The 53,666-nt window shown below is 64.6% G+C and carries 67 protein-coding genes (1 of these 67 running past the window's edge); 53 read left to right on the plus strand and 14 right to left on the minus strand.

The window, feature by feature from the left end; translation table 11 throughout:
* Positions 1–1,241, minus strand: the 5' portion of a protein-coding gene (pabB, locus tag IM784_RS00285) for an aminodeoxychorismate synthase component I (protein WP_199553315.1). It extends 445 nt beyond the left edge of the window; 1,241 of the gene's 1,686 nt are visible here — the first part of the coding sequence; its start codon is at positions 1,239–1,241; its stop codon lies off the left edge, out of view.
* Between the two features lie 160 nt (positions 1,242–1,401).
* Here pabB and IM784_RS00290 point away from each other — a divergent pair, with 160 nt between their 5' ends.
* From IM784_RS00290 to trxA, 8 genes are all read left to right on the plus strand, one after another.
* Entirely contained in the window at positions 1,402–2,286 is an 885-nt protein-coding gene (locus IM784_RS00290; RefSeq protein ID WP_199553316.1) for a mechanosensitive ion channel family protein, read from the plus strand.
* Positions 2,287–2,408: 122 nt separating this feature from the next.
* Positions 2,409–3,821, plus strand: a complete 1,413-nt coding sequence (gene ahcY, locus IM784_RS00295) for an adenosylhomocysteinase (protein WP_199553317.1) — start codon at positions 2,409–2,411, stop codon at positions 3,819–3,821.
* Complete coding sequence (tsaE, locus tag IM784_RS00300; RefSeq protein ID WP_199554081.1) at positions 3,805–4,263, plus strand: tRNA (adenosine(37)-N6)-threonylcarbamoyltransferase complex ATPase subunit type 1 TsaE; 459 nt, start codon at positions 3,805–3,807, stop codon at positions 4,261–4,263. The genes ahcY and tsaE overlap by 17 nt, the downstream gene beginning before the upstream one ends.
* Positions 4,264–4,300: 37 nt before the next feature.
* On the plus strand, positions 4,301–5,287 hold the full coding sequence (locus IM784_RS00305) for an aminoglycoside phosphotransferase family protein (protein WP_199553318.1): 987 nt from the start codon (positions 4,301–4,303) through the stop codon (positions 5,285–5,287).
* Positions 5,275–6,006, plus strand: coding sequence for a nucleotidyltransferase family protein (locus IM784_RS00310; RefSeq protein ID WP_199553319.1), 732 nt, complete (start codon positions 5,275–5,277; stop codon positions 6,004–6,006). The genes IM784_RS00305 and IM784_RS00310 overlap by 13 nt, the downstream gene beginning before the upstream one ends.
* A 1-nt stretch (position 6,007) precedes the next feature.
* Entirely contained in the window at positions 6,008–8,929 is a 2,922-nt protein-coding gene (addB, locus tag IM784_RS00315) for a double-strand break repair protein AddB (protein WP_199553320.1), read from the plus strand.
* Positions 8,926–12,336 (plus strand): double-strand break repair helicase AddA, encoded by a 3,411-nt coding sequence (addA, locus tag IM784_RS00320; RefSeq protein WP_199553321.1) that lies wholly within the window; start codon positions 8,926–8,928, stop codon positions 12,334–12,336. Before addB ends, addA begins: the two co-directional genes overlap by 4 nt.
* Before the next feature lie 40 nt (positions 12,337–12,376).
* The gene (gene trxA, locus IM784_RS00325) at positions 12,377–12,697 is read left to right on the plus strand and encodes a thioredoxin (RefSeq protein WP_199553322.1); all 321 of its coding nucleotides are present in this window, start codon (positions 12,377–12,379) and stop codon (positions 12,695–12,697) included.
* Here the strand turns inward: trxA and IM784_RS00330 are convergent.
* Positions 12,694–13,605: a glutathione S-transferase family protein gene (locus tag IM784_RS00330; protein ID WP_199553323.1), complete on the minus strand. Its 912-nt coding sequence runs from the start codon at positions 13,603–13,605 to the stop codon at positions 12,694–12,696. The genes trxA and IM784_RS00330 overlap by 4 nt on opposite strands.
* Before the next feature lie 90 nt (positions 13,606–13,695).
* Here IM784_RS00330 and IM784_RS00335 point away from each other — a divergent pair, with 90 nt between their 5' ends.
* Complete coding sequence (locus IM784_RS00335) at positions 13,696–14,019, plus strand: DUF4440 domain-containing protein (RefSeq protein WP_199553324.1); 324 nt, start codon at positions 13,696–13,698, stop codon at positions 14,017–14,019.
* A gap of 6 nt (positions 14,020–14,025) precedes the next feature.
* Here IM784_RS00335 and argJ read toward each other — a convergent pair whose 3' ends face one another.
* On the minus strand, positions 14,026–15,249 hold the full coding sequence (gene argJ / locus IM784_RS00340) for a bifunctional glutamate N-acetyltransferase/amino-acid acetyltransferase ArgJ (RefSeq protein WP_199553325.1): 1,224 nt from the start codon (positions 15,247–15,249) through the stop codon (positions 14,026–14,028).
* A gap of 141 nt (positions 15,250–15,390) precedes the next feature.
* Between argJ and IM784_RS00345 the strand changes: the two genes are divergently transcribed.
* The gene (locus tag IM784_RS00345) at positions 15,391–16,020 is read left to right on the plus strand and encodes a PEPxxWA-CTERM sorting domain-containing protein (protein ID WP_199553326.1); all 630 of its coding nucleotides are present in this window, start codon (positions 15,391–15,393) and stop codon (positions 16,018–16,020) included.
* A 181-nt stretch (positions 16,021–16,201) separates the two neighbouring features.
* Positions 16,202–18,997: a preprotein translocase subunit SecA gene (gene secA, locus IM784_RS00350; RefSeq protein WP_199553327.1), complete on the plus strand. Its 2,796-nt coding sequence runs from the start codon at positions 16,202–16,204 to the stop codon at positions 18,995–18,997.
* A 234-nt stretch (positions 18,998–19,231) separates the two neighbouring features.
* On the opposite strand, the gene IM784_RS00355 is transcribed toward secA, so the two are convergent.
* A complete protein-coding gene (locus IM784_RS00355) occupies positions 19,232–19,585 on the minus strand; it encodes a DUF423 domain-containing protein (RefSeq protein WP_199553328.1) in 354 nt (117 codons plus the stop codon).
* Between the two features lie 154 nt (positions 19,586–19,739).
* Between IM784_RS00355 and IM784_RS00360 the strand changes: the two genes are divergently transcribed.
* Positions 19,740–21,653, plus strand: coding sequence for a DUF2075 domain-containing protein (locus IM784_RS00360; RefSeq protein WP_235976445.1), 1,914 nt, complete (start codon positions 19,740–19,742; stop codon positions 21,651–21,653).
* On the opposite strand, the gene IM784_RS00365 is transcribed toward IM784_RS00360, so the two are convergent.
* On the minus strand, positions 21,639–22,289 hold the full coding sequence (locus IM784_RS00365; protein ID WP_199553329.1) for a hypothetical protein: 651 nt from the start codon (positions 22,287–22,289) through the stop codon (positions 21,639–21,641). The genes IM784_RS00360 and IM784_RS00365 overlap by 15 nt on opposite strands.
* Before the next feature lie 128 nt (positions 22,290–22,417).
* Between IM784_RS00365 and IM784_RS00370 the strand changes: the two genes are divergently transcribed.
* Entirely contained in the window at positions 22,418–23,194 is a 777-nt protein-coding gene (locus IM784_RS00370) for an enoyl-CoA hydratase (RefSeq protein ID WP_199553330.1), read from the plus strand.
* Between the two features lie 19 nt (positions 23,195–23,213).
* Positions 23,214–24,482, plus strand: coding sequence for a Xaa-Pro dipeptidase (locus tag IM784_RS00375; protein ID WP_328799404.1), 1,269 nt, complete (start codon positions 23,214–23,216; stop codon positions 24,480–24,482).
* Positions 24,483–24,491: 9 nt separating this feature from the next.
* Here IM784_RS00375 and IM784_RS00380 read toward each other — a convergent pair whose 3' ends face one another.
* Positions 24,492–25,145: a DUF1003 domain-containing protein gene (locus IM784_RS00380; RefSeq protein ID WP_199553331.1), complete on the minus strand. Its 654-nt coding sequence runs from the start codon at positions 25,143–25,145 to the stop codon at positions 24,492–24,494.
* Between the two features lie 332 nt (positions 25,146–25,477).
* On the opposite strand from IM784_RS00380, the gene rpsL reads away from it, so the two are divergent.
* From rpsL to IM784_RS00540, 32 genes are all read left to right on the plus strand, one after another.
* A complete protein-coding gene (gene rpsL, locus IM784_RS00385) occupies positions 25,478–25,849 on the plus strand; it encodes a 30S ribosomal protein S12 (RefSeq protein ID WP_140927705.1) in 372 nt (123 codons plus the stop codon).
* 18 nt (positions 25,850–25,867) lie between these two features.
* A complete protein-coding gene (gene rpsG, locus IM784_RS00390; RefSeq protein WP_199553332.1) occupies positions 25,868–26,338 on the plus strand; it encodes a 30S ribosomal protein S7 in 471 nt (156 codons plus the stop codon).
* A 37-nt stretch (positions 26,339–26,375) separates the two neighbouring features.
* Positions 26,376–28,448 carry an elongation factor G gene (fusA, locus tag IM784_RS00395; RefSeq protein WP_199553333.1) on the plus strand — a complete coding sequence of 691 codons (2,073 nt, stop codon included), beginning with the start codon at positions 26,376–26,378 and terminating at the stop codon, positions 28,446–28,448.
* A 58-nt stretch (positions 28,449–28,506) separates the two neighbouring features.
* The gene (gene tuf, locus IM784_RS00400) at positions 28,507–29,697 is read left to right on the plus strand and encodes an elongation factor Tu (protein WP_199553334.1); all 1,191 of its coding nucleotides are present in this window, start codon (positions 28,507–28,509) and stop codon (positions 29,695–29,697) included.
* Between the two features lie 201 nt (positions 29,698–29,898).
* Complete coding sequence (gene rpsJ, locus IM784_RS00405) at positions 29,899–30,213, plus strand: 30S ribosomal protein S10 (protein WP_140927701.1); 315 nt, start codon at positions 29,899–29,901, stop codon at positions 30,211–30,213.
* 100 nt (positions 30,214–30,313) lie between these two features.
* Positions 30,314–31,063, plus strand: a complete 750-nt coding sequence (gene rplC / locus IM784_RS00410; RefSeq protein ID WP_199553335.1) for a 50S ribosomal protein L3 — start codon at positions 30,314–30,316, stop codon at positions 31,061–31,063.
* Positions 31,063–31,719: a 50S ribosomal protein L4 gene (rplD, locus tag IM784_RS00415; protein WP_199553336.1), complete on the plus strand. Its 657-nt coding sequence runs from the start codon at positions 31,063–31,065 to the stop codon at positions 31,717–31,719. Before rplC ends, rplD begins: the two co-directional genes overlap by 1 nt.
* Positions 31,712–32,038 carry a 50S ribosomal protein L23 gene (locus IM784_RS00420; RefSeq protein ID WP_199553337.1) on the plus strand — a complete coding sequence of 109 codons (327 nt, stop codon included), beginning with the start codon at positions 31,712–31,714 and terminating at the stop codon, positions 32,036–32,038. The genes rplD and IM784_RS00420 overlap by 8 nt, the downstream gene beginning before the upstream one ends.
* A 4-nt stretch (positions 32,039–32,042) precedes the next feature.
* The gene (gene rplB / locus IM784_RS00425; RefSeq protein ID WP_199553338.1) at positions 32,043–32,879 is read left to right on the plus strand and encodes a 50S ribosomal protein L2; all 837 of its coding nucleotides are present in this window, start codon (positions 32,043–32,045) and stop codon (positions 32,877–32,879) included.
* 3 nt (positions 32,880–32,882) lie between these two features.
* Positions 32,883–33,146: a 30S ribosomal protein S19 gene (gene rpsS / locus IM784_RS00430; protein WP_140927697.1), complete on the plus strand. Its 264-nt coding sequence runs from the start codon at positions 32,883–32,885 to the stop codon at positions 33,144–33,146.
* A 7-nt stretch (positions 33,147–33,153) separates the two neighbouring features.
* Positions 33,154–33,546, plus strand: coding sequence for a 50S ribosomal protein L22 (gene rplV / locus IM784_RS00435; protein ID WP_199553339.1), 393 nt, complete (start codon positions 33,154–33,156; stop codon positions 33,544–33,546).
* A 1-nt stretch (position 33,547) separates the two neighbouring features.
* Complete coding sequence (rpsC, locus tag IM784_RS00440) at positions 33,548–34,243, plus strand: 30S ribosomal protein S3 (protein WP_199553340.1); 696 nt, start codon at positions 33,548–33,550, stop codon at positions 34,241–34,243.
* Between the two features lie 58 nt (positions 34,244–34,301).
* Positions 34,302–34,727, plus strand: coding sequence for a 50S ribosomal protein L16 (gene rplP / locus IM784_RS00445; protein ID WP_199553341.1), 426 nt, complete (start codon positions 34,302–34,304; stop codon positions 34,725–34,727).
* A gap of 3 nt (positions 34,728–34,730) precedes the next feature.
* Complete coding sequence (gene rpmC, locus IM784_RS00450; RefSeq protein WP_199553342.1) at positions 34,731–34,952, plus strand: 50S ribosomal protein L29; 222 nt, start codon at positions 34,731–34,733, stop codon at positions 34,950–34,952.
* A gap of 10 nt (positions 34,953–34,962) precedes the next feature.
* Entirely contained in the window at positions 34,963–35,199 is a 237-nt protein-coding gene (rpsQ, locus tag IM784_RS00455; protein ID WP_199553343.1) for a 30S ribosomal protein S17, read from the plus strand.
* Positions 35,199–35,567, plus strand: a complete 369-nt coding sequence (rplN, locus tag IM784_RS00460; RefSeq protein ID WP_199553344.1) for a 50S ribosomal protein L14 — start codon at positions 35,199–35,201, stop codon at positions 35,565–35,567. Before rpsQ ends, rplN begins: the two co-directional genes overlap by 1 nt.
* The gene (gene rplX / locus IM784_RS00465) at positions 35,567–35,887 is read left to right on the plus strand and encodes a 50S ribosomal protein L24 (RefSeq protein ID WP_199553345.1); all 321 of its coding nucleotides are present in this window, start codon (positions 35,567–35,569) and stop codon (positions 35,885–35,887) included. The genes rplN and rplX overlap by 1 nt, the downstream gene beginning before the upstream one ends.
* Entirely contained in the window at positions 35,880–36,470 is a 591-nt protein-coding gene (gene rplE, locus IM784_RS00470; RefSeq protein ID WP_199553346.1) for a 50S ribosomal protein L5, read from the plus strand. Before rplX ends, rplE begins: the two co-directional genes overlap by 8 nt.
* A 20-nt stretch (positions 36,471–36,490) precedes the next feature.
* Positions 36,491–36,796 (plus strand): 30S ribosomal protein S14, encoded by a 306-nt coding sequence (gene rpsN, locus IM784_RS00475; RefSeq protein WP_199553347.1) that lies wholly within the window; start codon positions 36,491–36,493, stop codon positions 36,794–36,796.
* Positions 36,797–36,806: 10 nt separating this feature from the next.
* Positions 36,807–37,205: a 30S ribosomal protein S8 gene (gene rpsH / locus IM784_RS00480; RefSeq protein ID WP_199553348.1), complete on the plus strand. Its 399-nt coding sequence runs from the start codon at positions 36,807–36,809 to the stop codon at positions 37,203–37,205.
* A gap of 1 nt (position 37,206) precedes the next feature.
* Positions 37,207–37,740 carry a 50S ribosomal protein L6 gene (gene rplF, locus IM784_RS00485; protein WP_199553349.1) on the plus strand — a complete coding sequence of 178 codons (534 nt, stop codon included), beginning with the start codon at positions 37,207–37,209 and terminating at the stop codon, positions 37,738–37,740.
* A gap of 2 nt (positions 37,741–37,742) precedes the next feature.
* Positions 37,743–38,093 carry a 50S ribosomal protein L18 gene (rplR, locus tag IM784_RS00490; protein WP_328799440.1) on the plus strand — a complete coding sequence of 117 codons (351 nt, stop codon included), beginning with the start codon at positions 37,743–37,745 and terminating at the stop codon, positions 38,091–38,093.
* 1 nt (position 38,094) lies between these two features.
* A complete protein-coding gene (rpsE, locus tag IM784_RS00495) occupies positions 38,095–38,838 on the plus strand; it encodes a 30S ribosomal protein S5 (RefSeq protein WP_235976447.1) in 744 nt (247 codons plus the stop codon).
* Positions 38,839–38,850: 12 nt separating this feature from the next.
* Positions 38,851–39,036 (plus strand): 50S ribosomal protein L30, encoded by a 186-nt coding sequence (gene rpmD / locus IM784_RS00500; protein ID WP_199553351.1) that lies wholly within the window; start codon positions 38,851–38,853, stop codon positions 39,034–39,036.
* Between the two features lie 46 nt (positions 39,037–39,082).
* On the plus strand, positions 39,083–39,562 hold the full coding sequence (gene rplO, locus IM784_RS00505) for a 50S ribosomal protein L15 (RefSeq protein WP_199553352.1): 480 nt from the start codon (positions 39,083–39,085) through the stop codon (positions 39,560–39,562).
* Between the two features lie 94 nt (positions 39,563–39,656).
* Positions 39,657–41,006 (plus strand): preprotein translocase subunit SecY, encoded by a 1,350-nt coding sequence (gene secY / locus IM784_RS00510; protein WP_199553353.1) that lies wholly within the window; start codon positions 39,657–39,659, stop codon positions 41,004–41,006.
* Positions 41,003–41,686 carry an adenylate kinase gene (locus tag IM784_RS00515; protein ID WP_199553354.1) on the plus strand — a complete coding sequence of 228 codons (684 nt, stop codon included), beginning with the start codon at positions 41,003–41,005 and terminating at the stop codon, positions 41,684–41,686. Before secY ends, IM784_RS00515 begins: the two co-directional genes overlap by 4 nt.
* A 243-nt stretch (positions 41,687–41,929) precedes the next feature.
* A complete protein-coding gene (gene rpsM / locus IM784_RS00520) occupies positions 41,930–42,298 on the plus strand; it encodes a 30S ribosomal protein S13 (protein ID WP_199553355.1) in 369 nt (122 codons plus the stop codon).
* Positions 42,298–42,687 carry a 30S ribosomal protein S11 gene (gene rpsK / locus IM784_RS00525; protein ID WP_199553356.1) on the plus strand — a complete coding sequence of 130 codons (390 nt, stop codon included), beginning with the start codon at positions 42,298–42,300 and terminating at the stop codon, positions 42,685–42,687. The genes rpsM and rpsK overlap by 1 nt, the downstream gene beginning before the upstream one ends.
* Before the next feature lie 159 nt (positions 42,688–42,846).
* Positions 42,847–43,899 carry a DNA-directed RNA polymerase subunit alpha gene (locus tag IM784_RS00530; protein WP_199553357.1) on the plus strand — a complete coding sequence of 351 codons (1,053 nt, stop codon included), beginning with the start codon at positions 42,847–42,849 and terminating at the stop codon, positions 43,897–43,899.
* A 76-nt stretch (positions 43,900–43,975) separates the two neighbouring features.
* Entirely contained in the window at positions 43,976–44,389 is a 414-nt protein-coding gene (gene rplQ, locus IM784_RS00535) for a 50S ribosomal protein L17 (RefSeq protein ID WP_199553358.1), read from the plus strand.
* 163 nt (positions 44,390–44,552) lie between these two features.
* Complete coding sequence (locus IM784_RS00540) at positions 44,553–45,002, plus strand: acyl-CoA thioesterase (RefSeq protein ID WP_199553359.1); 450 nt, start codon at positions 44,553–44,555, stop codon at positions 45,000–45,002.
* Between the two features lie 3 nt (positions 45,003–45,005).
* Here IM784_RS00540 and IM784_RS00545 read toward each other — a convergent pair whose 3' ends face one another.
* Positions 45,006–45,773, minus strand: a complete 768-nt coding sequence (locus IM784_RS00545; RefSeq protein WP_199553360.1) for a class I SAM-dependent methyltransferase — start codon at positions 45,771–45,773, stop codon at positions 45,006–45,008.
* A 61-nt stretch (positions 45,774–45,834) separates the two neighbouring features.
* Between IM784_RS00545 and guaA the strand changes: the two genes are divergently transcribed.
* Positions 45,835–47,403, plus strand: coding sequence for a glutamine-hydrolyzing GMP synthase (guaA, locus tag IM784_RS00550; RefSeq protein ID WP_199554085.1), 1,569 nt, complete (start codon positions 45,835–45,837; stop codon positions 47,401–47,403).
* Positions 47,404–47,508: 105 nt separating this feature from the next.
* Here the strand turns inward: guaA and IM784_RS00555 are convergent, their stop codons facing one another.
* Positions 47,509–47,796: a DUF2218 domain-containing protein gene (locus tag IM784_RS00555; protein WP_199553361.1), complete on the minus strand. Its 288-nt coding sequence runs from the start codon at positions 47,794–47,796 to the stop codon at positions 47,509–47,511.
* Positions 47,797–47,939: 143 nt separating this feature from the next.
* On the opposite strand from IM784_RS00555, the gene IM784_RS00560 reads away from it, so the two are divergent.
* Together IM784_RS00560 and IM784_RS00565 are read left to right on the plus strand one after the other, a co-directional pair.
* Entirely contained in the window at positions 47,940–48,560 is a 621-nt protein-coding gene (locus tag IM784_RS00560; RefSeq protein WP_199553362.1) for a glutathione S-transferase family protein, read from the plus strand.
* A 10-nt stretch (positions 48,561–48,570) separates the two neighbouring features.
* On the plus strand, positions 48,571–48,915 hold the full coding sequence (locus IM784_RS00565) for an ArsC family reductase (protein ID WP_328799405.1): 345 nt from the start codon (positions 48,571–48,573) through the stop codon (positions 48,913–48,915).
* Here IM784_RS00565 and IM784_RS00570 read toward each other — a convergent pair.
* From IM784_RS00570 to IM784_RS00595, 6 genes are all read right to left on the minus strand, one after another.
* A complete protein-coding gene (locus IM784_RS00570; protein ID WP_199553364.1) occupies positions 48,905–49,393 on the minus strand; it encodes an SRPBCC family protein in 489 nt (162 codons plus the stop codon). The two genes, IM784_RS00565 and IM784_RS00570, sit on opposite strands and share 11 nt — an antisense overlap.
* Complete coding sequence (locus IM784_RS00575; protein WP_199553365.1) at positions 49,390–49,743, minus strand: DUF1428 domain-containing protein; 354 nt, start codon at positions 49,741–49,743, stop codon at positions 49,390–49,392. Before IM784_RS00575 ends, IM784_RS00570 begins: the two co-directional genes overlap by 4 nt.
* A 41-nt stretch (positions 49,744–49,784) precedes the next feature.
* Positions 49,785–50,135 (minus strand): DUF1428 domain-containing protein, encoded by a 351-nt coding sequence (locus tag IM784_RS00580; RefSeq protein WP_199553366.1) that lies wholly within the window; start codon positions 50,133–50,135, stop codon positions 49,785–49,787.
* Between the two features lie 11 nt (positions 50,136–50,146).
* Positions 50,147–50,608, minus strand: coding sequence for a VOC family protein (locus tag IM784_RS00585; protein ID WP_199553367.1), 462 nt, complete (start codon positions 50,606–50,608; stop codon positions 50,147–50,149).
* A 135-nt stretch (positions 50,609–50,743) separates the two neighbouring features.
* The gene (locus IM784_RS00590) at positions 50,744–51,067 is read right to left on the minus strand and encodes a VOC family protein (RefSeq protein ID WP_235976449.1); all 324 of its coding nucleotides are present in this window, start codon (positions 51,065–51,067) and stop codon (positions 50,744–50,746) included.
* A complete protein-coding gene (locus tag IM784_RS00595) occupies positions 51,064–51,696 on the minus strand; it encodes a TetR/AcrR family transcriptional regulator (RefSeq protein ID WP_199553368.1) in 633 nt (210 codons plus the stop codon). Before IM784_RS00595 ends, IM784_RS00590 begins: the two co-directional genes overlap by 4 nt.
* Positions 51,697–51,774: 78 nt before the next feature.
* On the opposite strand from IM784_RS00595, the gene IM784_RS00600 reads away from it, so the two are divergent.
* Genes IM784_RS00600 through panB form a run of 4 tightly spaced genes read left to right on the plus strand, consistent with a single transcriptional unit; the run spans position 51,775 to position 53,543 of the window.
* A complete protein-coding gene (locus IM784_RS00600) occupies positions 51,775–52,041 on the plus strand; it encodes a hypothetical protein (RefSeq protein ID WP_199553369.1) in 267 nt (88 codons plus the stop codon).
* The gene (locus IM784_RS00605) at positions 52,038–52,370 is read left to right on the plus strand and encodes an arsenate reductase family protein (protein WP_199553370.1); all 333 of its coding nucleotides are present in this window, start codon (positions 52,038–52,040) and stop codon (positions 52,368–52,370) included. The genes IM784_RS00600 and IM784_RS00605 overlap by 4 nt, the downstream gene beginning before the upstream one ends.
* A gap of 17 nt (positions 52,371–52,387) precedes the next feature.
* Positions 52,388–52,633 carry a hypothetical protein gene (locus tag IM784_RS00610; protein ID WP_328799406.1) on the plus strand — a complete coding sequence of 82 codons (246 nt, stop codon included), beginning with the start codon at positions 52,388–52,390 and terminating at the stop codon, positions 52,631–52,633.
* Positions 52,634–52,664: 31 nt separating this feature from the next.
* Positions 52,665–53,543 (plus strand): 3-methyl-2-oxobutanoate hydroxymethyltransferase, encoded by an 879-nt coding sequence (gene panB / locus IM784_RS00615; protein ID WP_199553371.1) that lies wholly within the window; start codon positions 52,665–52,667, stop codon positions 53,541–53,543.
* Positions 53,544–53,666 lie beyond the last annotated feature (123 nt).

Genomic DNA, 53,666 nt, shown 5'->3' on the forward strand with positions numbered 1-53,666 from the left:
TGCCGCAAGCGCGCCCCAACCGCGCCCGCATCGAAGCGAAATCCGAACCGCGCAGCCGATCCCCCCAGCCGGTGCAGATGCAGATCGATGCGGGCGATCCGTCCGTCCGCCCCCAGCCGCATTGTCTCGATCAACGTGCGCGGGCGCGACGCGTGCAGAAAGCGGCCCTTGGTGAGGCATTCCTCCCACTCATCGGCGGCAATGCTGTCGGCAACGATGCCCGCCCCCAGCCCCAGCCGTGCCGTGCCGTCGCATAGCTCCAGCGTCCGGATCGCCACGTTGAAGCGCGCCGCCCGCCCAGCCGGCGCAATCCAGCCAAGGCTTCCGCAATACAGTCCGCGCGGCGCGGCCTCCAGTTCCGCAATCACCTGCATCGCCCGGATCTTCGGAGCCCCCGTCACCGATCCGCACGGAAACAGCGCCTGCACCACGTCCGCCGCCTCCAGTCCCGCCGCAAGCTGCGCTGTAACCGTTGATGTCATCTGGTGGACGCTTGGATAACTCTCCACGCGGAACAGCTCCGGCACCTTCACGCTCCCGGGCACCGCCACCCGTGAGAGATCGTTGCGGATCAGGTCGGTAATCATCAGGTTTTCCGCTCGATTCTTCCCGTCCGCCGCCAGCCCCGCCGCCGCCACCCGATCGGCCTCCGGCAGGGCAGGGCGCGCCGCAGTCCCCTTCATCGGCCGCGCCGTCAGAACGCCGTCCGCCAGAGTGAAAAAAAGCTCCGGCGACAGGCTCAGCCACCAGCGACCCGCGCCGTCATGCATCACCCCGCCATGCGGCGCGGCCGCCGGCGAAAACAGCCGCGCAAACAACGCCAGTGGATGCCCGCGCACAGCTACCTGCGCCGGAAAGGTCAGGTTCGCCTGATAGATATCGCCCGCCGCGACATAGTCCTGCACCCGACCAACCGCCGCCAGCCAGTCGTCTCTCGCCACCAACGGTTCCACCTCTCCCACTGCCACCGGTCCTCGGAACGGCTGCAGCAGCTGCATGACCGCCGCGAAATCCAGCAGCGCCGGCGGCCCGAAGCGCCCCATCCGCATCCACGGCTCGCCATGCGCCAGCCCGGCCAGCCGCGGCTCGCCCACATGCCCGGCCTCATAGGAAATGCCGCCCGCCAGCCAATCGTCCACCGCGCGCAGGTCGGCCGCCCAGCGGCGAAAGCCGGTGAACAGCCGCGCCGCCCCCAGATCAACGTCCCACAACAGGGCAAAGGGTTGGCGGCAGTCGAACATCCGGCGTCCGCTACCGCATCCCTTTGCGCTTGCCAAAGCCCGGCGTCTTTACCCGCGCAAAAAAGCGGCGCAGTCTTTCGCCGCCGCAAATTGGCGAAATCTGCGCAGTCTGCAGCAGCGACCTGCCGCATGACGGCGCCACACAACAGGGGAACACCGAATGGATTTCGTAGTCATGTGGGACAAGGCGGTGCCGATCATCACGGCTGTCGCCATCAAGGTGGGCGCGGCTTTCGTCCTTTACATGATCGGCCGCTGGCTGATCAGCTTCGCCATCAAGGGCCTTTCGCGCATCTTAACCGCGCGCAACTTCGATCCCACGCTGCAGCGCTACATCGCCAACATCCTGTCGGTGGTCCTCAACATCCTGCTGGTGGTCGCGATCCTCGGCTACTTCGGCCTGCAGACGACCAGCTTCGCCGCGCTCCTCGCCGGTGTCGGCCTCGCCATCGGTGCCGCCTGGTCGGGCCTGCTCGGCAATTTCGCCGCCGGCGCCTTCCTCATCATCTTCCGCCCCTACAAAGTCGGCGACTATGTCGTCGCCGGCGGCGTGGAGGGCACGGTGACGGAAATCGGCATGTTCAACACCATCCTCAACAGTCCCGACAATGTCGTCCATGTGGTCGGCAACTCCAAGGTTTCGACCGACGTCATCAAGAACTACAGCGCCAACCCGCACCGCCGGGTGGAACGGCAGGCGCAGCTCGCCTTCGGCATCGACCCGCTGGCTGCCATCGAGAAGCTGAAGCCGGCGCTCGCAGCCATTCCCAATGTGCTCGCCGATCCGGCGCCCACGGTCGAGATCCTCGATTTCAACGAGCGCGGAACCTTGCTGTGCGTCCGTCCGCATTGCCACACAGATCATTATTGGCAGGTCTATTTCGACACCAACAAGGCGATCGCCTCCACCTTCGCCTCGGCCGGCTATCCGCCACCCTATGTCGTCGAACGGGAGGAGCTGATCATGATCGACGGCGCACCCCCGAAAGTTGCCACGGCAAAGACGGCCGCGAAGCCCGCTGCCAAACCTGCATCAAAAAGCTGAAATCCGTATGCGCGAGGTGCCGCTTCGCACCTCGCGCATCACATAAAGACATAAAGAAAGTTGCAAGTGTTTGCGCCGACGGCTAAGGCGCAGGCCTGTTTTCCCCATATGAGGAGCCGCCCGTGGCCACCGCGCATAAGCCCGATTTCACCGATTTCGTGATCGCAGACATCGGCCTCGCCGATTTCGGCCGCAAGGAGATCGCCATCGCCGAAACCGAAATGCCCGGCCTGATGGCGCTCCGCGAAGAGTTCGGCACGACGAAGCCGCTGAAGGGTGCGCGCATCACCGGCTCGCTGCACATGACCATCCAGACGGCCGTGCTGATCGAGACGCTGGCCGATCTCGGCGCCGAGATCCGCTGGGCCTCGTGCAACATCTTCTCCACCCAGGATCATGCCGCCGCCGCCATCGCCGCGCGCAACATCCCGGTGTTCGCGGTCAAGGGCGAAACGCTGGAGGAATATTGGGACTATGTCGTCCGCATCTTCGATTGGGGGCAGGACGTCACCTGCAACATGATCCTCGACGACGGCGGCGACGCCACCATGTTCGCGCTCTGGGGCGCCCGCGTCGAGGCCGGCGAAACCCTGTTCACCCCCGGCAACGAGGAAGAGGAAATCTTCGCCGCCACGCTGAAGCGCTTCATCGCCGAACGCCCCGGCTACCTCACGAAGACGGTTGCCGCCATCAAGGGCGTCTCCGAAGAAACCACCACTGGCGTCCACCGCCTCTACGAACTGTCGAAGAAGGGCAAGCTTCCGTTCCCGGCGATCAACGTCAACGACAGCGTCACCAAGTCGAAGTTCGACAACCTCTATGGCTGCAAGGAATCGCTGGTCGACGCCATCCGCCGCGCCACCGACGTCATGCTCGCCGGCAAGGTGGCCTGCGTCGCCGGCTTCGGCGACGTCGGCAAGGGCTCGGCAGCTTCGCTCCGCAATGGCGGCGCCCGCGTGATCGTCACCGAAATCGATCCGATCTGCGCTCTGCAGGCCGCCATGGAAGGCTATGAAGTCGTCACCATGGAGGATGCCGTCACCCGCGCCGACATCTTCGTGACGGCGACCGGCAACGAGGCCGTCATCACCGTCGATCACATGCGCGCGATGAAGAACATGGCGATCGTCTGCAACATCGGCCACTTCGACTCGGAAATCGAGATCGCCGGCCTCGCCAACATGAAGTGGACCGAGATCAAGCCGCAGGTCGACGAAGTCGAATTTCCCGACGGCAAGAAGATCCTGGTCCTGGCCAAGGGCCGCCTCGTGAACCTCGGTTGCGCCACCGGCCACCCCTCGTTCGTGATGTCGTCCAGCTTCACCAACCAGGTGCTTGCCCAGATCGAGCTTTGGACCGGCGGCGACAAGTACAGGAACGAAGTCTATGTGCTTCCGAAGCACCTTGACGAAAAGGTGGCCGCGCTCCACCTCGAAAAGCTGGGCGTGAAGCTGACGACGCTGACGCCGAAGCAGGCCGCCTATATCGGCGTTTCGCAGGCCGGGCCGTTCAAGCCCGATCACTACCGTTACTGAGCAGTCGCTCGAACTCGACGAGGCCGGGCTCCGCGCTATCGGAGCCCGGCTCGCCGCCGTCCTGCAACCGGGCGACGTGATCGCCCTCTCCGGGGATCTGGGCACTGGCAAGACCACGCTCGCCCGCGCCATCCTCGAAGGATTGCGCCACACCGGCGAAGTCCCCAGCCCCACCTTCACGCTTGTCCAATATTACGACGCGCTCGATCCCCCCATCGCCCACGCCGATCTCTATCGGCTCGATACCCCGGCGGAAGCCGAGCCGCTCGCCCTCGATGACTGGCTGGTGGAAGGCGCGCTGCTCGTCGAATGGCCCGAACGGCTGGGCCGGAATCTCTGGCCCGAGGCACTCTGGCTCCGCCTCGACGGGGCTGGCACCCCAAGCCGGCGCTTGACTTGGCGCGCGCCCCCGGCTTGGGAAAGCCGATGGCCGCCACGCTGACTTATCGCTTCCGGACGATCTTCCGGACCTGCGCCGCATGATCCCCAGAACCGGCACCACCGATTTCCTCGCGGCCTCCGGCTGGGCCGGGGCCGAGGTATCGCCGCTCGCCGGCGATGCCAGCTTCCGCCGCTATTTCCGCGTCACCGACCGCGGCCGCCGCGCCGTGCTGATGGACGCTCCGCCCGAGCATGAGGATGTGCGCCCCTTCATCAGCGTCGCCGATTTCCTCGTCTCTTCCGGCTTTTCCGCTCCACGGCTCCTCGCCTCTGACCTCGCACAGGGCTTCCTTCTGATCGAGGATTTCGGCGACCGCCTCGTCGGCCCGGTGCTCTCGGTCGAACAGCATCTGGAGGAGGAGACCTACGCCACAGCGGTCGATATTCTCGCCCACCTCCAGCGCCTCGTCCCGCCGGATGACCTGCCGCCCTATGATCGCACGGTGCTCGCCCGCGAAGTGATGCTCTTTCCGGACTGGTATGCGAAGGCCGCCGGGATCCAGGTGGATGCAGACGCCTATCTCGCCGCCTGGGACCATGTGTGGGCTGGCGTGCTGGAGGAAACCGAGCGCAACCCGGTCGTAACCTTGCGCGACTATCACGCCGAAAACCTCCTCCTGCTCCCCGATCGCTCCGGCGTGCAAACACTTGGCCTGCTCGATTTCCAGGACGCACTTGCCGGGCATGCCGCCTATGATCTCGTCTCGCTGCTGCAGGATGCCCGCCGCGACGTTTCGCCAAAGCTGGAGCGAGAGATGCTGAGCCGCTTTGCCAAGGCTGCGCAAATCGCGGACCCAGTCGCCTTCCGCGCCAGCTATGAAGTGCTCGGCGCCCAGCGCAACGTGAAGATCCTCGGAATCTTCGTTCGCCTCAGGGATCGCGACGGCCGGGCCGGCTATGTCGAGCGGCTGCCGCGCGTCTGGGGCTACACCGAACGCAACCTTGCCCACCCGGCGCTCGCCCCCGTGCGCGACTGGTTCGACGCGAACGTCCCATCAAGCCTCCGGGCAGAATGGTGCAAGTGAAGAAGGCAGCTCCCACCTCCGCCATGGTGCTCGCCGCCGGCCTTGGCCGCCGGATGCGCCCGCTCACCGCGACCCGCCCCAAGCCGCTGGTCGAAGTCGCCGGCCGCTCGCTGCTGGATCGCGCGCTCGACACGCTGAAGGCTGGCGGCGTCACCGACGTGGTGGTGAACGTCCACTATATGGCTGACAGCGTGGAGGCGCATCTCGCCGCGAGGCCCTCGGGCCTCAACGTGCAGATCTCTGACGAGCGCGCGCTGCTCCTTGAGACCGGCGGCGGCCTCACCAAGGCGCTGCCGCTGATCAAGACAGACCCCTTCCTCTCGATCAACGCCGACAATATCTGGATCGACGGACCGGTCGGCGGTGCCCGGCTGCTGGCTGAACGCTGGGACGACGAGGCGATGGATGCGCTGCTGCTGCTGATCCCGCTCGCCCGCGCCAATTGCCACGGTGGCCCGGGAGATTTCCACATGGACCCCCTGGGTCGCCTCAGCCGCCGCCGCCCGCCGCGCGTCGCTCCCTTCGTCTACACCGGCCTGCAAATGCTGTCGAAGCGCCTGTTCGAAGGCGTCGAAGCCACGCCCTTCTCCATGAACAGCCTGTGGGACAAGGCCGCTGCCGAAGGCCGCCTCTACGGCGTCACCCATCAGGGCCTCTGGTTCGATGTCGGCACAGCCGCCGCCGTCAAGCAGACCGAGGCGCTGCTGGACCGCTTCTGAGGTGAGCTCCAGACCCGGCCTCACCACCATCCCCGGCTGGCGGCCGTTCGCCGACGACCTTGCCGCCGGCCTCATCGCCCGCCACCCCGATCCACTTGATCTCGCCCGCGTGCACATTCTGCTCCCCACCCGCCGCGCCGTCCGCGCGCTGGGCGATGCCTTCGTCCGCCAGTCCGAAGGCAAGGCGCTGCTGCTGCCCCGCCTCGCCCCGGTGGGAGACGTGGAGAGCGACGATTTCTCCGATCAGTCTCCGGGCGCCTTCGCCGAAACACTGGAAGGTCCCGCCGAAGCGCTGCCCCCCGTCGCCCCGCACGCCCGCCGCCTCGCCCTGGCAAAAATTCTCGCCGGCCCCTTCGATCTCGCCGCTGCCGAAGCCCTCGCGCTCGCCAACCAACTCGCCGCCACGCTCGACGCGCTCGAAATCGAAGGCCGCCGCGCCGCCGACATCGCCGAGGCAGTCCCGGAAGGCGAACTGCAGGGCCATTGGCAGAAAAATGCCCGCATTCTCGAAGCGCTGATGCGCTTCTGGCCGGAACTGTTGGCCGAACGCGGTGTCATGGACTCCAGCGCCCGCCGCAACCTGCAACTGGCAGCGCTCACCGCCCGCTATGCCGCCGCCCCGCCGGCGCACCCGGTCTTCCTCGCCGGTTTCGCCAGCGCCCCGCCCGCGCTCGCCCGCCTCGCCCGCGTCCTCGTGCGCAGCCCCGGCTGCGGCCTCATCCTCCCCGGCTTCGATACCGGCCTCGACGCCGACACCTGGGAGATGATACACGGCTCCGACAGCGAACCCGGCCTCGAAACCCATCCGCAGTTCGGCATGGCCCAGCTGCTGCGCAGGGCCGATGTCTCGCCGCTGGAGGTCGAGCCCTGGCCGCACCAGTCGCCGCTCCCCGGCAGCAGCCCCGCCCGCGCCGCGCTGGCCGGCCGCGCGATGCAGCCCCCCGAACTCAGTGGCGAACGCAGCGAGCCCGCCGCCCCCGAGGCGCTAGCCGGCCTGCGCCTCGTCGAAACAGCCAATTCCGCCGAGGAAGCGCTCGTGATCGCCCTCGCGCTCCGGCAGGTCGCCGAGCGTCCGGGCACCACCGCCGCTCTCGTCACCCCGGACCGCGCGCTCGCGCGGCGCGTGACCGTCCAGCTGAAGCGCTTCGGCATCGACATCGACGACTCCGCCGGCACGCCGCTAGCCGTCAGCCCGCCCGGCAGCCTGCTCGTCGCCATCGCCGCCGCGGCCGGCGAACGCTTCGCGCCCGTCCCGCTCCTCGCCCTGCTGCAACATCCGCTCGTCCGTGCCGGCGCGGACCGCCTGCACTGGCTGAACCGGGTCCGCAGCCTCGATCTTGCCGCCCTGCACGGTCTGCGCCCGCCGCCCGGGCTCGAAGGCATTTCCCGGCGCCTCGCCTACAACAAGGCCGCCCCCGATCTCAGAGACTGGTGGGCCGAAGAAGCCGCGCCGCTGATCGCCCCGCTCGACCGAATCCCCGCCAACGCCGAAGCTCTCGTCGACCAGCTCCGCGCCGTCGCCCACGCCCTCGCCGGTGATGCGCTTTGGGCTGGGGAGGGTGGCCGCACCCTCGCCCGCCTGTTCGAAGCGCTAGAAGCCTCCCGCGCCGACCTCGCCAGCCTTCCCATCGAAGCTGCAGACGCCGCCGCCTTCGCCACCGCGCTGATGTCCGGCGAAACCGTCCGTCCGCGCGCTTCTAAGCACCCGCAACTCGCCATCTGGGGCCCGCTCGAAGCCCGGCTGCAATCGGCGGACCTGCTCATCATGGGCGGCCTCAACGAAGGCGTCTGGCCCGGCACGCCCGCTCCGGATCCCTTCCTCGCGCCGGCCATCCGCCGCGCGCTGGGCCTCCCCGGCCTTGCCCGCCGCACCGGCCTGCAGGCGCATGACTTCGTCTCCGGTCTCGGCGCCCGCGAAGTACTTCTCACCCGGGCCGCCCGCGAAGGCAGCGCACCTTCGGTCCCCTCCCGCTTCTGGCAACGCCTCGCCGCTGCCGCCGGCAGCACGCCCGACGATGGCCGGCTCTCCCCTTCGGCGGCAGCCCTCCTCGCCGTCGCCTGCAGCCTCGACAACCCGACGCAAAGCCCGCCCATCCCGCAACCCGCGCCGCAACCCCCGGCCGCCGACCGCCCGCGCCGAATCCGAGTCACCGAAGTCGCCATGCTGAAGGCCGATCCCTTCGCCTTCTACGCCCGCCACATGCTCGGTCTGAAGCCGCTCGATCCGCGCGACGCCGAGCCCACCGGCGGCGAGCGCGGACAGGCCGTCCACAACATCCTGGAGCAATGGCTGACCACAGGCGGTGAACTTGCCCCCATCCTCACCGCGCAACTGGCAAAGCTCGGCGACCGCCCCGAGCTTGAAGCCCTCTGGCGGCCGCGCGTCGAGCGGATGATCGATTTCGTCGTCGAGGCAATCGACGCCGACGAACAGTGGCAGCCGCTCGCCCCGGAGGTAAAGGCCAGCCTCCTCTGGAACGGCATCACCCTGAACGGCCGGGCCGACCGCATCGATAAGAGCAAAAACGGCCAGGAAGCCCTGCGCATCCTCGACTACAAGACCGGCGCGCTCCCGTCGGTGGGCGACGTCGCCGGCCTCTGGGAAACGCAGCTTGGCCTGCTGGGCGCCATGCTTCAGGCAGGCGCCTTCGAAGGCATCCCTGCCACGCCGGTCGCCGCGCTCGACTATGTGAAACTTTCCGGCGGCGTCGATCCCGGTAGGCTGCGCGCCGCCCTCGGCACCGGCAAGGACGCGAAACCGGTTCCCGAGCATATCTCCGAGGCCTGGCGCGATTTTCAGGAACTGGCCGCCCAATATCTGCTGGGAGATCGCCCTTTCACGGCGAAAACCCACTTGGTGCACGGTCGCCGCTTCCGCGACTATGACCATCTCGCCCGCGTCGCCGAATGGCTCGGCAGATGAGCAAGCAGGCAGGCGAGAAGCAGGTGCTGAACCGCACCGAAAGCCAGCTGATCGCGGCGGACCCCGCGCGCCATGTCTGGGTCGCGGCGTCTGCCGGCACGGGCAAGACCCATGTCCTCACCGACCGCATGCTGCGTCTGCTGCTCGCCGGCAGCCCGCCCGATCGCATCCTCGCGCTCACCTTCACCAAGGCGGCGGCAGCCGAGATGCAGAACCGCCTCACCAAGCGGCTCGGGCAATGGCAGACACTGGACGATGCGGACCTCAACGCCGAACTCGCAGTCCTCGGCCTCACCCCCACCGACGCGCTCCGTCGCCGCGCCCGCACCCTCTTCGCCCACGCCCTCGACGTTCCCGGCGGCTTGCGCGTACAGACCCTGCACAGCTTCGCGCAGGGGTTGCTCGCCGCCTTCCCGGTAGAGGCCGGCCTGCAACCGGGCTTCCGCGCGCTGGAGGAACGCGACGCCACCCAGCTCCGCCGGCAGGCGCTCAATGAAGTCATCGCGCAGGCGCAATCCGCAGGCGACCAGCGCTACCTCGACGATCTCGCCCAGCTCTCCATCCTGAAGGGCGAGGGCGGAGTGATGCGCATCCTCGACCGCATGATCGCCCATTCCGAAGGGGTCGCCGCCTTCACCAGTGAAGACGGCTTCGAACCAGCCATCCGCCGCTGGCTGGGTGTGGGCGCAACGGAGCGGCCCGGCGAACGCCTCGCCGAAGCCCTCGATCCCGCCGTCCACGATGATGCAAGGCTCGCGGAACTGGCCGAAGGCATGGAGGCATGGGGAACAGCCACCGGCCAGAAAGACGCCGCCGCCGCCCGCACATGGCTCGCCGGAGACACCGCAACCCGCGTCGCAACCTTCTCTGACCTTTGGAAGCTCGTCCTCACGCAGGAGGGCGAACCAAAAAAACACCAGCATGCCGTCAAGAAGACCCCATCCCTTCGCGGCACCATCGACGACATCGCTGCCGACCTGCTGCTGCTGGCCGATCTCGACAAGCGCATTGCCGCCGCCGAACTCGCCGCCCGCACGCTGCGCGCCGGCCACCGCGTCGTCCAGCGCTATGCCCGTCTGAAACGCGCGCAGGTCGCCATCGATTTCGACGACATGATCGCCGAAACCGCCCGCCTGCTCGGGCCGGATGGCATCCCCTCCTATGTCGCCTGGAAGCTCGACAGCCGCTTCGACCACGTTCTCGTCGACGAAGCGCAGGACACCAACCAGCGGCAATGGGCGATCATCGGCCGCATCATCGAGGACTTCTTCGACCCCTTTGCCGAAAGGGAATCAGGGCGCCGCCGCAGCCTGTTCGTCGTCGGCGACTACAAGCAGGCGATCTACGGCTTCCAGGGCACCGACCCGAAGGTCTTTCAGGCGGAAGCCGCCCGCATTTCTCCGGCTGCCGCCACCTCCGGCCGGCCGTTGCAACCCGTCGATCTCGATCTCAGCTTCCGCTCCGGCCCGGCCGTGCTCGATCTCGTCAATGCCTTTCTGGAATCGGCCACCGCCAGCGCGCTGGGGCTGCCGGCCGCCCCGCCACCGCACCAGCCCTACCGGGCGACGGCCCCGGGAGAAGTCGTGCTCTGGCCCGTCCTCACGCCGGAGGGCGAAGAAGGCGACGACATCGAGGACAACAGCGAAGCCGCTGACCGCCTGATGGCGAAACATCTCGCCGCCGAGATCGCCGGCTGGCTCGACCGCAGCAGCCCCAACCGCCTCTGGCTCCCGGCGAAAAGCCGTTGGGCGGAACCGCAGGATATCCTTGTCCTGCTGCGCAAGCGCAGCTGGCTGATGGCCGCCCTCGTCGGCCGTCTGCACGAAGCCGGTGTGCCGGTCGCCGGCGTCGATCGCCTGCTCCTCACCGAGCCGCTCGCCGTCCTCGATTGCCTCGCGCTCGTCCGCTTCGCAGTCCAGCCCGAGGACGACCTGACGCTGGCAACGCTCCTCGTCTCTCCCTTCCTCGGCTGGGACCACGAACAGCTGCGCCGCCTTTCCAACGGCAAGCCCGGCATCTGGGCAAAGCTGGGCGCATCCTCCGACCCCCAGGCCCAACAGGCCCGCGCCTTCCTCTCGGCAGTCCTCGCGCTCGCAGATTTCGGTGGCCCCTATGCCTTTCTCGACACCATCCTGTCCGGCCCACTCTCGGGCCGTCGCCGCCTCGTGGCCCGCCTAGGGCCAGAGGCAAACGACCCCCTCGACGAATTGCTGCTGCAGGCGCTCGCCTTCGAAGCCCGTCACCCGCCCGCGCTCGCCGCCTTCCTAGCGTGGATCGAGGCCGAGGGCTCCGATGTGAAGCGCGACAGCGAGGCGCCGCGCGGGCAGGTGCGACTGATGACGATCCACGGCTCCAAGGGGCTGGAGGCACCTGTCGTGGTGTTGGCAGACAGCGCCCACAAGCGCCGCGAGGACCGGAGCGGCCATGTCCCCGTCTCCCTCGACGGCGCGCCGAAGGTACCGCTGTTCCACCCATCGGCAAAGGAAAACCCGCAGAAGATCAAGGATCTGCTTGCCGAAATCGACGCCCGCGAAGCACAGGAGGATCTCCGCCTCCTCTACGTCGGCCTCACCCGCGCGGCCGATCACCTCTATATCGGCGGCGCAGTCGGCGCCGCAGCCTACAAGCATCTGGGAACCGAAAAGGACACCAGCTGGCACAACCGCATCCGCCCGGCGATGGAGGCGCTGGAGCCCGAACGCATCGTGCTGTTCGGCAAGGAGGCCCTGCGCATCCGCCGCGGCGAATGGACCGTGCCCGTCCCTGAAACGACCACTGTTGAAGCCGAATCCACGCAGCACGAGATCCACGAAATCCTCATCACGCCGGCCCCACCGATCGAACGCCCGTCCCGCCCGCTCACCCCGTCCGCCATGCCCGACGAACCACCCGAAGGCCCGGCAGCCGCCGCCATGCGCGCCGCCGCCCAGCGCGGCAGCCTTGTCCACAAGCTTTTCGAGCGGCTGCCGCAAGTCCCGCCGGCCGAACGCCGCGCCCGTGCCATCGCCTGGCTCACCGCGCAGGGCGCCGCGCATCCGGACCGCATAGCCGACGAAGTACTGGCCGTCCTTGGGGACCCCGCCTACGCCGCGCTCTTCGGCCCCTCCAGTCTCGCCGAAGCCCCGGTCGCAGCTCTCGTCAACGATCAGGCCATCCTCGGCACTGTCGACCGCCTCCTCGTCGAGGAAACGCGTGTCCTGATCGTCGATTTCAAGACGGGGCTCCGTATCCCCGCCTCACCGCAGGAAATCCCGCTTCCTCACCGCCGCCAGATGGCCGCCTACACGGCAGTCCTCCAGCGCGCCTTCCCCGGCCGCAGTGTCGAGGCTGCGCTGCTCTACACCGCAGGCCCAAAGTTCCTCTTGCTGCCCCCCAAGCTGATGGAAGGCCTGCTGCCGCTTGAATGAGCGGCGCACAGGTCTATGTCTGCTTTCAAAGGAGATTGATGTGGCAACCGTGAAAGTGACCGATGCCTCGTTCGAGGCCGATGTGCTGGGCAGCGAAACCCCCGTGCTCGTGGATTTCTGGGCGGAATGGTGCGGTCCCTGCCGCATGATCGGCCCGGCTCTCGAGGAAATCGCCGATGAGCTATCCGGTCAGCTGACGATCGCCAAGGTGAACATCGACGACGATCCGGAATGGGCGTCGAAATTCAACGTCCGCTCGATTCCCACCATGCTCATCTTCAAGGGCGGCGAAGTCGTTGCCTCCAAGCTCGGCGCGGCTCCGAAGTCGGCCCTGAAAAGCTGGGTCCAGGAAGCGCTTTAAGCTGGCATCACGACCTGCCCCGCACGCGGGAAATGCACCGCGACCGTCCCCACCGCGGGATGGTCGCGCAGCAGGCTGATGCGGCGGTCGGTCAGCACCGCCAGCCGGCCTTCGGTCGGCGCGTCCTTCGACGCTTCCTGCGAAACCAGCACCTGCTGCCCGGCTGAAAAGCCGCTCGCCGGATCGACAATACCGCGCACCGTCGGCTCCGCATCGCGCGCCACGGCAATCGCCTCCTCACTGCGCATGTCTCGCGGCGTGCCATGTCCCAGCGCTTCCACGCGCTGCAGCCATGCCCCCAGTTGCGGCCGCGCCTGGATGATCGCCGCCACGCTTCCGGGGCCAGCGAAATCCTGAAACCAGATCAGCTGGTAGTTGGCGAGGTCGCCGTGCCCGGCGGCATCGCCCCCCAGAAAACTCCGCCCGTCCGACAAGGTTGCTTCCAGCAGCCCCAGATAGGCACGGAATTGCGTCGCCAGATGCGGCGCCATCGCCCGGAAAGCCGGCTCCTTCATGCCGAAGCGCTTTTCCCGGTCAGCCCAGAATTCCTCGTTGCCGCCAATCGGCAGGTTCCCCAGCGCCGACCCGACCGCCGCAAAGAATGTCGCGCCACCCGCCTGCGCCGCCAGCAGCCGATGCCCTTGCCCCAGTGGCGCCGGATACAGGCTCGGCTCCGGGTGCAGCGTCTCCAGCGCATCCATCGCGGCCGCACTGTCGCAGAAAATATCCGCCCCCGATTGCAGCACCGGTATCCGCGCATAGCCGCCCGTCAGGACGGCAAGTTCTGGCTTGGGCATCACTACCGGGGCTGTCACCGATCCCCACTCCAGCTTCTTCAGCCCCAGCGCCAGACGCACAGCCTCGGCCCAGGGAGAGGTCGGATAATGGTGCAGGATGATCGTCGTCATGCGGCATGCCTGCACGCTTCGCGCAGCAGCGCGATAGCTGGTCTATGTTTCAGGCCCTTATCGCGGCAGCGGCCGCAATCGTCGTGCCGCATGTATCACGACCGCGACGGCAAGGTTGCCGGCGGCGCGAAGAGCTTCGTTCAGGGATATGCAAAAAGCTGCGCCGCGCGAAAGGCGCCGGATGCCTGGCGCTCGCGTCGCGAACTGGTTGGCGCAACGCTGAAGGTGAACCCGGTCCCCGGTTACGGCGCCATCGAGGAAGGCGAACACATCTTCTTCGAACGCAGGGGCGACGGCCCGGAGCAGCTGGTCGGCCGCGCCCGCTTCATCCAGCTATGGGCCTATGACGGCAGGAACTGGCGTCTCGCCCGCGTCTTCAGCATCGCCCACCAGCCGGCCGGCCCGGCGAAATAGGGCGGGTCAGCTGCGATAATCGGCATTTATCGAGATATAGCCATGCGTCAGGTCGCTCGTCCAAACCGTCGCGCGGCCGTCTCCCAGCCCCAGGTCGACAGCGATATCGACTTCCTGGCCGGCCAGATGCGCCGCCACCGGCGCTTCGTCATATCCGGCCACCACCATGCCGCCGGCTGCGACCTCGACGCCGCCGAAGCGGATGGAGAGCAGGTCGCGCTCGGCCGGTTCGCCGGCCTTGCCCACAGCCATCACCACCCGGCCCCAATTGGCGTCGCCGCCGGCTATCGCCGTCTTCACCAGCGGCGAATTGGCGATGCTCATCGCCACCCGGTGCGCGCTTGCATCGGAAACCGCGCCTGAAACGCGGATTTCCACAAAGCGCGAGGCGCCTTCGCCGTCCCTCACCACCAGTTGCGCAAGCTCGCGGCAGAGATCGTGCAGCGCCGCCGCGAACGCATCCGCCCCCGCATCCGTCTGCACCCGCAGCATCCCGTTCCCTGCAGCTCCGGTCGCAAAGGCCAGCACGGTATCCGAGGTCGACGTGTCGCCATCAACAGTGATGCAGGAAAATGTCCGCGCATTCGCCGAGGCCAGCATCTGCTGCAGCAACGGCGCCGCAACGGCCGCATCGGTCAGGATGAAACCCAGCATTGTCGCCATATCGGGCGCGATCATGCCGGAGCCCTTGATGAAGCCCACCAGCGTCACCTTCACCCCGCCGACGATGGCTTCGCGGCTGGCTGCCTTGGGGAAGGTGTCGGTCGTGCCGATCGCTTTCGTCACGTCCAGCCAGCTTGCCCGGCCCAGCGCCGCATGCGCCGCCCCGACTCCGGCCTCGGCCTTCTCCGCCGGCAGCGGCACACCGATCACCCCGGTCGATGCGGCAAATACGTCGCCCGGCGCACAGCCCAACAGTCGCGCCGCTTCCGCCACCTGGCGCGCGCAGGCTTCCGCGCCGCGCATGCCGGTAAAGGCGTTGCTGTTCCCGGCATTCACCACCAGCCCGCGCGCCATCCCACCGGGCAGATGCCGGCGGCACAGCTCCACTTCGGGCGAGGGGCATTTCGATTGCGTGGTAACGCCCGCCACCGTGGTCCCGGCTTCAAACGCCAGCAGCGTCACATCGGCGCGAACCCAGTTCTTGTATCCGGCGGTCGCAACACCGCGGCGCACGCCGGCAACTTCAGGCAGGACTGGGAAGGGGCGGGCAAGGGGGGACATATCCATCGGCGTCGCTTAGCCGGGCATTCGCCACGGCGAAAGGGTGCAACAAGCCGTCGGCCAGATGTAAAAAACTCCTAAACAATCTGTAACCAGATCGAAATCTGCCTCCCCCACATGCGCTCCATCGCAAACAGGGAGACACTGATGTCACGCTTGATTCTCGTCGCCGCCGTCGCCGCAGCTTTCGCTGCACCGGCCACTGCTGCCGTCATCACCCCGGTCGCCGTCACTGCATCCGACACCTTCAACGATTTCTACCCGGTCGCCAACCTCATCAACGGCAGCGGGATGTCCGGCAAGCTGCACGACGGCCAGTTCAATAACATGTGGCAGAGCACGTGGGACCAGATCCCCCACTGGCTCGTCTTCGATCTCGGCCAGACGGTGCACCTCACCAGCACCAGCATCTGGAACTACAACCAGGACTTCGGCTGGGGTACCAGTCTGGGCCGCGGCGTGAAGGACCTCGAAATCTCCATCTCGATGGACGGCGTCGGCTTCACCTCGATCCTCACCACCGAACTGCGGCGCGGCACCGGCCTGCCGATCCCGGCTGAAGTCGTCGCCCTGTCCGGCACCGCCCGCTATGTGAAGTTCGACCTGCTCAGCAACCAGGACCGCGATCTTCCCACCAACGAAGCGCAGCCCTGGACCGGTCTTTCCGAAGTGCGCTTCGCCGGAGCCGTGCCGGAAGCCGCCACTTGGGCGATGATGATCATGGGCTTTGGCATGGTGGGTAGCGCGATGCGCCGACGCCGCATGATCGCTGCATAAGCAGCCGTAAAGCACAGCCACAAGCAGCGGCGGGCCTTCCCCGGAAGGCCCGCCGCTATTCGTTAATGCAAAACTCTCCCGCGCGCCGCAATTGACGCTATCGTCGCCCATACCTATTTGACCCCCGTTGGCGCTGCTGCCCACCGGCTGCGGCCCGCCCCGTTTTACGTGAAGGCTATTCATGCTTGGCTTGAACAAGGTCGCCAAGGCCATCTTCGGCTCGTCCAACGACCGCTATGTGAAGTCGCTCGCTCCGCTCGTCCGCTCGGTCAACGCCATCGAACCCAAGTTCGAAGCCATGACCGACGAGGAGCTGAAGGCCCAGACCGACCTCTTCCGCGAGCGCCTCGCCAACGGCGAAAAGCTGGACAGCCTCCTCCCGGAAGCCTTCGCCACCGTCCGCGAAGCCTCGAAACGCGTGCTGGGCATGCGCCACTTCGACGTGCAGCTGATCGGCGGCATCGTTTTGCATCGCGGCGAAATCGCCGAAATGCGCACGGGCGAAGGGAAAACGCTGGTCGCAACCACCGCCACCTACCTGAACGCCCTCGAGGGCAAGGGCGTGCACGTCGTCACCGTCAACGACTATCTGGCCAAGCGCGACAGCGAATGGATGGGCCGCGTCCACCGCTGGCTCGGCCTCAGCGTCGGCGCGATCCTGCCCAACATGCACGATGTCGAGCGCCGCCAGGCCTATGAAGCCGATGTCACCTACGGCACCAACAACGAGTTCGGCTTCGACTATCTGCGCGACAACATGAAGTACGAGCGCTCGCAGATGGTGCAGCGCGCCTTCAATTTCGCCATCGTCGACGAAGTCGATTCGATCCTCATCGACGAAGCCCGCACCCCGCTCATCATCTCCGGCCCCACCGACGACAAGAGCGAGCTCTATATTGCCGTCGACCAGGTGGTGAAGACGCTCCGCCCCGAACATTATGAGAAGGATGAAAAGGGCAAGTCCATCATCCTCACCGAAGAGGGCACCGAATTCGCCGAGCGCGCCCTAGAGGCAGCCGGCCATCTGCATGGCGAGAATCTCTACGATTTTGAGAACACCCAAGTCGTGCACCACCTGAACCAGGCGCTCCGCGCCGTGCACATGTTCCGCCTTGATACGGACTATATCGTCCGCGACGGCAAGGTCGTCATCATCGACGAATTCACCGGCCGCATGATGGACGGCCGCCGCTGGTCCGACGGCCTGCACCAGGCGGTAGAAGCGAAAGAGGGCGTCAACATCCAGCCCGAGAACCAGACGCTCGCCTCGATCACCTTCCAGAACTATTTCCGCCTCTACCCCAAGCTCTCGGGGATGACCGGTACGGCGCTCACCGAAGCGCCGGAATTCTACGATATCTACAAGCTCAACGTCATCGAGATACCCACCAACCTGCCGGTCCGCCGGATCGACAATCAGGACGAATTCTACAAGAACGAGGCCGACAAGTTCGCCGCCATCGTCAAGACGGTGAAGGAAAAGTCCGCACTCGGGCAGCCGGTGCTCGTCGGCACCGTGTCTATCGAGAAATCGGAAACCCTCTCGGAATTCCTCCGCCGCGAAGGCGTGGAGCACAGCGTGCTGAACGCCCGCTTTCACGAAAGCGAAGCCCATATCGTGGCGCAGGCTGGCCGTCTGGGCGCCGTCACCATCGCCACCAACATGGCCGGCCGCGGCACCGACATCCAGCTCGGCGGCAACGTGGAATTCCGTATCGACGACGAGCTTGCCGGGCTTGAGGAAGGCCCCGAGCGCGACGCCCGGATCGCCGACATCAAGGCTGAGGTGGCAGCCGAGCGCGACAAGGTGCGCGAAGCCGGCGGCCTGTTCGTGCTGGGCACCGAACGCCACGAAAGCCGCCGGATCGACAACCAGCTGCGCGGCCGCTCCGGCCGTCAGGGCGACCCCGGCCTCAGCCGTTTTTATCTCAGCCTCGACGACGATCTGCTGCGCATCTTCGGCCAGCAGAACATGCTGACGCGGGTGATGAACTCGGGCCTCGACGACGGTGAGGCCATCGTCCACCCGTGGATCTCCAAGGCCATCGAGACCGCGCAGAAGAAGGTCGAAGCGCGCAACTACGACATCCGCAAGCAGCTGCTCCAGTACGACGACGTGATGAACGATCAGCGCAAGGTGGTCTACGAGCAGCGCGCCGACGTGATGGACGCCGACAAGATCTCCGACATCGTGCTGGAATTCCGCCAGGACAGCGTCGCCGACATGGTTGAGCAGTTCGCCCCCGCGGGCAGCTACCCCGATCAGTGGGATGTGGAAGGCCTGCGCGAAGCGGCCCTCAACCAGCTGAACCTAGACCTCCCGATCGCCGACTGGGTGAAGGAAGAAGCGGTCGATCAGGAAATCTTCGTCGAGCGCATCAATACCCTCATCGATCAGAACATGGCCGCAAAGCAGGCCAATATCCCTGAGGAAAGCTGGCTGCAGGTCGAAAAGAACTTCCTGCTGCAAAGCCTCGACCACCACTGGAAAGAGCATCTGGCGACGCTCGACGCGCTGCGTCAGGTCGTCCACCTGCGCGCCTATGCGCAGAAGCAGCCGATCAACGAGTATAAGGCCGAAGCCTTCCAGCTGTTCGAGCGGATGCTGCGTAATGTGCGCGAGGATGTGACCCGCATGCTCGCCTTCGCCGAGTTCCGCGCGCCCGAGGCGATGCCGCTGCCCGATCTGCCCGACTTTCTGAAGATGATGCCGGGCGCATCGGGCGCCGACCCGTTCGCTGCCGACCTTCAGCCGCTGCCGTCTGACCAGTTCGCCGTTTCCGCGCCGGGCATGTTCGCGATGGGCGATCCGCTTTCCACCGACGAAGTCGATGCCGCGCAATCGGTCGCCCACCTGTTCGGCCCGGACTTCATCCCCGAAGACCCGGAAAGCTGGCAGCGCACGGTGGCGCGCAACACGCTTTGCCCATGCGGCTCAGGTAAGAAGTTCAAGCACTGCCACGGGCTGGCTGCCTAGCAGCCAGCGGAGCGACGTTTAGCGCAAGGCGCCAACACGCGACTCCGCGTAAGCCCGGCCCCCTGCATTCGCAGGGGCAGGCGGCGGGCGGTGGCCATTAGGCCACCGAACCCGTCTGACGAGTCCGGCTTAGCCGGACCCTTCCTTCCTGCCCATTTTTACCCCAGCCGGACTCGGCGGCCAGGCCGACGGCCTTCTACACCAGCGCCTTCCGTCCAGTTAGAACCCCCAAAATCACCGCCCCCGCAGCGCCACAACAGCAATCCACCCCCACCCCAGCATCATCAAAACCCCACCCACGGGTGCCAGCGCCGCCATCCCGCGCGGCAGCCCCAGCGCCAGCGCGTGCAGCGACCCGGCAAACAACAGGCTGCCCGCCAGCAACGCCCAGGCCCCCAGCCGCACACCCCGCACATCCCGCCACCCCAGCAACGCAAACACAGCAACCGCATGCGGCAACTGGAACAGCACCGCCGTCTCTATCCACCTCTTCGCCTGTGGATCGCTGATTGCATGCGCTCCAAATGCCCCCAGAACGATAGCGGAAAGCGCACTCAGCGCCGCGACGACGGGGAGGGTTCTGGACATGCGACAAACGCTAATGCTCCGAAATGATTGCAACAACCCACCATTGGATTGACGCGCGCTTTTGCAGCTGGTGAACAGAGATGTGGTTCAGGCGTGATGGCAGGGGACGGGAACGGAGATCGCGCGGGCTGACCCGGACGCGATCCTGGGCGCTTTGGCCGATCGTCTGCCGTTTCCGCTCGAGCTTCCGCAGAAGGAAGCGTGGAAGTTCGAGATTGCACATCTCCGCGAGCTCGGAAGCGCGTTTCCGGCCGCCCACTTCTTCCTCGAGTTCGCCATCCCTCGCATGGGTAGGCGGGCCGATGCCGTTGTGGTGTTGGGCGGGCTTGTGCTGGTACTTGAATACAAGGTCGGCGCACGCGAATTTGCCCCACACGCTGTGGAGCAAGTGCATGGCTATGCGCTTGACCTGAAAAGCTTTCACCAAACCAGCCACGATCGCCGGATCGTTCCACTCCTGATTGCGACGCATGCCCAGGCGCAGCCAATCGGGCTTGGATTCGCGCCCGATGGCGTGGCGGCACCGGCATGCCTGTCCGCAGAAGATGTGTTACCGGCCATGCGGCAAATGCTGGCAGCGGACGGGCAGACGCCTCTCGACGCGAAGATGTGGGCGGCAGGCGGCTATCGACCCACGCCGACAATCGTGGAGGCTGCGCAAGCGATGTTCCGCGGGCATCAGGTGGCCGAAATATCCCGTTCGGAGGCCGGGGCGGAGAACCTCAGCCGAACAGCGGATGCAATAGGCGGCATAATCCAGGCCGCGCATGCCAATCGGCGCAAATCGCTCTGCTTTGTCACCGGTGTCCCGGGGGCCGGAAAAACCTTGGCGGGGCTCAATATCGCCTGCAGCCGGATGGGACGCGGTGATGGTGAGGATGCTACCTTTCTGTCAGGCAATGGACCGCTTGTGACAGTGCTCAGGGAAGCGTTGAAGAGGGACCTTCGGCGGCGAGAGCGGGCACCAGAACCGGGAGATCCTGAGGCAAGGCATATTGCCGGCCGATCGCCGGACAAGTTCATCCAGAATGTGCATCATTTTCGGGATGAGTATGCCGGCAACGTCGATCTGCCTTCCGAGCATGTTGTAGTGTTCGACGAGGCACAACGCGCCTGGAACCGGGATGAAACCAGTCGTTTCATGCGGGAGAAGCGCGGGTTGACGGGGTTCGATCAATCCGAGCCCGAGTTTCTGCTCTCGGTGATGAATCGGCACGCCGATTGGTGCACTGTCGTCTGTCTCATTGGCGAAGGCCAGGAGATCAACCGGGGAGAAGCAGGGATCAGCGCCTGGATCGCCGCACTTGCGACGGGCGAGCTGGCGGATTGGACGGTGCACGCGTCGCCGCAGCTGTTGCGCGCGGATTCCCACCTTTCGGCAGAGATGCGCTGGATGCTGGAACGTCGATCTGGCGGGCTCGATGCGGCATTACATCTGGGTGTTTCGGTGCGTTCGTTTCGTGCGGAGACAGTTTCTGCGTTTGTAGCGGCTTTGCTGTCCGAAGACTCAGGGCGGGCAAAGCTGCTCCTCCCCGCCTTCGACCGCTTTCCGATCGTGCGTACAAGATCGCTCGCAGCTGCAAGGCTCTGGCTTCGAGAGAAGCGGCGGGCAGGGGAGCGAACAGGTTTGCTGGCATCCTCCAACGCCATTCGGCTGAAGCCCGAGGGCCTGCATGTGAAAGCCAAAGTGGAGGTAGCGAGCTGGTTTCTGAATGAAGGGGCTGACATTCGCGCTTCAAACGCGCTGGAGGATGCAGCGACCGAGTTCGATGTCCAGGGCCTGGAGCTTGATTGGGCGGCAGTTGCCTGGGATCTCAACTTGCTGCGTAGCGACAATAGCTGGGTGCCCAGGAGGTTCCGCGGGTCCGCGTGGGAAGCGGTGAACGATGCCGACAAACGGGCATACATCGTCAACAGCTATCGCGTCCTGCTGACGCGAGCGCGGCAGGGAATGGTGATCTTCATACCCTGCGGCGACGCAGAGGATAAGACGCGGCCACCAGCTGCCTATGATGCGATCGATCGGTGGCTGGCAGATTGCGGCGTGCCGGCCCTAGGCCGGCACTGAAGGCCGGCGCAACGCCCACGCCGCGATAGCCGCGAACACCGTGTAGGAAATCAGTGCACTGGGGGCGAGAGCGGTGATGCTCTCCGCCGGCGGCAGCAAGGTGCGGCTGACGATCTGCGAGACGACGAGGATGGCAAACAGGATCCACGCCCGCCCCGTCCGCTCCGGCACGGCGCGGGTGAAGTACCAGGTGCCCAGCGCGAGCAGCCCGATCTCCAGTGGCCAGGCGATCATCGGGTGATACCAGAGGCCCAGACCCAGCGGCTCCATGCCGGGCGCCAGCGGCAGGTCTGGGCGGTGCACAAGCCAGTCCAGGAACCAGTGGGAGATCACCGCCAGCGCCGACAGCACCGCCCATTGCGGGCGTCTGTCGGCAGGCGCGATGAAGGCGAACATGATGCCCCAGGTGACGGCGATGGCGGCCGATCCGAGCAGGCTGTGGGTCAGCGGCGCCTGCAGGTCAAAGGGCAGGGCGGAAGGCGCCGTCAGATCGGGCAGCCCGGTCTCGATGCCTGGAAAGACGAACAGGAAGAACAGGTAATCGACCAGCTGCGCACTGATGAACAGGCTCCAGGCCGGCGGCGATTTCGGATGCGCCGCCAGTGCCAGCGCCGGTGCATAATGGCCGATGAACATGCAACAATCTCCCCGCCTTCAGACTGCGGCGTTCCGGCGTTGCTGGCAAGCGACACTCACTGGATTCAGGGTGGCAGGGGCCGGCACGGAAGGGATAGGGCAGGCCATCCGGAGAAGGAGTGAAGGCCATGGCGCTGGTTGAAGTGGAAGTCGAAGACGCAGTCGCAGTGGTGACGCTGAACCGTCCCGAAGCGATGAACGCGCTGTCGAAGGCACTCCGGGCCGAACTGGCGGCGGTGATGGTGGAGATGGATCGCCGCGATGAAGTGCGGGTGGTGGTGCTGACCGGAGCAGGCGAGCGCGCCTTCACCGCCGGCCTCGACCTGAAGGAACTGGGCTCCGACAGCTCGGCAATGGACGATGCGACCGGCGCTGCACCACAGGCGAACCCGGTGAAGGCAGTGGAGCAATGCCGCAAGCCGGTCATCGGCGCGATCAATGGTGTCGCCATTACCGGCGGCTTCGAACTGGCGCTGGCCTGCGATGTGCTGATCGCCAGCGAGAATGCCCGCTTTGCCGATACCCATGCCCGCGTCGGCATCATGCCCGGCTGGGGCCTGTCGCAGAAACTGTCCCGGCTGCTCGGCATCTACCGGGCCAAGGAGCTGAGCCTCTCGGGCAACTTCCTCGACGCCCCGACCGCCGAGCGCTGGGGTCTGGTAAACCGGGTGGTGCCCGCCGCCGAGCTGCTGACGGTGGCGAAGAAGCTGGCGACCGACATGGCGAGCATCGATCCGCAGTTTTCCAGCGCCTACAAGAAGCTGATCGACGACGGCTTTGCCGGCACCTTCGGCGACGGCCTTGCTCTCGAAACCTCCCGCTCTTCTGCAGTCAACCGCGCCGTCACCCCCGACGAGGTTGCCAAGCGCCGGCTGGCCGTTCAGGAACGCGGCAGACAACAATAAACTGCGTCAGGGAAATCGCATGAAGCATCTGCTGTTGGCCGCCGCCCTTATTCTGGCGGCGCCCGTTTCTGCCGAGACCGTCTTCATCACTGCCGACCGCATGGTCGATGTGCTCACCGGGCGGATGGTGGATGCGCCGGCCATTGTCGTCACCGAGGGCCGTATCGTCAGCGTCGGCCGGCAGGGCTCGGTCGCCGTTCCCGAAGGCGCAAAGCGGATCGACCTCGCCGGGCTGACGCTGGTTCCGGGCTTTATCGACATGCACGTCCACCTGACGAGCGACCCGAAGATGCAGCCGATGGACGCGCTGCTGAAGACCGACAATTACTGGGTATTGGTCGGCGCACAAAACGCCGGCAAGATGCTGGCGACGGGGATCACCACTGTCCGCAACGTAGGGTCCAGCGGTTTTGACGATGTTGCCATCAAGCAGGCGATCGAGGACGGCCGGCTGCAGGGTTCCCGCATCGTGCCGGCAACCTATGCGCTGGGCGCCACCGGCGGCCATTGCGACGAGACTTTCTTCCCGCCAAGCTTCGAGGCGAAGAGCCCTGGCGTGGCCGACGGCGTCGATGCGCTGAGGGCCAAAGTACGCGAAGTGCGCAAATATGGCGCCGAAGTCATCAAGGTCTGCGCTACAGGCGGGGTCTTCAGCCGCAACACCGAACCGGGCCAGCAGCAACTGCGCGAGGAAGAGCTGAAGGCGATCGCCGACGAGGCACATATGTGGGGCGTAAAGGTCGCGGCCCACGCCCATGGTGCCTCCGGCATAAAGGCCGCGATCCGCGCCGGCATCGACACCATCGAGCACGCCAGCCTGATCGACGACGAAGGCATCAAGCTCGCCAAGGAGCGCGGCGCCTACCTCAGCATGGACATCTACAACACCGATTACACCCAGTCCGAAGGCAAGAAGAACGGCGTGCTGGAAGATAACCTCCGCAAGGACCGCGAAGTCGCCGATGTCCAGCGCGAGGGATTCCGCAAGGCCAATGCCGCTGGCGTGAAGATGGTGTTCGGAACCGATGCCGGGGTGATGCCGCACGAGCTTGCAGTGAACCAGTTCGGCACCATGGCCCGCTATGGCATGTCGCCGCTGCAGGTGCTGCGGGCGGCAACCAGCACGGCGGCCGAGGCATTGGGCCGGGAAAAGGACGTCGGCGCAATCGCACCGGGACGCTACGCCGATATCGTGGCAGTGGCCGGCGACCCGCTGGCAAGCGTGGAGCCGCTGATGGCCGCGAAGGTTGTGGTAAAGGGCGGCGAAGTGGTCGCCGACCGCCGCTGACCGAACGGTTCAGGCGGGGGGGTTTCCCTCGATCACGGCGCGCAGGTCCTTCAGCGTCTCCAGCTGCCGACGGTGCAGATGGTCCAGCTTGTCATGCAGGTGGCGTATCTCCAGCTCGGCCTTCAGGTTCACCTGATAGTCGTTGCGGGCGCGCAGCCTGTCCTTTTCCTCCTGGCGGCCCTGGCTCATCATGATGATGGGTGCCTGGATGGCGGCGATGGTGGAAAGAATGAGGTTGAGCAGGATGAACGGATAAGGATCGAAGCCCTTTCCGCCCTGTGCGTTGTTGTAGAGCATCCAGCTGCCCAGAAAGCCGGCGAAGATCAGGATGAAGGTCCAGCTGCCGCCGAAATCCGCGATGGCGTCTGACGCCCGGTCGCCGAAACTGCGTCGGGCGTCATACGCTGCCTCTACGTCGTCGGCGATGGTCTGTTCTTCGGCGATGCTCCGCGCAACGGCGGCGTCCAGCTCGGAAAGCCGGCCCTCCCGGTCCTTCAGCAGTTCCTCGATATGTTCGGTGCGGGCGCGCGTCACGACTTCGACGGGGATCTCGCCGGTTGCGCAGAGCTGCGGCTGGGTGGCACGCAGATGCTCAGCGAGGGCCGGGTGCAAGGTGTCGAGGGGAACGGTCCTGGGGGCGGTGTGGGTAAGGTGGATGGCCATGCGCTGCTCCGCTTGCTGATGCAGATGGGTTGCATGGCCCGGCAGAGGCTGGCAAGCGGAGACGCTCGGGGATGCCCGGCTGCGCTTCGCTGTTGACGTTCAGGGGCGCTGAGGCTATGGGCCGCGCTCGCTTTCGGGCAGGCAGATTCTGCGCGCCGGGCGGCGAAACTGAGGAACGACAGGCTGGGCCGTGCGCGTGAGGCATCCGGTAACGGGGCTGACACGCGCTTATGCCGTGGGGTGCATCCGTGCGGTGCGCTGGAACGGGCGGGCTGGTTCTGGAGTAGGCGTCGGGCGAACCGGCACCGAACAGCAGGAAGCAAACAGACTCTATGCCGACTATCAACCAATTGATTCGCAAGGGCCGTACGCCCCAGCGCGTCCGCGAGACGGCGCCTGCCATGCAGTCGTGCCCGCAAAAGCGCGGCGTCTGCACCCGGGTCTATACCACGACCCCGAAGAAGCCGAACTCGGCCCTTCGTAAGGTTGCGAAGATCCGCCTGACCAATGGCTTTGAAGTCATCGGCTACATCCCCGGCGAAGGCCATAACCTTCAGGAACACTCGGTGGTTCTGATTCGCGGCGGCCGCGTGAAGGATTTGCCCGGCGTGCGTTACCACGTGCTCCGCGGCGTCCTCGATACGCAAGGCGTCAAGAACCGTAAGCAATCGCGCTCGAAGTACGGCGCGAAGCGTCCGAAGTAAGCTGGGGAGACCAGGAAAATGTCACGTCGTCGTCGCCCCGAAAAGCGCGAAATCCTTCCCGATCCCCGTTTCGGCGATCAGGTTCTCACCAAGTTCATGAACCTCGTGATGTACGAGGGGAAGAAGTCGGTCGCCGAGTCGATCGTCTATTCCGCCCTCGACGTCGTCGAGCAGCGTGCCAAGCGCGACCCGCTGGGCGTGTTCCACGATGCGCTCGCCAACGTGCGTCCGCTGGTGGAAGTGCGTTCGCGCCGCGTTGGCGGTGCCACCTATCAGGTGCCGGTCGAAGTCCGCCCCGAGCGGGCCCAGGCCCTGGCCATCCGCTGGCTGATCGCTTCGGCGCGCAACCGTCCGGAAAAGACCATGTCGGCTCGTCTTTCGGCTGAGCTTCTCGAAGCCTCCAACAACCGGGGTGCTGCCGTGAAGAAGCGGGAAGATACGCACAAGATGGCCGAAGCCAACCGCGCCTTCTCGCATTATCGCTGGTAGTCCAGCGGTATTCAAAACCAGACACCCGGAGTTTTCCATGGCCCGCGTTCACCCGCTCCAGAAATATCGCAATATCGGCATCATGGCACACATCGATGCCGGCAAGACGACCACGACCGAGCGGATCCTCTATTACACCGGCAAGTCCTACAAGATCGGCGAAGTGCACGAAGGCACGGCGACGATGGACTGGATGGAGCAGGAGCAGGAGCGCGGGATCACGATCACGTCGGCTGCAACGACGTGCTTCTGGAACGACCACCGCATCAACATCATCGACACGCCTGGCCACGTTGACTTCACCATTGAAGTCGAGCGTTCGCTGCGCGTGCTCGATGGAGCGATCACCTGCTTCGACGGTGTTGCAGGCGTGGAACCGCAATCGGAAACGGTGTGGCGCCAGGCCGACAAGTATCGCGTGCCGCGCATGTGCTTCGTGAACAAGCTGGACCGTACCGGCGCAAACTTCGATCGCTGCGTGCAGATGATCAAGGATCGTCTGGGCGCGCGCACGGCCGTGCTCTATCTGCCGATCGGCCTGGAGGGCGATTTCGTCGGCCTCGTCGACCTGGTCGAGAACCGCGCCATCATCTGGCTGGAAGAAAGCCTGGGCGCCAAGTTCGAATACAAGGACATCCCGGCTGACTATGCCGACGCGGCGGCCGCTGCCCGGGCCGAACTCATCGAGATCGCCGTCGAGCAAGACGATGCGGCGATGGAAGCCTATCTGGAAGGCAATGAGCCCGACGTCGCGACGCTGAAGGCGCTGATCCGCAAGGGCACGCTGGCGTTCGACTTCGTGCCGGTGCTGTGCGGCTCGGCCTTCAAGAACAAGGGCGTGCAGCCCCTGCTGGATGCTGTCATCGACTATCTGCCGAGCCCGCTGGACATCCCGCCCGTCGAAGGCGTGCTGCCCAACGGCGAAAGCGACACCCGCAAGGCAGACGACGAAGCACCGTTCAGCGCTCTGGCGTTCAAGATCATGACCGACCCGTTCGTCGGCACGCTCACCTTTGCCCGCATCTATTCGGGCAAGATGGAAGCGGCGTCGACCGTGCTGAACTCCGTCAAGGACAAGCGCGAGAAGATCGGCCGTATGCTGCTGATGCATGCCAACAATCGCGAGGACATCAAGGAAGCCTATGCCGGCGACATCGTCGCGCTGGTTGGCCTGAAGGATGTGACGACCGGCGACACGCTCTGCGCGCCGCTGAAGCCGATCATCCTCGAGCGGATGGAATTCCCGGACCCCGTCATCGAGGTCGCGGTGGAACCCAAGACCAAGGCTGACCAGGAAAAGATGGGCATCGCCCTCAACCGCCTGGCGCAGGAAGATCCTTCGTTCCGCGTCACCTCGGACCTCGAATCCGGCCAGACGATCATCAAGGGCATGGGTGAACTTCACCTGGAAATCCTCGTCGATCGCATGCGCCGCGAGTTCAAGGTGGAAGCCAATGTCGGCGCTCCGCAGGTCGCTTACCGGGAATCGATCGGCCGCAAGGTCGATGTCGACTACACGCACAAGAAGCAGTCGGGCGGCACCGGCCAGTTCGGTCGCGTGAAGATGATTGTGGAACCGGGCGAGCGCGGTTCGGGCATCATCTTCGTCGACGAAGTGAAGGGCGGCAACGTTCCGAAGGAATATATTCCGGCCGTTGAAAAGGGTATCCGTGAAGTGGCGGCTTCGGGCGCGCTCATCGGCTTCCCCATCATCGACTTCAAGGTGACGCTGTATGACGGCGCCTATCACGACGTCGACTCGTCGGCCCTGGCCTTCGAAATCACCGGCCGCGGCGCCATGCGCGAAGCGGCTTCCAAGGCCGGCATCAAGCTGCTGGAGCCGATGATGAAGGTCGAGGTGGTGACGCCCGAAGACTTCATGGGCGACTGCATCGGCGACTTGAACAGCCGCCGTGGCCAGATCCAGGGCACCGACACCCGCGGCAACGCGCAAGTGATCGAAGCCATGGTGCCGCTGGCAAACATGTTCGGCTATGTGAACCAGCTGCGTTCGATGACGCAGGGCCGTGCACAATACACGATGCAGTTCAGCCACTATGAAGAAGTGCCTGCAAACGTGGCCGAAGAAGTGAAGGCAAAGCTGGCGTAAGCCAGCCGAGCCGGAAACCTGTTTACAAGACAACAGATTAAGCAAAGAGGACAGTAATATGGCGAAGGCGAAGTTTGAGCGGAACAAGCCGCACTGCAACATCGGCACCATCGGTCACGTCGACCACGGCAAGACCTCGCTGACGGCGGCTATCACGAAGATCCTGGCCGAAACCGGTGGCGCTACGTTCACCGCCTACGACCAGATCGACAAGGCCCCGGAAGAGCGCGAGCGCGGCATCACCATCTCGACCGCACACGTCGAGTATGAGACGCAGAACCGTCACTATGCGCACGTCGATTGCCCCGGCCACGCCGACTATGTGAAGAACATGATCACCGGTGCCGCCCAGATGGACGGCGCGATCCTGGTTGTTTCGGCCACCGACGGCCCGATGCCGCAGACCAAGGAGCACATCCTGCTCGCGAAGCAGGTCGGTGTGCCGGCCATGGTCGTGTTCATGAACAAGGTCGACCAGGTTGACGACGAGGAAATCCTCGAACTCGTCGAGCTGGAAATCCGCGAACTGCTGTCCAAGTACGACTTCCCGGGCGACGATATTCCGATCATCAAGGGTTCGGCCCTGATGGCTCTGGAAGACAAGAAGCCCGAAATCGGCCGCGACGCTGTTCTGAAGCTGATGGCTGCCGTCGACGAGTACATCCCGCAGCCGGAGCGTCCGCTGGACAAGCCGTTCCTGATGCCGATCGAAGACGTGTTCTCGATCTCGGGCCGCGGCACCGTGGTGACCGGCCGTGTCGAAACCGGCATCATCAAGGTTGGTGAAGAAGTCGAAATCGTCGGCATCAAGGACACCGTGAAGACGGTCTGCACCGGCGTCGAAATGTTCCGCAAGCTGCTCGACCAGGGTCAGGCCGGCGACAACATCGGCGCCCTGCTGCGCGGCACCAAGCGGGAAGACGTCGAGCGCGGCCAGGTTCTGGCCAAGCCCGGCACCATCACGCCGCACACCGAGTTCAAGGCCGAAGTGTACGTGCTGTCGAAGGACGAGGGTGGCCGTCACACGCCGTTCTTCGCCAACTATCGTCCGCAGTTCTACTTCCGCACGACCGACGTGACGGGCACTGTCGAGCTGCCGGAAGGCACCGAGATGGTGATGCCTGGCGACAACATCACGCTCGCCGTGAAGCTGATCGCCCCGATCGCCATGGAACAAGGCCTGCGCTTCGCCATTCGCGAAGGTGGCCGGACCGTTGGCGCAGGGGTTGTCGCCAGCATCATAAAGTAATATAGGCCTGCCTCCCGCCCGGCCGGTGATTCGTCATCGGCTGGGCGGGATTGCTTTTTGGTCGGGTGTTTCGGGATCGCTCTGCGGTTGCAGAGGTTATTTTCTGAAGCAACCGGTCGGGCTGTTTGAACTTTTAATCCGGTTTGAATCGGCGGTCGTCCCGAGAAAGGGAGTCCCGCCGACTGAAAAGAAGTTGGAAACATGGAAACGCAGAATATCCGCATCCGTCTGAAAGCCTTTGACCATCGCGTGCTCGATGCCGCGACGGGGGAGATTGCAGACACCGCCAAGCGCACGGGTGCTGATGTTCGCGGTCCGATCCCGCTTCCGACCCGGATCGAGAAGTTCACCGTCAACCGCAGCCCGCACGTCGACAAGAAGTCGCGCGAGCAGTTCGAAGTTCGGACGTACAAGCGGCTGCTGGATATCGTTAAGCCCACCCCGCAAACCGTGGACGCGCTGATGAAGCTCGATCTGGCTGCGGGTGTGGATGTCGAGATCAAGCTGCAGGGGTAACCTTGTAGCCTGAACAAGCCTTCCGGCGTTTTCGGAGGGCCTCTGAGTAGTCAAGCCTCGAGAGATTTCGCTCAACGGGCCTCTGAATGAAGGAAATGGAATGCGAACCGGCGTTATCGCCAGGAAGATGGGCATGACCCGTCTGTTCCGTGAAGACGGGGTCCATGTGCCCGTCACGGTCCTGGCACTCGAAAATTGCCAGGTGGTTGCCCAGAAGACGGCTGATCGCGACGGTTATGTTGCTGTCCAGCTCGGCTCGGGTACGGCCAAGGCCAAGAACCTCACCAAGCCCGAGCGCGGCCACTTCGGCAAGGCCGAAGTGGAGCCCAAGGCTGTGCTCGCCGAATTCCCGGTGTCGGAAGACGCTCTGGTCGATGTCGGCGCGGCAATTTCCGCAACCCACTTCGTCGTTGGCCAGATGGTCGACGTCACGGGCGCCACGCAGGGCAAGGGCTTTGCGGGCGGCATGAAGCGTTGGGGCTTCGGTGGTCTGCGCGCAACGCACGGCGTCTCCGTGTCGCACCGTTCGCTCGGTTCGACCGGTCAGCGCCAGGATCCCGGCAAGGTCTTCAAGAACAAGAAGATGGCGGGCCACATGGGTGACAAGAACCGCACCCAGCAAAATCTTGAAATCGTGATGACGGACGCCGAGCGCGATCTGCTGTTCGTGAAGGGCTCCGTGCCCGGCTCGAAGGGCGGCTGGCTGCTGATCCGCGACAGCGTGAAGGTGTCGCGTCCGGCCGATGCACCGTATCCGGCCGCTCTGAAGGGTGCCAACGATGGCGCCGCTGCTGCCGACACGCCCGCTGAAGCTCCCGCCACGGAAACCCCGGCTGAGGAGCAAGCGTGATGAAAGTAGAAGTGCAAACGCTGGCCGGCGGCAAGGCCGGTGAGCTCGAGCTCAACGCCGACGTGTTCGGTCTGGAGCCGCGCGCCGACATCCTGCACCGCGTGGTGACCTGGCAGCTGGAGAAGCGCCGGGCGACCGCTCGCGGCGCCAAGGAGCGTGCGGACGTTGCGCGCACCGGCAAGAAGTTCGGCAAGCAGAAGGGTGGCGGCACGGCCCGTCACGGCAACCGCGCTGCTCCGCAGTTCATCGGTGGCGGCAAGGCCCATGGCCCCCGCGTCCGTGACTTCGATCCGGGCCTGAACAAGAAGGTCCGTGCGCTGGGCCTGAAGGTCGCGCTGTCGGTCAAGGCCAAGGAAGGCAAGCTGGTTGTCGTCGACAACCTCGCGCTGGACGCCGCCAAGACCAAGGGTCTGAAGGAAACGCTCGGCAAGCTGGGCGTGGCCAACGGCCTCTTCATCGACGGGACTGCCGTGGACGTGAACTTCGCTCTGGCGAGCCGCAACCTGTACAAGGTTGACGTGCTGCCGGCAGTCGGCGCCAACGTCTATGACATCCTGAACCACGATCACCTGGTGCTGACGCGCGCAGCGGTCGAGCAACTGGAGGCGCGTTTCGTCGCCGGCGGCCATCAGACGGAGGCGCAACAAAATGGCTAAGGCTTCCGAAAGCATCGACCTGAAGCACTTCGACGTGGTGGTGAAGCCCATCATCACCGAGAAGTCGACCCTGGTCGGCGAACATAACCAGCTGGTTTTCGCAGTGGCCAAGACCGCTTCGAAGCCGGAGATCAAGGCTGCCGTCGAGGCGCTGTTCAACGTCAAGGTGACGAACGTGAACACGCTGATCCAGAAGGGCAAGACCAAGAAGTGGAAGGGGCAACCCTACCGCCGCAATGATCTCAAGAAGGCCATCGTGACTCTGGCCGACGGCCAGTCGATCGACGTGACCGCCGAAGTGAAGGCGGGGGGTAACTGACGCCATGGCACTTAAGAACTACAACCCGACAAGCCCGGCCCGTCGTGGCCTGATCCTTGTCGACCGGTCGAGCCTCCACAAGGGCAAGCCGGTGAAGTCTCTGACCGAAGGACTGAAAAAGTCCGGCGGCCGGAACAACATGGGCCATGCAACGGCTCGCGGCATCGGCGGCGGGCACAAGCAGTCCTACCGGATCATCGACTTCAAGCGTCGGACCTGGGATGTGGCGGCGACCGTCGAGCGGCTGGAGTATGACCCCAACCGTTCCGCGTTCATCGCGCTCGTCAACTATCCCGACGGCAAGCAGGCCTATATCCTGGCTCCGCAGCGCCTCGCGCCCGGCGATCAGGTCGTGGCCGGCAAGAAGGTCGACGTGAAGCCCGGCAACGCGATGGAGATCGGCCAGATGCCGGTTGGCACCATCGTGCACAACGTGGAGCTGAAGCCCGGCAAGGGCGGCCAGCTGGCCCGTGCTGCCGGTACCTTCATCCAGGTCGTCGGCCGCGATCGGGGGATGGTCATCATCCGCCTGAACTCCGGCGAGCAGCGCTATGTGCGTTCGGATTGCATGGCGACGGTTGGCGCGGTTTCGAACCCCGACAACTCGAACCAGAATCTTGCGAAGGCCGGCCGCAACCGCTGGCTGGGCAAGCGTCCGCTGACGCGCGGCGTCGCCAAGAACCCGGTCGACCACCCGCACGGCGGTGGTGAAGGCCGGACTTCGGGCGGCCGCCACCCGGTTACCCCGTGGGGCAAGCCGACGAAGGGCGCCAAGACTCGTTCCAACAAGGCGACCGACAAGATGATCATTCGTTCGCGTCACGCGAAGAAGAAGAGGTAAGGGATGGCACGCTCCGTCTGGAAGGGCCCGTTCGTCGAACTGAGCCTGTTGAAGAAGGTAGAATCCGGTGCCCGTGGTCCGATCAAGACCTGGTCGCGCCGCTCCACCATCCTGCCGCAATTCGTTGGGCACACGTTCAGTGTGTATAACGGAAAGAAGTTCGTGCCGGTTTCGGTGTCGGAAGAAATGGTGGGCATGAAGCTCGGCGAGTTTGCGCCGACGCGCACCTTCCCCGGCCACGCAGCCGACAAGAAGTCGAAGAGGTAAGCGAGAGATGTCGAAACCAGTAGCAGGTCGCAAGGTCGGCGAGCGTGAAGCGCTCGCGGTTGCGACCACCGTGCGCGGTTCGCCCCAGAAGCTGAACCTCGTCGCCGGACTCATTCGCGGCAAGAAGGCCGGCGAAGCCGTCAATGCGCTCACCTTCTCGTCGAAGGCGATGGCGGTTGACGTTCGCAAGTGCCTGCAGTCGGCGATCGCCAACGCGGAAAACAACCACAACCTGGATATCGACCGGCTGTGGGTGAAGGAAGCTTCGGTCGGCAAGTCGATCACCATGAAGCGTTTCGCGACCCGTGCGCGTGGCCGTTCGACCCGCATCGTGAAGCCTTTCGCCAAGCTGCGCATCGTTGTGCAGGAACGTGACATCAACGAGGAGGCGGGCGCCTAACATGGGTCAGAAAACTTCCCCCATCGGGCTTCGGCTCCAGATCAACCGCACCTGGGATTCGCGCTGGTATGCCGCCGGCGACGATTATGGTCGGCTGCTGCTGGAAGATCTGAAGATCCGCCAGTATGTCCTGAAGAACCATCCGCAGGCCGCCATCTCCAAGGTGGTCATCGAGCGTCCAGCCAAGCTGTGCCGCGTGTCCGTCTTTGCCGCACGCCCCGGCGTGATCATCGGCAAGAAGGGCGCCGACATCGAGAAGCTGAAGAAGGCGATCGGCGCGATGACGAAGAGCGAAGTTTCGCTCAACATCGTCGAAATCCGCAAGCCGGAAGTCGATGCCCGCCTGATCGCGCAGGGCATTGCCGACCAGCTGGAGCGCCGCGTGGCGTTCCGTCGGGCGATGAAGCGTGCCGTGCAATCCGCGCAGCGTCTGGGTGCCGAAGGCATCAAGATCACCTGCGGCGGTCGTCTGGGTGGGGCGGAAATCGCCCGTACCGAGACGTATCGTGAAGGCAAGGTGCCGCTGCACACGCTGCGCGCCAACGTCGATTATGCCGAAGCCCAGGCCCACACGGCCTATGGCGTCTGCGGCGTGAAGGTCTGGGTGTACAAGGGCGAAATCCTTGGCCACGACCCGATGGCACAAGACCGGCTGATGATGGAATCCCAAACTTCGGGAGTTCGTCCCGCACGATAAGCGACGCTGACAAGCGTCGCCTTATCGGGGGCAATTCCCTGTCTGAAGGCGAGAAAAGATGCTGCAACCCAAACGGACAAAGTTCCGCAAGGCCTTCAAGGGCCGCATTCACGGTGATGCCAAGGGCGGAACCGCGCTGAACTTCGGCGCCTTCGGCCTGAAGGCGATGGCGCCCGAGCGGATCACCGCGCGCCAGATCGAAAGCGCCCGCCGCGCGATCACCCGCCACATGAAGCGCCAGGGGCGCTTGTGGATCCGCATTTTCCCCGACGTTCCGGTTTCGTCGAAGCCGGCCGAAGTCCGCATGGGCTCGGGCAAGGGTAACCCGGAATATTGGGTCGCCCGCGTGAAGCCGGGTCGCATCATGTTCGAGATCGACGGCGTGACCGCCGAGATTGCCGCCGGTGCCTTCGAGCGCGCCGCCGCCAAGCTGCCGATCAAGGTGAAGATGGTCACCCGCCTGGGTGAGCAGAAGGAAGGCTGATCCATGGCCAAAATCGATTACAAGGGGCGTTCCGACGCCGACCTTATGGGTGATCTGCAGGCGCTTAAGCGCGAGCAGCTGAACCTGCGCTTCCAGTCTGCCACCCAGCAGCTGGAGAAGCCGAGCCGGGTCAGGGAGGTGCGTCGCAGCATCGCCAAGATCCAGACCGAACAGACCGCCCGCGCCGCCAGAAATGAGTCTGGTGCGCAGGCGACTGAAGCCTAAGGAGAGTACCATGCCCAAGCGCGTGCTTCAGGGGACGGTGGTCTCCGACAAGACGGACAAGACGGTGGTTGTGCTGGTGGAGCGGCAGGTGCCGCACCCGCTGTATGGCAAGATCATCCGCCGTTCTAAGAAATATCATGCCCACGACGAAGCCAATACCGCGAAGGAAGGCGATGTCGTGCGGATCGAGGAATGCGCTCCGGTCTCCAAGCTGAAGACCTGGCGCCTGCTTGAGAAGGTCGCCTAATGATCCAGATGCAAACCAACCTGGATGTCGCTGACAACAGCGGCGCCAAGCGCGTCATGTGCATCAAGGTGCTGGGCGGCTCCAAGCGGCGCTTCGCCGGCGTGGGCGACGTGATCGTCGTCTCGGTGAAGGAAGCGCAGCCGAAGGGCCGCGTGAAGAAGGGCGACGTGCATCGCGCTGTCGTCGTTCGCACCGCCAAGGACATCCGTCGCGCCGACGGTTCGGTGATCCGCTTCGACGGCAATGCCGCCGTGCTGATCAACAAGAACGAGGAGCCGATCGGCACCCGTATCTTTGGCCCGGTGGTGCGTGAACTGCGCTCGACCGGTCACATGAAGATCATTTCGCTCGCGCCGGAGGTGCTGTGATGTCGATGGCTAAGATCCGCAAGGGCGACACCGTCGTCGTGCTGACGGGCAAGGACAAGGGCCGCGAAGGTCAGGTTGTCCAGTCCATGCCGAAGGACGGCAAGGTCGTCGTTTCGGGCGTGAACATGATCGCCCGTCATACCAAGCCCTCGCAGGCTGATCCCGAAGGTGGGGTCAAGCGTCGCGAAGCGGCTATCAACGTGTCGAACGTGGCCATCAAGGATCCGAAGACGGGCAAGCCCGCTCGCGTCGGCTTCGAAGTGCGCGACGGCAAGAAGGTTCGGGTCCTGAAGGGCTCGGGTGAGGTGCTCAATGGCTGATCAAAAGCAGAAGCCGCGGCTGCAGAAGCTCTATGACGAGAGCATCAAGGCCGCGATGACGGAAGAGTTCGGCTACAAGAACCACATGCAGGTTCCGAAGATCGAAAAGATCGTCATCAACATGGGCGTGGGTGAAGCCACCCAGGACAAGAAGAAGGTCGAAATCGCGGCTGCCGAAATGATGGCAATCGCCGGCCAGAAGCCTGTCGTCACCAAGGCGACGAAGTCGATCGCGCAGTTCAAGCTGCGCGAAGGCATGCCGATCGGCTGCAAGGTGACCCTGCGTTCCGACCGCATGTACGAATTCCTCGACCGTCTGGTTACCATCGCGCTTCCCCGCGTGAAGGATTTCCGTGGCCTGAACCCGAAGAGCTTCGATGGCCGTGGCAACTTCGCAATGGGCTTGAAAGAGCAGATCATTTTCCCGGAAGTGCCCTACGACAAGATCGACAAGATCCGGGGCATGGACATCATTGTTACCACCACCGCCGGCACGGACGACGAGGCGCGCGCGCTTCTTCGCCACTTCGGCATGCCCTTCGTGGGCGACGCCGAAGCCCGCGCCGCTGCGGCCGCGGCCTGAGATAGAAAGAGCTTAAGTCCATGGCGAAACTGAGTTCTGTGAACAAGAACGAGCGCCGCAAGGCGCTGGTCAAGCAGTATGCTGCGAAGTTCGAGAAGCTGAAGGCAATTGCGAACGACGAGAGCCGCGATGAAGGCGAGCGTCTGATTGCACGCCTGAAAATGGCGGAATTGCCGCGCAATGCGAACCCGACCCGGGTGCGCAACCGTTGCGAACTGACCGGGCGCAGCCGCGCCTACTATCGCAAGTTCAAGCTGTCGCGGGTGATGCTGCGGGAACTGGGCAACAAGGGCCTGATTCCCGGCCTCACCAAGTCGAGCTGGTAAGGCCAGAGATATGAACATGACCGATCCCCTGGGTGATATGCTCACCCGTATCCGCAACGGCCAGTCCGCGAAGAAGGACAGCGTCCTGACTCCGGCTTCCCGTCTGCGGGCCAGCGTGCTCGATGTGCTGCAGCGCGAAGGCTATATCCGTGGCTACTCCAAGGAGGAGAACACGGGGCCGACGCCGACCATCCGTATCGAGCTGAAGTATTTCGAAGGCCAGCCGGCGATCCAGCACGTCTCGCGCGTGTCGAAGCCCGGTCGCCGCGTCTATGCCGGTGCCACCGAGCTGCCGCGCGTGAAGAACGGCCTTGGAATCACCATCGTCTCGACGCCGAAGGGCGTTCTCTCCGATGCGGAAGCTCGGACCGAGAACGTCGGCGGCGAAGTCCTCTGCCAGGTGTTCTGATATGTCGCGCATTGGAAAAAAACCCGTTTCGCTGCCCAGCGGCGTGAATGCCCAGATCAGCGATGGCATCATCGAGGTGAAGGGTCCGAAAGGCGTCCTCTCGATGCCGACCGTGCCCGACATCGCCTATGTGATCGAAGGCAACGAGATCCGCGTGAACCCGGCCAACGACACCAAGCGCGCCCGTGCCTTCTGGGGCATGCAGCGCACGCTGGTTTCGAACCTGGTGGTGGGCGTCTCCGACGGCTTCACCAAGGTGCTGGAAATCACCGGCGTCGGCTACCGTGCCTCCGTTCAGGGCAAGATCCTGAAGCTGCAGCTCGGCTACAGCCACGATGTCAACTACGACATCCCCGAAGGCATCACCATCAAGACGCCTGACCAGACGACGGTGGAAATCACCGGCTCTGACCGGCAGAAGGTGGGCCAGGTGGCCGCGGAAGTTCGCCGCTGGCGCAAGCCGGAACCCTATAAGGGCAAGGGCATCAAGTATCGCGGCGAGTTCATCTTCCGCAAGGAAGGGAAGAAGAAGTAATGGTGAAGCATCTTTCCCCCTTCGAGGCCCGTCGGCGCCGCGTGCGCACGGCCCTCGTTTCGAAGGCCGGTGGCCGTCCGCGGCTTTCGGTGCATCGCTCGCAGCAGCACATCTATGTGCAGGTGATCGACGACGCAGCCGGCAAGACGCTGGCCGCTGCCTCCACGCTGGAGAAGGATTTCTCCGGCACGGGTGCAACGGTTGCGGCCGCTGCTGCCGTAGGCAAGCTCGTTGCCGAGCGCGCCAAGGCTGCCGGGGTCTCCAAGGTCGTGTTCGACCGTGGCGGCTTCATTTTCCACGGCCGGGTGAAGGCGCTTGCCGACGCCGCCCGCGAGGGCGGACTGGAGTTCTGATATGGTTGACGACGTGATCGAAACCGAAGCCGCTGGCACCGAAGCCGTGGCACCGACCGAAGATCGTGGCCCGCGCGGCCGCGGTGGCGACCGTGGCGGTCGTGGTGGTCAGGGCGGCCAGGGTGGCCGTGGTCGTGGTGGACCGGGCGGTGGCCGTGATGGCGACCGTCGCCGTCGCGAACCGCGCGCTGCCGATGGCGAAGATGGCCAGGAACTGATCGAGAAGCTGGTTCACATCAACCGCGTCTCGAAGACGGTGAAGGGCGGCAAGCGCTTCGGCTTTGCAGCTCTGGTCGTCGTCGGCGACGGCAAGGGCCGGGTCGGCTTTGGCCATGGCAAGGCGCGCGAAGTGCCGGAAGCCATTTCCAAGGCAACCGCTGCCGCGAAGAAGGCGATGATTCGCGTTCCGCTGCGCGAAGGCCGCACGCTGCACCATGATGGCTATGGCCATTTCGGCGCCGGCAAGGTTCATGTGCGTTCGGCGACGGCCGGTACCGGCATCATCGCCGGCGGCCCGATGCGCGCTGTCTTCGAAAGCCTGGGCGTGGCCGACGTGGTTTCCAAGTCGACCGGTTCCAACAACCCCTACAACATGGTGCGCGCTACCTTCGCCGCTCTGGAAGAGCAGACCTCGCCGAGGACTGTCGCCCAGCGTCGTGGCAAGAAGGTTGCCGACCTGCTGGCTCGCCGTGGCGACATCAGCGTGGCGCAAGCCGCTGCTGACGCCGACGCGGTTGTTGCCTGAGGAGCGTGACAAATGGCTGACGTAAAGACTGTCAAGGTGACCCAGACCGGTTCGCCGATCCGCCGCACCAAGGAACAGCGCGCCACCCTGGTGGGCCTGGGCCTCAACAAGATGAACCGGACGCGGGAATTGCAGGACACCCCCGAGGTGCGCGGCATGATCGCCAAGGTAAAGCATATGGTGAAGGTCGAGGGTTAAGCCCTCGGCTCTTCACTGCGCGTAACAAGCGAAAGCGAGTGCAGATATGAAACTGAACGAAATCAACGACAATGCCGGCGCCCGCAAGGATCGGGTGCGCGTGGGCCGCGGTATCGGCTCGGGCGTAGGCAAAACCAGCGGCCGCGGCCAGAAGGGCCAGAAGAGCCGTTCGGGCGTTGCCATCAAGGGCTTCGAAGGCGGCCAGATGCCGCTGCACATGCGGCTTCCGAAGCGCGGCTTCAACAAGCCGAACCGGGCCGAGTACAGCGAAGTCAACATCGGCGCGATCCAGAAGGCCGTCGATGCCGGCCGTCTCGACGCCGGCAAGGCGATCGATCTCGCTGCGCTGCAGGCTGCCGGTCTCGTCACCCAGCCGAAGGATGGCGTCCGTCTGCTCGGCAAGGGCGAACTGAAGGCCAAGCTGGACATTTCGGTCGCTGGCGTCACGAAGTCCGCCCAGGCGGCTGTCGAGGCTGCCGGCGGTAAAGTGACCCTGCCGGTGAAGAAGGCTCAGGCAGAAGCCTGAGCCCATCTTCCCAAAGCCGGGGTGCGCGCCTACATCGGCACTTTCCGAGGTTAGCGCCGCCCCCGGCGGATGCGGCTCCTGTTAGGATGACGAGATGGCGACTGCCGCCGATACGCTTGCCCAGAATCTGAGTTTCGCCAACTTCTCCAAGGCGACCGAACTCAAGAAGCGCCTGTGGTTCACCATCGGCGCGCTCATCGTCTTCCGCCTCTGTTCGTTCGTGCCGCTGCCCGGCATCGACCCGCAGGCACTTTCCCAGCTGTTCAATCAGACATCGGGCGGCATGCTCGATTTCTTCAACATGTTCTCGGGCGGCGCGCTGGAGCGGATGTCGATCATCGCGCTCGGCATCATGCCCTACATCACCGCCTCCATCGTCGTGCAGCTGATGGGCTCGATCTACGAACCCTGGAAGGCACTGAAGAAAGAAGGCGAGAGCGGCCGCAAGAAGCTGAACCAGTACACCCGGTTCGGCACCGTCGTGCTCACCATCTTCCAGGGCTATTCGATCGCCGTCGGCCTCGAGGCCTGGGGTTCCGGCAACGGTATAGCGGCCGTGATCGATCCGGGCTGGTTCTTCCGCATTTCCACCATCATCACCCTCTTGGGCGGCACGCTGTTCCTGATGTGGCTGGGCGAACAGATCACCAGCCGCGGCATCGGCAACGGTATCTCGCTCATCATCATGGCCGGCATCGTCGCACAGATCCCGCGGGCACTCGGCGGCCTGTTCGAGCAGGGCCGCACCGGCGCCGTCTCTGCCGGCTTCATCATCACCATCATCGTTCTTGGCCTCGCGGTCGTCGCTTTCATCTGCCTGATGGAGCGGGCGCAGCGGCGGATTCCGATCCAGTATCCCAAGCGCCAGGTGGGCAACCGCATGTTCCAGGGCGACAGCTCGCACCTGCCGCTGAAGCTGAACACGCCGGGCGTCATCCCGCCGATCCTCGCCTCGTCGCTGTTGCTGATGCCGCTGACCTTTGCCCAGTTCATGGGACAGAGCGGTGGCCCGGACTGGCTGCTTACGATCACCACGGCGCTGCAGCATGGCGCACCGCTCTATATGCTGCTGTACGCCGGCGGCATCATCTTCTTCAGCTTCTTCTACACGGCCATCGTCTTCAACCCCGAAGAAACGGCTGAAAACCTGAAAAAGCAGGGTGGCTTCGTTCCCGGCATCCGCCCGGGCGAGAAGACCGCGCAGTATCTGGATCATGTGCTTACCCGGATCACGGTGATCGGTGCGGCTTACCTGACTCTGGTCTGCCTGATGCCGGAATTCCTGATCAGCCAGATGGCGGTGCCCTTCTATCTGGGCGGCACCTCGCTGCTGATCGTCGTCAACGTGACAATGGATACCGTGGCGCAGATTCAGGGCCATATGCTGGCCCACCAGTATGAGGGCCTCATCAAGAAGGCGAAGCTAAGGGGAGGGCGGCGTTGAGTTCAGCTGAGGGGGCGTCTGTTACCGGCACCAACATCATTCTTCTGGGGCCTCCGGGTGCCGGCAAGGGAACGCAGGCGACCCGGCTGGTCGACGAACGCGGAATGGTGCAGCTCTCCACGGGCGACATCCTGCGCGCTGCGGTAAAGGCCGGCACCCCGGTTGGCCAGATGGCCGACGAGATCATGAAGGCAGGCAAGCTGTTCCCGGATGAGCTGATGGCCGAGATACTGGGCGAGCATCTCGACGGCATCCCGCTTTCCAGCGGCGTCATCTTTGACGGCTATCCCCGCACCGAGCGGCAGGCCGAGCTGCTGGACGAGCTGCTGGCAAACCGCAATCGCAAGCTGGACTATGTGATCGAGCTGGTGGTGGACGAGGACGCGCTGGTGGATCGCATCACCGGTCGCTTCACCTGCGCCACGTGCGGCGAAGGCTATCACGATCGTAACAAGCAGCCGAAGGTCGCGGGCGTCTGCGATCGATGCGGCAGCACCGAATTCAAGCGCCGCCCCGACGATACCGAGGAAACCGTGCGCACGCGCATGGGCGAATATCGCGCAAAGACGGCGCCGATTCTGCCGATCTACGCGGCACGCGGCCTGGTGCGGCAGGTAGACGGCATGGCAGACATGACCGATGTCGGGGGCGCGATTGCCGCGATCCTCGATAAGGCTTGAGGCTGGCGATTGAGAACGAAGCCTGGGCCGGGGCTGGTTCCGGCCCGCCCGACAGGTGCAGGACCAAGCCGGATTGGGGTTGACATACCCCGATTCGCTGGATAGCAGCCCCTTTCCGCTTTTTACGTGCGCAAGGCATGGCCCCGTCCTATCGGGTGGCATTGTCATTTGCAGGTGAAAGGATCGGCAACGCAAAGAGATGGAGCGCCCAGCCCAAGGCGCTCTGTGGAGCAGGAGTAGTTTGTGGCCCGTATTGCAGGGGTGAACATCCCCACCAACAAGCGTGTGGAAATTGCGCTGACCTATATTCACGGCATCGGCCGTACCCGCGCGAAGGAAATCACCGTGAAGCTGGGCCTGGCGCCCGAGCGTCGCGTGCAGGACCTGACCGACGCAGAAGTGCTTTCGATCCGCGAAACGATCGACCGCGACTACACGGTCGAGGGCGATCTTCGTCGTGACAACGCGATGGCAATCAAGCGCCTGATGGACCTGGCCTGCTATCGCGGCCTGCGTCACCGCAAGGGCCTGCCCGTTCGCGGTCAGCGCACCCACACCAACGCCCGCACCCGCAAGGGCAAGGCCAAGCCGATCGCAGGGAAGAAGAAGTAATGGCACGCGCACCCGAAAGGCTGAAGCGCCGCGAGCGCAAGAACATCACCGCCGGCGTCGCGCATGTGAACGCCAGCTTCAACAACACCATGATCACCATCACCGACGCACAAGGCAACGCGATTGCCTGGTCCTCGGCCGGCACCATGGGCTTCAAGGGCAGCCGCAAATCGACGCCCTATGCCGCTCAGGTCGCCGCTGAAGACGCCGGCAAGAAGGCCGCCGAACACGGCGTCCGCACGCTGGAAGTGGAAGTGAAGGGCCCGGGTTCGGGTCGTGAATCCGCGCTGCGCGCTCTGCAGGCTGTGGGCTTCCAGATCACGTCCATCCGCGACGTGACCTCGATCCCGCACAACGGCGTTCGTCCGCCGAAGCGCCGCCGCGTCTGACATATGGTTGAGCACGCCGGCGGTGCCCGCCGCCGGCGAGCTGGCATATTGGTCCTTCAGGGCCATATGCGCGAGGGCACGAAGATACTGCGGCCAGCCGGACGGTGTGGCAGCAGAGCGATCCCGGGGGTTCTACCCCTAAGGCAAAGGTGAACACACGTGTCAGCAGCCTATGCGAAGAACTGGCAGGAACTGAAGAAGCCGAACGCCCTGGACGTGAAGACCGGCGGAACGGCAAGCAAGAAGCAATTTGTGGCAGAACCGCTCGAGCGTGGTTTCGGCCTCACCCTTGGCAACTCGCTGCGGCGGGTTCTCCTGTCGAGCCTGCAGGGCGCGGCAGTGACGGCCATCAAGATCGATGGCGCGCTGCACGAGTTCTCCTCGCTGCTCGGCGTTCGCGAAGACGTGACCGACATTGTCCTCAACGTGAAGCAGATCGTGGTGAAGATGCAGGGCGACCAGCCCAAGCGTCTGTCGCTGTCGGCTTCCGGCCCCGGCGAAGTCACCGCCGGGCAGATCGCCGTCACCGGCGACATCGAGATTTCCAACCCGGATCTCGTCATCTGCACGCTGGACGAAGGCGCGACGTTCAACATGGAGCTGACCGTTCAGGCCGGCAAGGGCTATGTCCCCGCTGCGCAGAACCGTCCGGCAGATGCACCGATCGGGCTGATCCCCGTCGACGCACTGTTCTCGCCGGTGCGTCAGGTCGCCTACAAGGTCGAACCGACCCGCGTCGGCCAGGACCTCGATTACGACAAGCTGACGCTGACGGTGGAAACCGACGGCTCGGTGAACCCTGAGGACGCTGTCGGCTATGCCGCCCGCATTCTGCAGGACCAGCTGCAGCTGTTCATCAACTTCGAAGAGCCGGCAGCCCGCCCGGTGGCAGCTGCCCCCGTGGCCGGCGGCGTCGCGGAAGAAGCTCCGACCGACGTGATGATGAACCGCAACCTCCTGAAGAAGGTGGACGAGCTGGAATTGTCGGTTCGGTCGGCGAACTGCCTGAAGAACGACAACATTATCTATATCGGCGACCTGGTGCAGAAGTCGGAACCGGAAATGCTCCGCACCCCGAACTTCGGCCGCAAGTCTCTCAACGAGATCAAGGAAGTTCTCGCTTCCATGGGCCTGCGCCTGGGCATGGATATCCCGGGCTGGCCGCCGGAAAACATCGAAGATCTTGCCAAGAAGCTTGAGCAGGAATTCTAAAGCCCGATCGGCCCGGGGTTAAACGGGCCTGGATTGGGGTACCTTGCACGGCCCCCTTACGAACGGAGAATGAGAAATGCGTCATAAGGTTGCCCATCGGAAGCTTGGCCGTACCACCGAACACCGGATGGCCATGCTGAAGAACATGTCGGCTTCGCTGATCAAGCATGAGCAGATCACCACCACCCTGCCGAAGGCGAAGGAACTTCGTCCCTACGTCGAAAAGCTGGTAACGCTGGCAAAGAAGGGCGGTCTTTCCAACCGCCGTCTGGCCCACGCCCGGCTGCAGGACGATACCCAGCTCGTGAAGCTGTTCGACGTGATCGCTGCCCGCTATGCCACCCGTCAGGGCGGCTATGTGCGCGTGTTGAAGGCCGGCTTCCGCGCCTCGGACCAGGCGGCGATGGCCGTGATCGAGTTCGTCGACCGCGATGTCAGCGCCAAGGGTCAGGATTCGGGTCCGGTGAACGCCGAGGCCGAAGCAGCCTGAGGCTGGCAGCAAACGGAAAAGGGACGGCCCGTCCGGCACCAGCCGGGCGGGCCGTTTCCGTTTGTAGCCGGTTCGATTGCGTGGGGCGAACTGACCCGTTCCCTTCGGCACGCGGGATGCCCTAAGGCGAAGCTTAGATGACTAATCTGGGGATTCGCTGACGATGGCTGACAGAACGCCGCTTCGGGGCCGTGGGCACTACAAGGCGTGGCGGGCTATCGCTACCCGCTGGATGGACAACGACGTCTATGGCCATGTGAACAACGTCGTCTACTACAGCTTCTTCGATACAGCGGTGAACGCCTGGCTGGTCGAACATGGCCTCCTCGATATAGAGCGCGGGCCGCTGATCGGGCTCGTCGTCGAAACCGGCTGCACCTACGCCCGCCCCGTCGCCTTCCCGGAGGAAGTACAGGCCGGCATCGTCGCCACGAAGATCGGCAACACGTCGGTCCGCTATGACATCGGCCTGTTTGTGAAGGGCAATCCCCAGCCCGCGGCGCAGGGCTTCTTCGTGCATGTCTATGTCGATCGCCCCAGCCGCCGCCCGCAGGCGCTTGCGCCGGAGTGGAAGTCCACGCTTCGAAAGATCGCCGGCCCGGATGCCGGCTGAGGTTCAACACGTTCGCTGATAGGCAAAGGCGGCGGTTTCATAGGGGAAGGCGACCTCCGGACCGGACAGGGCAGGGGTGGCGGCAATAAACTCCCGCACCTGCCGCACCACCGCCTCCTGTTCGGCTGGCGGCAGGGCGGCGATGAAGCTGACGGACAGCGTCCGCCCAACAATCACATCCTCTGCCGGCCCCACATGGTCGTTGCGGAAATGCGCTTCGCCCACATGGCGAAACCCCGCCGCTGGAAACTGCTGCCGCCATTTGCCGCTCCGATAGCGGGGTGCGTCCCCGCCATGCGGGTCTATCAGCGCGCTGAGCCGGGCCACCCAGTCGACGCGCTCGTCGCGCACATTCCAGATCAACCCCAGCATCCCGCCCGGCTTCAGCACCCGATGCATCTCCGCCAACGCCGCAGGGGTGGCGAACCAGTGAAAGGCCTGCGCGCAGACGATGGCGTCGGCAGATTGCGCGGGCAGCGGAATCTGTTCCGCAGTGCCTTCCAGTGCCTTCACCTGCGGAAACGCTTCGGAAAGCCTTGCCCGCATCGCCGCCACAGGCTCCACTGCAATCACCTCGGCTCCGGTTTCCAGCAGATTGGGCAGGAACTTGCCCGTCCCGGCTCCAAGATCGACAACGCTGCGCCCCGACCCCAGCCCCAGCACCTCCCGCAGCCAGATTCCCGTCTCCGGCGGATAGCCAGGTCGTCCACTCACATAGGTTTTCGACCGCGCTTCATATCCCTGTCCGGCAGCTTCATGGATTCTCGGCATGTCTGCCCATCTCCTCCGGCAACGCCTTGTTGAAGCGAGTGGCCTGCTTTATGGGCTCGCCATGTCAGTCTCAGCCGAAGCCGCCGCCAATACAATCCTGATCCTGGACTTCGGGAGCCAGGTAACCCAGCTGATCGCCCGTCGGGTGCGTGAAGCCCATGTCTATTGCGAGGTGGTGCCGTTTCACGCAGCCGCCACGGCGCTGGAACGGCTGAAGCCAAAGGCCATCATCCTCTCCGGCGGCCCGGCCAGCGTGACCGAGGCGACCAGCCCGGAACTCCCGCCCGAAGTGCTTTCAGCCGAGGTGCCGGTACTTGGCATCTGTTATGGCCAGCAGGCCATGGTGAAGGCTCTGGGCGGCCGTGTATCCCCGGGCAAGACCCGCGAATTTGGTCGCGCGGAAGTGCAGGTCGTCGCGCCTTGCCGCCTGTTCGAAGGCGTCTGGACCGACGGCGGCAAGCATCTCGTCTGGATGAGCCACGGCGATCAAGTGGACATGCTGCCCGAAGGCTTCGAGGTTGTGGCGAAATCCGATGGCGCTCCCTTCGCCTTTGTCGCCAACGAAGCAAAATCGCTGTTCGGCGTGCAGTTCCATCCGGAAGTGCTGCACACGCCGGATGGGCGGGCCCTGATCGAGAATTTCGTGCTGAAGGTGGCGGGTGCCAAGCCGGTCTGGAGCATGGCCAGCTTCCGCGAAACCAAGATCGCCGAGATCCGGCAACAGGTGGGGCAGGGCAAGGTTATCTGCGGCCTCTCCGGCGGCGTCGATTCGGCCGTCGCAGCGGTGCTCATTCACGAAGCCATCGGCGACCAGCTCACCTGCGTCTTCGTCGACCACGGCCTCATGCGCCTCAACGAAGCCGAGCAGGTCGTCACCCTGTTCCGTGACCATTACAATATTCCGCTGATCCATGTGGACGCCAGCAAGCAGTTCCTGGGCGGCCTCGCCGGCGTCACCGACCCAGAGGCAAAGCGCAAGTTCATCGGCAAGACCTTCATCGACGTGTTCGAGGCCGAGGCGAAGAAGATCGGCGGCGCCAAGTTCCTAGCGCAGGGCACGCTCTACCCCGACGTTATCGAGAGCGTCAGCTTCATCGGCGGCCCCAGCGTCACCATCAAGAGCCACCACAATGTCGGCGGCCTGCCGGAGCGCATGGACATGGCGCTGGTGGAACCGCTGCGCGAGCTGTTCAAGGACGAGGTCCGCGCACTGGGCCGCGAACTGGGGCTGCCCGACGTCTTCGTTGGCCGCCACCCCTTCCCCGGGCCCGGCCTTGGCATCCGCATCCCCGGCGAAGTCACGCAGGAAGCCTGCGATATCCTGCGCCAGGCCGACGCCGTCTACCTGGAGGAAATCCGCGCCGCCGGCCTCTACGACCAGATCTGGCAGGCCTTCGCTGTCCTGCTGCCGGTGCGCACTGTCGGCGTGATGGGCGACGGCCGCACCTACGACCGCGTCTGCGCCCTGCGCGCCGTCACATCGGTCGACGGCATGACCGCCGACATCTACCCATTCGAAGCCACCTTCCTGAGCCGCGTGGCGACCCGGATCGTCAACGAAGTGAAGGGCATCAACCGGGTCGTCTATGACTATACGTCTAAGCCACCCGGCACGATCGAGTGGGAGTAGGATCCAGGACGACGTGAAGCGGGCGCTGAAAGCGCTCGCCCAGGAGAGGCCATCGGGCGAGATCCATCGGCCGCCTTTCCCCGCTTGATGGCAGGCCATCCCGTCCTAGGCGCGCGCCCAGTCGAAGGTCAGCTCGCCTTCCCGATGCGCAAACCGGTTCAGATGTTCGGCCACGACCTGCTGCATCCGTTCGATCTCCCCCTCGGGAGCGGTCACTGCCACATGCAGTTCCGAGTCGTTGGCCTCCAGCGCACACGACTTGCCATCGCCGAAATCGATGGTGCCGGCCGGCCCTTCCTGCGTCACCGCAAAGCGATGGCCCCAATGGCTGCAAAGCTGCCGCACATAGCGCTCGGCCATCGGGGTGGGGACATGGGCGTTGCTGCTGGTCATCGGTCATCTTCCGGCAATTGTTGCGAAGGGTTCGCATAAACATGTGCCGCCGGTAAGTGAAACCAAAGCTGAACATGGCAGGCATGCGACAACGGCTTTCAAAGCCTTGCCCCCGCAATATATGGTGGCCGCGGGAGGCAGCGATGCAATTATATGGAAGCAAGGGGTGGGGTTCGAGCATCATCGAGCTTCAGCTCGACTATTACGGCATCGCCTATGCCTTCGTGCAGAGCGGCGATGTGCTGGCGTCGCAAGAAGCGCGGGCGAAACTGGCGCCGCTGAACCCGCTGTCACAGGTGCCAACGCTGGTGCTCGACAGTGGCGAAGTGCTGACGGAAAGCGCCGCGATCACCCTGTGGCTGGCCGAGCAGGCGTCGGGCGAACCGCTCGCGCCGCCGCCCGGCGCGCCCGATCGCGCGCAATTCCTGCGCTGGCTGATCTTCATCGTCGCCAACATCTACCCCTGCTTCACCTATGCCGACCTCCCGGAACGCTTCGTCGAGGTGGATGTGGCGCAAAAGCCGTTCCGGAAGGCCGTCGACGCCTATGGCGAAAAGATGTGGCAGGCGGTCGAGGCCGCAGCCGTCGGCCCCTGGTTCCTCGGTGAACGCCTCAGCGCAATTGACGTTTATGTCGCGGTGATGAGCCACTGGCGGCCTAAGCAACCCTGGTTCGCCGAGCACGCCCCGAAACTTTATGCGATTGCGCAAGCGATCACGGCCGATCCGCGCTTCGCACCCGCCCTTGCGCGCAACTTCAACTGAAAGACTAGCGGTGCTGACAATCTACGGTATCCCCAACTGCGACACGATGAAGAAGGCGCGCATCTGGCTCGACGGTGCCGGCGTTGCCTACCGTTTTCACGACTATAGAAGGGAGGGCGTCACCGAAGCAGACCTCCGCCGCTGGTGCGCTGCGCTCGGCTGGGAGAAGGTGCTGAACCGCGCCGGCACAACTTTCCGCAAGCTTCCGGAAGCCGACCGCGAGGGGCTGGATGCAGACCGCGCGATCCGGCTGATGCTAAGCCAACCCTCGATGATCAAACGCCCGATCCTTGAAGGACCGGGCGTGCTGATCGCAGGCTTCAAACCCGAAATCTACGCGTCGCTCAAAGCGTAGATGCCAGCTCCACCAGCTGCTCAAATGCAGCGCCCCAGCCGGGCTCGAAACCCATCGCCTCATGCTGCTGCCGCTTCTCCACCGTCGGATGGCAGGCAACCGCGCGATAGCGGGTGCCGCCATTCGGTAAAGGTTCGAACGTGACAAACGCCGTCATGAAGGCATCTGCCTTGGGCCTATAGTCCGGCCCCAGCGCATCGGTGAACACCAGCAGCCGCTCCTGTTCTACCGCCAGCACGCAACCCGGCTCGGATGGCGGTTCGATGATCTGCCCGTCCTCGCCCGGTCCGCGCATCAGGGTGTGGAACTTGCCGCCCGGGCGCAGCTCCAGCTCCACTTGGGTGACTTCCCACGGCTTCGGGCAGAACCACTGTTTCAGCAGGGCGGTATCTGTCCAGCAGCGCCACAACAGCGCTGGCGACACGGGCGTCTCGCGGATCAGTTCCAGGTCGAGCTCGGGGTTGAACGGTATTTTCATTGCTCCAGCACCGTTTCAAAACCTCCAAAGATCATCCGCTGGCCATCGAACGGCATTTCGCCCAACTCCTGCATCCGGCCGCTTTCCATCAGCGCCTTCCAGCCTGCGTCGCGCACCGCCTTGTCGGGCCATTTGACCCACGACAGCACAACCGTTTCGCCATCGGCCTTCCTTACCGCCAGCGGAAAGCTGGTCAGCTTGCCGTCGGGCACGTCACTGCCCCAATTCTCCACGATGCCCAGCGCGCCAAACTCCCTGAACAGCACCGCCGTCTTTTCCGCATAGCGCAGATATTCGTCTTTTCGCGCCGTCTGCACCGCGCACATCATTGCATCCAGATAGCTCATCATCTGCTCCTCGGCTGAACGCCAGTCTGGAATTTATAGTTTTATCAAGCGTCTACGAGGATATCGAAGCCGCCGAAGATCATCCGCTTTCCGTCGAACGGCATGTCGGTCAGCCCGGCCATGCGCTCGTCCTTCATCATCTTTTCCTGTCCGCTCTTGCGCGTCTCCCGGTCGGGCCAGATGATCCAGGAAAAGACGACGGTTTCATCGTCTTTCTTCTGCACCGCCATCGGGAAGCTCGTGATCTTGCCATCCGGCACATCATCGCCCCAGCATTCCACTATCTTGAGCGCGCCAAAATCCTTGAACAAGGGCGCGGCGGACTCGGCGAGCTTGCGATAATCCTCCTTGCGCGCGGTCGGAACCGCGATCACGAAACCCTCCACATAAGCCATCTCAGCTCTCCCTATGCTGCGTGCGCCGCCTCCATCGCGGCTATGTCGATCTTCACCATTTTCATCATTGCCTGCATTGCGCGCTGGCGCTGCTCAGCTGTGCCGGAACCGAGCCATTCCGGAAAACGGCGCGGTGCGACCTGCCAGCGGACACCGAACCTGTCGATCAGCCAGCCGCACATCATTTCACGCCCGCCGTCGGCGAGCAGCGCATCCCAAAGCTGGTCGATCTCGGCCTGCATATTGCAGTTCAACACGAAGGAAACGCTGTTGTCGGGCCGGTGTTCCGGATTGCCGTTCAGGCCCAGGAAGGGCTTCCCGTCCACCTCGAACACGACAGACACCGGCGGCGCGCCCGGCGCGCCCTCCACGATCTGCGTAATCCGGCTGCCCGGAATGGCCTTCTCGTAAAATCGCGCGGCTTCCAGCGCCTCCGACTTGAACCAGAGGCAGGGCATCAGCTCGTATCCCATTTCCTGCCTCCTATCGATCGTCGCAGTCGGCCTTCGCGAACGAGCGCAGCTCGTCCAACTCCACCTGTTTCACCTTGTGAGCGATGGACCAGAAATGGCCGAACGGATCTTCTCGATCATGCCATAGCGGTCGCCTCAGAACTGCTCCTCCACCGGCATCGCCACCTTCGCACCGGCTGCAGCAGCCTGCGCCACGGCTGCGTCGGCGTCGGTTACGTTCAGGTGGATCGTCACCGGAGAACCGCCCAGCGTGCGAGGGGATTTGCCGCCCATCTCCGGAAATTCCTCCACCAGCATCACCATGTGGCCGCCCAGAGAGATTGCTGCGTGGATGATGCGGCCGTCCGGGCCGGGCAGCCGCATTTCTTCCTTCGCGTCAAAGGCTTTCACATAGAAATCGATCGCTGCCGGCGCGTCGTTTACGACCAGGTGTGGCAAGAGATTCTGCACGTTTGTCATGGCATTTCCTCCTCCAGGTTGCGCCCGAACAGCAGGGCAAGATAGCGCTTCAGATGTTGCAGGCTGTCGATCGCAGGCTGGGTGCCGTCAGCCGCCTTGGCTAGGATGAAGGCGCCCTGCAGCACCGCCTGCGTGTGCATGGCAAGCGAGTTGGCATCCAGTCTCAGGCCACGCTCGGCAATCGCCGCCTCGATATCCGGCAGCAGCCCGCCCGCCTGCCGGCTGATTCCCTCGAAACAGGCCTCGCGGATGTCGGGGCTGCTGCCATAGGCCTCCTGCACCAGCGTTCCGAGCAGGCAGGTCGATTGCGAAAGATCGTCGTTGATCCGTTCCAGCCGGAAATCGACATAGCCCAGGATGCGGTCGACCGGATCATCCAGCTTCAGGAACGGCGCCTGCTCGAACCACACGGCGGCGACATCGGTGAAATGTGTCGCGGCCGCGACCGCCAGCCGTTCCTTTGACGCAAAATGGTGAAAGAATGCGCCCTTGGTGACGCCGGCGGCTTTGCACAGTTCATCGACCGAAGTGGCAGCATAGCCGTTGCGACGGATCAGGGTGATGGCCGCAGCCAGCAGCTTTTGTCGGCCTGGCGCGGCGATGGTGGAGGAAAGAGACTCGGCGGCCATGCATATGAACATACCAACTGGTCGGTATGGCGCAATCTGCACATTGCGGCTTGAACGGCGAACGGGCAGGGAGGCGGGATGAATAGAGGGATCCAGGTGGCAACGCTGGCGTTGCTGTCGGCATGCAGCCCGAAGCAGGTTGTTACGGCCCCCGTGAACGCCGTGGGCTCAGCCGCAAGCACGGTGGTGCGCACCGCGGCCCCGGTCGCGGCCGGTGCAGCAGTAGGCGCCGCAACCGCAAATCCGGCGGCCGGTGTCGCCGCCAGCCGGGCGGTTTCGGGCCGCACCTCCGGAACAGCCGAAGCGTCAACCGAACCCACTCCACAGGAAGAAGCGCCCAGATGATCGTAATCTACCACAATCCAAAATGCGGCACTTCGCGCAACGCGCTGGAGGCGATCCGCGCCTCGGGAACGGAGCCAGTGGTCATCGACTATATGGCCGAAGGCTGGACCAGGCCGCAGCTGCTCGGAATGTTCGCCGTCGCCGGCCTCACCCCGCGTCAGGCGCTGCGCACCAGGGCGCCCGAAGCGGAAGCCGTGGCAAACGCCTCCGATGCGGAAATCCTCGACGCGATGGTGCAGCACCCGGTGCTGGTGGAGCGCCCCTTCGTCGCCTCGCCGAAGGGGGTGCGCCTGTGCCGCCCGGCTGAAACGGTGGCGGAACTGCTCTGATGCTGCGCGCCCTTGTCGTGCTGGCGCTGCTGCCGCTGCTTGGCGGCTGTGTGGTCGGAACCGTCGCCGGCGCGGCCGTTTCGGCTGCCGGCACGGTCGTCGAAACCGGCTGGGACGCAGCCACCACAACCCGGCAGGAGGCCGACGAGGATCGCGGCAAGGCTCTGCGCAAGCAGGAGGAGAAGGCGGAAAAGGAGCGGAAGAAAGCGGAAAAAGAAGCAAGGAAGGCCGCCGAACAGGCCCAGCCGCAACCGCAGGACTGACAGCCGCGAACAAAGCCGCTAGACGCCGCCCATGTCCACGACCTTCACGCTCGACACCTCCACCTCTCGCGCACATCCGGTTCCCGAGCCGGTCAGGCGACTGACTGTTCCCGCCATTGCCGCGCGCAAGAAGGACGGCGTCACCGCCGAGCCGGTGGTGATGCTCACCGCCTACACCGCGCGCATGGCGCAGCTGCTGGACCCGCATTGCGACATGCTGCTGGTGGGAGACAGCCTGGGGCAGGTGATCTACGGTCTCGATACGACGGTCCGCGTCACGCTGGAGATGATGATCGCCCATGGCGCCGCGGTCGTGCGCGGCAGCTATCGCTCGGTGGTGGTGATCGACCTGCCGTTCGGCACCTACGAGGGGTCTCCGGAACAGGCTTTCCACACCGCCTCGCGCGTGCTCCGCGAAACCGGGGCTGCAGCGGTGAAGCTGGAAGGCGGCGAGGTGCTGGCCCCCACCATCGAGTTTCTCGTCAGGCGCGGCATCCCGGTGGTGGCGCACATCGGCCTCACCCCGCAGGCCGTGAACGCGCTCGGCGGCTATGGCGCGCGCGGCCGCAGCGAGGCGGAAGCGAAGAAGATCGCTGCCGACGCAAGGGCGGTCGCCGATGCCGGTGCCTTTGCCATGGTGATCGAAGGTGTGATGGAGCCGCTGGCCAAGGCGATCACGGCAGAGGTAAAATGCCCCACCATCGGCATCGGCGCTTCGCCCGATTGCGATGGACAGGTGCTGGTGGTGGACGACATGCTCGGCATGTTCGAGCGCGTACCGCGCTTCGTTCGCCGCTTCGACGACATTGCCTCGCGCATCACCGAAGCCGCTGCAAGCTATGCTGCGGCCGTGAAGGACCGGAGCTTTCCGGGTGAGGCAGAACTCTATCGCCCCAAGGCAAAGAGCTGATCGTTCATCTGCAGGAAAGACATCCGCCTTCAGGACTCCGGTCGAGAGGCTTTGCGCTTTCCCGAACCTCTCTCTAAAGGACGCGGAAGTAAGCGGCCGGCATTGCCGGCTGCGTGATATTTC

Origin of the sequence: Sandaracinobacteroides hominis (assembly GCF_016464365.1) — a bacterium.
Taxonomy (GTDB): Bacteria; Pseudomonadota; Alphaproteobacteria; order Sphingomonadales; family Sphingomonadaceae; genus Sandaracinobacteroides; species Sandaracinobacteroides hominis.

Coding starts and splice junctions, on each gene's coding strand:
- IM784_RS00290 (WP_199553316.1), top strand. CDS start 1,402: ATGGATTTCGTAGTCATGTGGGACAAGGCGGTGCCGATCATCACGGCT.
- IM784_RS00305 (WP_199553318.1), top strand. CDS start 4,301: ATGATCCCCAGAACCGGCACCACCGATTTCCTCGCGGCCTCCGGCTGG.
- IM784_RS00310 (WP_199553319.1), top strand. CDS start 5,275: ATGGTGCAAGTGAAGAAGGCAGCTCCCACCTCCGCCATGGTGCTCGCC.
- addA (WP_199553321.1), top strand. CDS start 8,926: ATGAGCAAGCAGGCAGGCGAGAAGCAGGTGCTGAACCGCACCGAAAGC.
- IM784_RS00330 (WP_199553323.1), bottom strand. CDS start 13,605: ATGACGACGATCATCCTGCACCATTATCCGACCTCTCCCTGGGCCGAG.
- IM784_RS00335 (WP_199553324.1), top strand. CDS start 13,696: ATGTATCACGACCGCGACGGCAAGGTTGCCGGCGGCGCGAAGAGCTTC.
- argJ (WP_199553325.1), bottom strand. CDS start 15,249: ATGGATATGTCCCCCCTTGCCCGCCCCTTCCCAGTCCTGCCTGAAGTT.
- IM784_RS00345 (WP_199553326.1), top strand. CDS start 15,391: ATGTCACGCTTGATTCTCGTCGCCGCCGTCGCCGCAGCTTTCGCTGCA.
- secA (WP_199553327.1), top strand. CDS start 16,202: ATGCTTGGCTTGAACAAGGTCGCCAAGGCCATCTTCGGCTCGTCCAAC.
- IM784_RS00355 (WP_199553328.1), bottom strand. CDS start 19,585: ATGTCCAGAACCCTCCCCGTCGTCGCGGCGCTGAGTGCGCTTTCCGCT.
- IM784_RS00365 (WP_199553329.1), bottom strand. CDS start 22,289: ATGTTCATCGGCCATTATGCACCGGCGCTGGCACTGGCGGCGCATCCG.
- IM784_RS00370 (WP_199553330.1), top strand. CDS start 22,418: ATGGCGCTGGTTGAAGTGGAAGTCGAAGACGCAGTCGCAGTGGTGACG.
- IM784_RS00375 (WP_328799404.1), top strand. CDS start 23,214: ATGAAGCATCTGCTGTTGGCCGCCGCCCTTATTCTGGCGGCGCCCGTT.
- IM784_RS00380 (WP_199553331.1), bottom strand. CDS start 25,145: ATGGCCATCCACCTTACCCACACCGCCCCCAGGACCGTTCCCCTCGAC.
- rpsL (WP_140927705.1), top strand. CDS start 25,478: ATGCCGACTATCAACCAATTGATTCGCAAGGGCCGTACGCCCCAGCGC.
- rpsG (WP_199553332.1), top strand. CDS start 25,868: ATGTCACGTCGTCGTCGCCCCGAAAAGCGCGAAATCCTTCCCGATCCC.
- fusA (WP_199553333.1), top strand. CDS start 26,376: ATGGCCCGCGTTCACCCGCTCCAGAAATATCGCAATATCGGCATCATG.
- tuf (WP_199553334.1), top strand. CDS start 28,507: ATGGCGAAGGCGAAGTTTGAGCGGAACAAGCCGCACTGCAACATCGGC.
- rpsJ (WP_140927701.1), top strand. CDS start 29,899: ATGGAAACGCAGAATATCCGCATCCGTCTGAAAGCCTTTGACCATCGC.
- rplC (WP_199553335.1), top strand. CDS start 30,314: ATGCGAACCGGCGTTATCGCCAGGAAGATGGGCATGACCCGTCTGTTC.
- rplD (WP_199553336.1), top strand. CDS start 31,063: ATGAAAGTAGAAGTGCAAACGCTGGCCGGCGGCAAGGCCGGTGAGCTC.
- IM784_RS00420 (WP_199553337.1), top strand. CDS start 31,712: ATGGCTAAGGCTTCCGAAAGCATCGACCTGAAGCACTTCGACGTGGTG.
- rplB (WP_199553338.1), top strand. CDS start 32,043: ATGGCACTTAAGAACTACAACCCGACAAGCCCGGCCCGTCGTGGCCTG.
- rpsS (WP_140927697.1), top strand. CDS start 32,883: ATGGCACGCTCCGTCTGGAAGGGCCCGTTCGTCGAACTGAGCCTGTTG.
- rplV (WP_199553339.1), top strand. CDS start 33,154: ATGTCGAAACCAGTAGCAGGTCGCAAGGTCGGCGAGCGTGAAGCGCTC.
- rpsC (WP_199553340.1), top strand. CDS start 33,548: ATGGGTCAGAAAACTTCCCCCATCGGGCTTCGGCTCCAGATCAACCGC.
- rplP (WP_199553341.1), top strand. CDS start 34,302: ATGCTGCAACCCAAACGGACAAAGTTCCGCAAGGCCTTCAAGGGCCGC.
- rpmC (WP_199553342.1), top strand. CDS start 34,731: ATGGCCAAAATCGATTACAAGGGGCGTTCCGACGCCGACCTTATGGGT.
- rpsQ (WP_199553343.1), top strand. CDS start 34,963: ATGCCCAAGCGCGTGCTTCAGGGGACGGTGGTCTCCGACAAGACGGAC.
- rplN (WP_199553344.1), top strand. CDS start 35,199: ATGATCCAGATGCAAACCAACCTGGATGTCGCTGACAACAGCGGCGCC.
- rplX (WP_199553345.1), top strand. CDS start 35,567: ATGTCGATGGCTAAGATCCGCAAGGGCGACACCGTCGTCGTGCTGACG.
- rplE (WP_199553346.1), top strand. CDS start 35,880: ATGGCTGATCAAAAGCAGAAGCCGCGGCTGCAGAAGCTCTATGACGAG.
- rpsN (WP_199553347.1), top strand. CDS start 36,491: ATGGCGAAACTGAGTTCTGTGAACAAGAACGAGCGCCGCAAGGCGCTG.
- rpsH (WP_199553348.1), top strand. CDS start 36,807: ATGAACATGACCGATCCCCTGGGTGATATGCTCACCCGTATCCGCAAC.
- rplF (WP_199553349.1), top strand. CDS start 37,207: ATGTCGCGCATTGGAAAAAAACCCGTTTCGCTGCCCAGCGGCGTGAAT.
- rpsE (WP_235976447.1), top strand. CDS start 38,095: ATGGTTGACGACGTGATCGAAACCGAAGCCGCTGGCACCGAAGCCGTG.
- rpmD (WP_199553351.1), top strand. CDS start 38,851: ATGGCTGACGTAAAGACTGTCAAGGTGACCCAGACCGGTTCGCCGATC.
- rplO (WP_199553352.1), top strand. CDS start 39,083: ATGAAACTGAACGAAATCAACGACAATGCCGGCGCCCGCAAGGATCGG.
- secY (WP_199553353.1), top strand. CDS start 39,657: ATGGCGACTGCCGCCGATACGCTTGCCCAGAATCTGAGTTTCGCCAAC.
- rpsK (WP_199553356.1), top strand. CDS start 42,298: ATGGCACGCGCACCCGAAAGGCTGAAGCGCCGCGAGCGCAAGAACATC.
- rplQ (WP_199553358.1), top strand. CDS start 43,976: ATGCGTCATAAGGTTGCCCATCGGAAGCTTGGCCGTACCACCGAACAC.
- IM784_RS00540 (WP_199553359.1), top strand. CDS start 44,553: ATGGCTGACAGAACGCCGCTTCGGGGCCGTGGGCACTACAAGGCGTGG.
- IM784_RS00545 (WP_199553360.1), bottom strand. CDS start 45,773: ATGCCGAGAATCCATGAAGCTGCCGGACAGGGATATGAAGCGCGGTCG.
- guaA (WP_199554085.1), top strand. CDS start 45,835: ATGTCAGTCTCAGCCGAAGCCGCCGCCAATACAATCCTGATCCTGGAC.
- IM784_RS00555 (WP_199553361.1), bottom strand. CDS start 47,796: ATGACCAGCAGCAACGCCCATGTCCCCACCCCGATGGCCGAGCGCTAT.
- IM784_RS00560 (WP_199553362.1), top strand. CDS start 47,940: ATGCAATTATATGGAAGCAAGGGGTGGGGTTCGAGCATCATCGAGCTT.
- IM784_RS00570 (WP_199553364.1), bottom strand. CDS start 49,393: ATGAAAATACCGTTCAACCCCGAGCTCGACCTGGAACTGATCCGCGAG.
- IM784_RS00575 (WP_199553365.1), bottom strand. CDS start 49,743: ATGATGAGCTATCTGGATGCAATGATGTGCGCGGTGCAGACGGCGCGA.
- IM784_RS00580 (WP_199553366.1), bottom strand. CDS start 50,135: ATGGCTTATGTGGAGGGTTTCGTGATCGCGGTTCCGACCGCGCGCAAG.
- IM784_RS00585 (WP_199553367.1), bottom strand. CDS start 50,608: ATGGGATACGAGCTGATGCCCTGCCTCTGGTTCAAGTCGGAGGCGCTG.
- IM784_RS00590 (WP_235976449.1), bottom strand. CDS start 51,067: ATGACAAACGTGCAGAATCTCTTGCCACACCTGGTCGTAAACGACGCG.
- IM784_RS00595 (WP_199553368.1), bottom strand. CDS start 51,696: ATGGCCGCCGAGTCTCTTTCCTCCACCATCGCCGCGCCAGGCCGACAA.
- IM784_RS00600 (WP_199553369.1), top strand. CDS start 51,775: ATGAATAGAGGGATCCAGGTGGCAACGCTGGCGTTGCTGTCGGCATGC.
- IM784_RS00605 (WP_199553370.1), top strand. CDS start 52,038: ATGATCGTAATCTACCACAATCCAAAATGCGGCACTTCGCGCAACGCG.
- panB (WP_199553371.1), top strand. CDS start 52,665: ATGTCCACGACCTTCACGCTCGACACCTCCACCTCTCGCGCACATCCG.